The 57,671-nt window shown below is 27.1% G+C and carries 39 protein-coding genes and 2 pseudogenes (2 of these 41 cut by a window edge); 18 read left to right on the top strand and 23 right to left on the bottom strand.

Going from position 1 to position 57,671, the window contains the following annotated elements; genetic code table 11:
- Nucleotides 1–944: the 5' portion of a hypothetical protein gene (locus BINT_RS06300; RefSeq protein ID WP_014487720.1), read on the bottom strand. 55 nt of this gene lie to the left of the window's left edge; only the first 944 of its 999 coding nucleotides appear in the window; its start codon is at nucleotides 942–944; its stop codon lies off the left edge, out of view.
- Nucleotides 945–1,038: 94 nt separating this feature from the next.
- Nucleotides 1,039–2,814, bottom strand: a complete 1,776-nt coding sequence (locus BINT_RS06295; RefSeq protein ID WP_014487719.1) for a GAF domain-containing SpoIIE family protein phosphatase — start codon at nucleotides 2,812–2,814, stop codon at nucleotides 1,039–1,041.
- Between the two features lie 185 nt (nucleotides 2,815–2,999).
- Here BINT_RS06295 and BINT_RS06290 point away from each other — a divergent pair, with 185 nt between their 5' ends.
- Together BINT_RS06290 and BINT_RS15090 are read left to right on the top strand one after the other, a co-directional pair.
- The gene (locus BINT_RS06290) at nucleotides 3,000–3,488 is read left to right on the top strand and encodes a DUF4416 family protein (RefSeq protein WP_014487718.1); all 489 of its coding nucleotides are present in this window, start codon (nucleotides 3,000–3,002) and stop codon (nucleotides 3,486–3,488) included.
- Nucleotides 3,437–3,556 (top strand): hypothetical protein, encoded by a 120-nt coding sequence (locus tag BINT_RS15090; protein WP_234944367.1) that lies wholly within the window; start codon nucleotides 3,437–3,439, stop codon nucleotides 3,554–3,556. The genes BINT_RS06290 and BINT_RS15090 overlap by 52 nt, the downstream gene beginning before the upstream one ends.
- A 3-nt stretch (nucleotides 3,557–3,559) precedes the next feature.
- Here BINT_RS15090 and BINT_RS06285 read toward each other — a convergent pair whose 3' ends face one another.
- Together BINT_RS06285 and BINT_RS06280 are read right to left on the bottom strand one after the other, a co-directional pair.
- Nucleotides 3,560–5,824 carry a methyl-accepting chemotaxis protein gene (locus BINT_RS06285; protein ID WP_014487717.1) on the bottom strand — a complete coding sequence of 755 codons (2,265 nt, stop codon included), beginning with the start codon at nucleotides 5,822–5,824 and terminating at the stop codon, nucleotides 3,560–3,562.
- Between the two features lie 222 nt (nucleotides 5,825–6,046).
- Complete coding sequence (locus BINT_RS06280; protein ID WP_014487716.1) at nucleotides 6,047–8,281, bottom strand: methyl-accepting chemotaxis protein; 2,235 nt, start codon at nucleotides 8,279–8,281, stop codon at nucleotides 6,047–6,049.
- Nucleotides 8,282–8,442: 161 nt separating this feature from the next.
- Here BINT_RS06280 and BINT_RS06275 point away from each other — a divergent pair, with 161 nt between their 5' ends.
- The 5 genes from BINT_RS06275 to BINT_RS06255 all read left to right on the top strand — a co-directional run bounded on the left by BINT_RS06275 (nucleotide 8,443) and on the right by BINT_RS06255 (nucleotide 13,715).
- Nucleotides 8,443–9,567 carry a glycosyltransferase family 4 protein gene (locus BINT_RS06275; RefSeq protein ID WP_014487715.1) on the top strand — a complete coding sequence of 375 codons (1,125 nt, stop codon included), beginning with the start codon at nucleotides 8,443–8,445 and terminating at the stop codon, nucleotides 9,565–9,567.
- Nucleotides 9,568–9,647: 80 nt separating this feature from the next.
- Entirely contained in the window at nucleotides 9,648–11,525 is a 1,878-nt protein-coding gene (locus tag BINT_RS06270; protein WP_014487714.1) for an AMP-dependent synthetase/ligase, read from the top strand.
- 95 nt (nucleotides 11,526–11,620) lie between these two features.
- Nucleotides 11,621–12,331 carry a 23S rRNA (guanosine(2251)-2'-O)-methyltransferase RlmB gene (gene rlmB / locus BINT_RS06265; RefSeq protein ID WP_014487713.1) on the top strand — a complete coding sequence of 237 codons (711 nt, stop codon included), beginning with the start codon at nucleotides 11,621–11,623 and terminating at the stop codon, nucleotides 12,329–12,331.
- A gap of 146 nt (nucleotides 12,332–12,477) precedes the next feature.
- Nucleotides 12,478–12,843: a hypothetical protein gene (locus BINT_RS06260; RefSeq protein WP_014487712.1), complete on the top strand. Its 366-nt coding sequence runs from the start codon at nucleotides 12,478–12,480 to the stop codon at nucleotides 12,841–12,843.
- Nucleotides 12,844–12,863: 20 nt separating this feature from the next.
- The gene (locus BINT_RS06255) at nucleotides 12,864–13,715 is read left to right on the top strand and encodes a hypothetical protein (protein WP_014487711.1); all 852 of its coding nucleotides are present in this window, start codon (nucleotides 12,864–12,866) and stop codon (nucleotides 13,713–13,715) included.
- Between the two features lie 99 nt (nucleotides 13,716–13,814).
- Here the strand turns inward: BINT_RS06255 and BINT_RS06250 are convergent, their stop codons facing one another.
- The 3 genes and pseudogenes from BINT_RS06250 to BINT_RS06240 form a co-directional block, all read right to left on the bottom strand.
- Nucleotides 13,815–15,020 (bottom strand): dicarboxylate/amino acid:cation symporter, encoded by a 1,206-nt coding sequence (locus tag BINT_RS06250; RefSeq protein WP_041177303.1) that lies wholly within the window; start codon nucleotides 15,018–15,020, stop codon nucleotides 13,815–13,817.
- A 210-nt stretch (nucleotides 15,021–15,230) separates the two neighbouring features.
- A pseudogene (mscL, locus tag BINT_RS06245) lies at nucleotides 15,231–15,700 on the bottom strand (large conductance mechanosensitive channel protein MscL).
- A 125-nt stretch (nucleotides 15,701–15,825) separates the two neighbouring features.
- Nucleotides 15,826–16,350 (bottom strand): Spy/CpxP family protein refolding chaperone, encoded by a 525-nt coding sequence (locus BINT_RS06240; RefSeq protein WP_014487708.1) that lies wholly within the window; start codon nucleotides 16,348–16,350, stop codon nucleotides 15,826–15,828.
- Between the two features lie 173 nt (nucleotides 16,351–16,523).
- On the opposite strand from BINT_RS06240, the gene BINT_RS06235 reads away from it, so the two are divergent.
- From BINT_RS06235 to BINT_RS06225, 3 genes are all read left to right on the top strand, one after another.
- On the top strand, nucleotides 16,524–18,779 hold the full coding sequence (locus BINT_RS06235; protein ID WP_014487707.1) for an aconitate hydratase: 2,256 nt from the start codon (nucleotides 16,524–16,526) through the stop codon (nucleotides 18,777–18,779).
- A 309-nt stretch (nucleotides 18,780–19,088) separates the two neighbouring features.
- A complete protein-coding gene (icd, locus tag BINT_RS06230) occupies nucleotides 19,089–20,348 on the top strand; it encodes an NADP-dependent isocitrate dehydrogenase (RefSeq protein ID WP_014487706.1) in 1,260 nt (419 codons plus the stop codon).
- Between the two features lie 77 nt (nucleotides 20,349–20,425).
- Nucleotides 20,426–21,769: a citrate/2-methylcitrate synthase gene (locus BINT_RS06225; RefSeq protein WP_014487705.1), complete on the top strand. Its 1,344-nt coding sequence runs from the start codon at nucleotides 20,426–20,428 to the stop codon at nucleotides 21,767–21,769.
- A 169-nt stretch (nucleotides 21,770–21,938) separates the two neighbouring features.
- On the opposite strand, the gene serB is transcribed toward BINT_RS06225, so the two are convergent.
- The 3 genes from serB to BINT_RS06210 form a co-directional block, all read right to left on the bottom strand.
- The gene (serB, locus tag BINT_RS06220) at nucleotides 21,939–22,565 is read right to left on the bottom strand and encodes a phosphoserine phosphatase SerB (protein WP_014487704.1); all 627 of its coding nucleotides are present in this window, start codon (nucleotides 22,563–22,565) and stop codon (nucleotides 21,939–21,941) included.
- 18 nt (nucleotides 22,566–22,583) lie between these two features.
- Complete coding sequence (serA, locus tag BINT_RS06215) at nucleotides 22,584–24,188, bottom strand: phosphoglycerate dehydrogenase (protein ID WP_014487703.1); 1,605 nt, start codon at nucleotides 24,186–24,188, stop codon at nucleotides 22,584–22,586.
- A 338-nt stretch (nucleotides 24,189–24,526) separates the two neighbouring features.
- Nucleotides 24,527–25,672: a pyridoxal-phosphate-dependent aminotransferase family protein gene (locus BINT_RS06210; protein WP_014487701.1), complete on the bottom strand. Its 1,146-nt coding sequence runs from the start codon at nucleotides 25,670–25,672 to the stop codon at nucleotides 24,527–24,529.
- 522 nt (nucleotides 25,673–26,194) lie between these two features.
- Between BINT_RS06210 and BINT_RS06205 the strand changes: the two genes are divergently transcribed.
- On the top strand, nucleotides 26,195–28,759 hold the full coding sequence (locus tag BINT_RS06205; RefSeq protein WP_014487699.1) for a YfhO family protein: 2,565 nt from the start codon (nucleotides 26,195–26,197) through the stop codon (nucleotides 28,757–28,759).
- A 221-nt stretch (nucleotides 28,760–28,980) separates the two neighbouring features.
- A complete protein-coding gene (locus BINT_RS06200) occupies nucleotides 28,981–29,409 on the top strand; it encodes a PepSY-like domain-containing protein (RefSeq protein WP_014487698.1) in 429 nt (142 codons plus the stop codon).
- Between the two features lie 121 nt (nucleotides 29,410–29,530).
- Here BINT_RS06200 and BINT_RS06195 read toward each other — a convergent pair whose 3' ends face one another.
- Complete coding sequence (locus BINT_RS06195) at nucleotides 29,531–31,789, bottom strand: lytic transglycosylase domain-containing protein (protein WP_041177302.1); 2,259 nt, start codon at nucleotides 31,787–31,789, stop codon at nucleotides 29,531–29,533.
- Between the two features lie 440 nt (nucleotides 31,790–32,229).
- The gene (locus tag BINT_RS06190) at nucleotides 32,230–34,479 is read right to left on the bottom strand and encodes a lytic transglycosylase domain-containing protein (protein ID WP_014487696.1); all 2,250 of its coding nucleotides are present in this window, start codon (nucleotides 34,477–34,479) and stop codon (nucleotides 32,230–32,232) included.
- 160 nt (nucleotides 34,480–34,639) lie between these two features.
- Here BINT_RS06190 and BINT_RS06185 point away from each other — a divergent pair, with 160 nt between their 5' ends.
- Entirely contained in the window at nucleotides 34,640–36,010 is a 1,371-nt protein-coding gene (locus tag BINT_RS06185; protein ID WP_014487695.1) for an aldehyde dehydrogenase family protein, read from the top strand.
- A gap of 78 nt (nucleotides 36,011–36,088) precedes the next feature.
- Here BINT_RS06185 and BINT_RS06180 read toward each other — a convergent pair whose 3' ends face one another.
- Together BINT_RS06180 and BINT_RS06175 are read right to left on the bottom strand one after the other, a co-directional pair.
- Complete coding sequence (locus tag BINT_RS06180) at nucleotides 36,089–37,195, bottom strand: SpoIID/LytB domain-containing protein (RefSeq protein WP_014487694.1); 1,107 nt, start codon at nucleotides 37,193–37,195, stop codon at nucleotides 36,089–36,091.
- Nucleotides 37,196–37,310: 115 nt separating this feature from the next.
- On the bottom strand, nucleotides 37,311–40,304 hold the full coding sequence (locus tag BINT_RS06175; protein ID WP_014487693.1) for a YidC/Oxa1 family membrane protein insertase: 2,994 nt from the start codon (nucleotides 40,302–40,304) through the stop codon (nucleotides 37,311–37,313).
- Between the two features lie 385 nt (nucleotides 40,305–40,689).
- On the opposite strand from BINT_RS06175, the gene BINT_RS06170 reads away from it, so the two are divergent.
- Nucleotides 40,690–41,952 (top strand): MFS transporter, encoded by a 1,263-nt coding sequence (locus tag BINT_RS06170; RefSeq protein ID WP_014487692.1) that lies wholly within the window; start codon nucleotides 40,690–40,692, stop codon nucleotides 41,950–41,952.
- Between the two features lie 109 nt (nucleotides 41,953–42,061).
- Here the strand turns inward: BINT_RS06170 and BINT_RS06165 are convergent, their stop codons facing one another.
- The 8 genes and pseudogenes from BINT_RS06165 to deoD form a co-directional block, all read right to left on the bottom strand.
- Nucleotides 42,062–42,796, bottom strand: a complete 735-nt coding sequence (locus BINT_RS06165; RefSeq protein ID WP_014487691.1) for a sugar phosphate nucleotidyltransferase — start codon at nucleotides 42,794–42,796, stop codon at nucleotides 42,062–42,064.
- A gap of 11 nt (nucleotides 42,797–42,807) precedes the next feature.
- On the bottom strand, nucleotides 42,808–43,908 hold the full coding sequence (locus BINT_RS06160) for a 2-aminoethylphosphonate aminotransferase (protein WP_041177300.1): 1,101 nt from the start codon (nucleotides 43,906–43,908) through the stop codon (nucleotides 42,808–42,810).
- Between the two features lie 27 nt (nucleotides 43,909–43,935).
- Complete coding sequence (gene aepX, locus BINT_RS14955) at nucleotides 43,936–44,805, bottom strand: phosphoenolpyruvate mutase (RefSeq protein WP_014487689.1); 870 nt, start codon at nucleotides 44,803–44,805, stop codon at nucleotides 43,936–43,938.
- Nucleotides 44,806–44,894: 89 nt separating this feature from the next.
- The gene (locus BINT_RS14950) at nucleotides 44,895–45,791 is read right to left on the bottom strand and encodes an adenylyltransferase/cytidyltransferase family protein (RefSeq protein ID WP_014487688.1); all 897 of its coding nucleotides are present in this window, start codon (nucleotides 45,789–45,791) and stop codon (nucleotides 44,895–44,897) included.
- 29 nt (nucleotides 45,792–45,820) lie between these two features.
- Nucleotides 45,821–46,879: pseudogene (aepY, locus tag BINT_RS06150) on the bottom strand (phosphonopyruvate decarboxylase); the annotation flags it as partial.
- 73 nt (nucleotides 46,880–46,952) lie between these two features.
- Nucleotides 46,953–48,230: a CDP-glycerol--glycerophosphate glycerophosphotransferase gene (locus BINT_RS06145; RefSeq protein WP_014487686.1), complete on the bottom strand. Its 1,278-nt coding sequence runs from the start codon at nucleotides 48,228–48,230 to the stop codon at nucleotides 46,953–46,955.
- A gap of 135 nt (nucleotides 48,231–48,365) precedes the next feature.
- Nucleotides 48,366–49,409 carry a 3-deoxy-7-phosphoheptulonate synthase gene (gene aroF / locus BINT_RS06140; RefSeq protein ID WP_014487685.1) on the bottom strand — a complete coding sequence of 348 codons (1,044 nt, stop codon included), beginning with the start codon at nucleotides 49,407–49,409 and terminating at the stop codon, nucleotides 48,366–48,368.
- 338 nt (nucleotides 49,410–49,747) lie between these two features.
- Nucleotides 49,748–50,446, bottom strand: a complete 699-nt coding sequence (deoD, locus tag BINT_RS06135) for a purine-nucleoside phosphorylase (protein WP_014487684.1) — start codon at nucleotides 50,444–50,446, stop codon at nucleotides 49,748–49,750.
- A 533-nt stretch (nucleotides 50,447–50,979) separates the two neighbouring features.
- On the opposite strand from deoD, the gene BINT_RS06130 reads away from it, so the two are divergent.
- Together BINT_RS06130 and BINT_RS06125 are read left to right on the top strand one after the other, a co-directional pair.
- Nucleotides 50,980–51,552, top strand: a complete 573-nt coding sequence (locus tag BINT_RS06130) for a GNAT family N-acetyltransferase (protein WP_014487683.1) — start codon at nucleotides 50,980–50,982, stop codon at nucleotides 51,550–51,552.
- Between the two features lie 17 nt (nucleotides 51,553–51,569).
- The gene (locus tag BINT_RS06125) at nucleotides 51,570–51,932 is read left to right on the top strand and encodes a methionine-R-sulfoxide reductase (RefSeq protein ID WP_014487682.1); all 363 of its coding nucleotides are present in this window, start codon (nucleotides 51,570–51,572) and stop codon (nucleotides 51,930–51,932) included.
- A gap of 78 nt (nucleotides 51,933–52,010) precedes the next feature.
- Here the strand turns inward: BINT_RS06125 and BINT_RS06120 are convergent, their stop codons facing one another.
- Nucleotides 52,011–53,411 (bottom strand): alanine/glycine:cation symporter family protein, encoded by a 1,401-nt coding sequence (locus BINT_RS06120; RefSeq protein ID WP_014487681.1) that lies wholly within the window; start codon nucleotides 53,409–53,411, stop codon nucleotides 52,011–52,013.
- 445 nt (nucleotides 53,412–53,856) lie between these two features.
- Between BINT_RS06120 and BINT_RS06115 the strand changes: the two genes are divergently transcribed.
- Nucleotides 53,857–55,605, top strand: coding sequence for a hypothetical protein (locus BINT_RS06115; protein WP_014487680.1), 1,749 nt, complete (start codon nucleotides 53,857–53,859; stop codon nucleotides 55,603–55,605).
- A gap of 299 nt (nucleotides 55,606–55,904) precedes the next feature.
- Nucleotides 55,905–57,671: the 5' portion of an ATP-dependent chaperone ClpB gene (clpB, locus tag BINT_RS06110; protein WP_014487679.1), read on the top strand. It continues 813 nt past the right edge of the window; 1,767 of the gene's 2,580 nt are visible here — the first part of the coding sequence; it begins with the start codon at nucleotides 55,905–55,907; its stop codon lies beyond the right edge, outside the window.

The following is a 57,671-nucleotide window of genomic DNA, read 5'->3' as shown; positions in this document are numbered from 1 at the left end:
ACTAAAACTAAAGCATCAGAACTTATAGGAGTTATATCTATCATATATGTACCATCGGCACCATAAACTTCTCCATATTGCATAGAATTGTCAAATATTTCACAATAAGGCTCAACATACTGATTTTCTTCTAATACCATTTTATCTGTATCTGTACTTTGAATATTAGTTACTGTTTGTCCGTTTTCATCTGTAGTTACATTAATAGCATAGAAATAGAATGTTCCGTCATCATTTTTCTTTAACTCAATAGAAGCATTATAACCATTTGTATATACATTATCAAAATTATACATGCTAATATCCCCTACTTCTTCAAGTTTATAATCTGATTTTGATATTAATATGCCTCTTGATATTCTATTGTACTCATCGAAAGTTACATCAGCTTTATTCTCATAAGGGAAGTTATCAAAGTTAGGATTTTCTTTTACTTCTCTGTAATAGTAATTAGAATAATAATTTTCTTTTTCCCATTTAACCATTATAGTTTCAATAGGATCGCCTTCATAACCTTCATAATTATCTTCATAAAGAATTCCATTTATTACTGAAAAGCCTTCATAATTTGTAGCCATATTGCTTGGTCCTTCTTTGTATTTATCTTGTATATTATAAGTCTCATAATAATAAGCATTTGTTCCATCTTTTGAAGATTCAAATATATAATTTTTTTCTTCTCTATAATCTCCAGAATCATATACATATTCTATATCTCCATTATCTTTAAAAGTATATTGAGAATTTCTATCTATTACTATTTTATTTTTTACTTTCTCTAAAAATGCTGCATCTGTTTGTGATAATATTTTTGATGCTGGTATAGTATTATCTGAGTGTGCTGATTCATTTGTATTAGCAGCAGTAGTTTGAGTATCTGTTTTATTACCGCATTGAATTATAATTAAAGACATAATTGTGATTAATAAAAATATTTTTTTCATAAGAAAATCCTTTATAGAATATTAATCACAATATACCATAAAGCCGTATTTATTTCAAGAAAAACATATTAAAATTATTAAAACGTAATAATGATTAATTTAATAATCTTGCAACTAAAAGAGTAATATCATCAAATTGAGGAGTTTTTCCTCTGAATGAAATTGTTTCATTGACTATATCATCTAAAAGTTCTTTAGCATTATCATAATCATTTTTAAGAAGTTCTTTTAATCTTTCTTCACCATACTCTTCTTCAGATTGATTGAAAGTTTCTGTTATTCCGTCTGTGAATAATATAATAGTATCAGAAGTAGAATAAGAAATTTGCTTATTCTGATAAGTAGCATTTTCAATAAAACCTAAAGGCTTTCCATGAGTATGCAATTCATGTATAGAATCTAAAGTACTAATAGAATATTTCTTTATTAAAAATTGAGATAAATGTCCTGCATTAGAATATGTAATAGTTTTATTTTCTGTATCAATAACAAGAAGAAAACAAGTAACAAACATACCATTATTAGAATCTTTGTATATATGTTTATTAGTTGATTCTAATATTTTAGCAGGATCGTCCATTTCAGAAAAATACACTCTTAAAATAGAACGAGTCATAGTCATAAAAAATCCGGCGCCTAAACCTTTACCTGATACATCCGCAATAACAAGAGCATATTTAGTATCGCTTATCTTTATATAATCGTAAAAATCACCGCCTACATTCTTACTAGGTATACTTACAGCAGCAATATCAAATAATCCATCACTTGGGAATTCTTTAGGAAGTACGCTTTTTTGAAGCTGTTCTGTAAAGTTAATTTCCTCTGTTAAAGATTCTTTTATTTTTGACTCTTCAGATAAAAGTACATGCATATAATTTTCACCTATCTGCTGAGCAAGCATTTCTAAAAGTGATAAATTACTTAAATTAAATGCTTTGTTTATATTTCTCTCTGTAGCAGAAAGAAAACCTATAATCTCATCTTTTCCAACTATAGGAGCAACCATAAAACTATTTCTAGTATATCTAAGATTTTTATTAGGTCTGAATCTAATATCTCTATCTACATCAATAGAATAAACAGGCTTACCTGTACGAAGCACCTCAGCAAGTACATTGTCATCAACAGTTACAACACCATATTTAAGTACATTTTCATCAATACCAATACCTGCTTTGAATTTGAAAACACCATTCTCTTTTAAAATAACAGATACTCTATGTACCTCAAATGCCTCGCAAACTATACTTATATTATCATTGAGTATTTCTTCTATAGTTTCACATTTATTGATAGATATTGACATCTGATATAAAGCACCAACCTCATAAGCTCGGGATTGTGCTCTGTCATATACCATTTTATTAACTAAAGCCAAAGATACAAGATTAGCAAATAAAGACATTACAACTGTATCTTTTTCTATAAATTTACCATTCTTTTTATTTATTAAAAATAAAGAGCCTATATTTTTCTTTCTAACTTTTAAAGGCACAAATAATATATTTTTTAAATCCTCTCCTAAAATTTCTTTCATAGGTATAAATGCAGAATCTTCCTGAGGATCATTTGAATATAAAGAGCATGAAGTAGTGTATGCTCTTACAGCTAGCGGTTTTTCACAATCTATAATATTTCCAAAAAATTTACTTCCAAGAGGTCCTATGGACATTTCATAATGCAAATTATACAATTCCTGATCTACTAAATATAATAGTATAGAATCTGTATACATTATAGTTTTTATTTCAGATATAATAGTAATCAAAGTTTCATCATGATCATTACTTGCATTCATTCTTTTAATAATTCCAGAAAATACTTCCAACTGCTTTTCCGGGTCGTCAACTATATCATATATATCCACAAATTACCTCTAATATATTAGTTAGTATACACTATTTTATTATATCATAGTGTATTTTATAGTCAACTATATTTAATCTTTTTATATTTAAGAAATATAAAACTTTTAATACATAAATAAATAACAATAAAAAATTAATAGCAAAAATTATAGAAATATAAATAAAAATAATATAATATAGTACTATGAGTAAAGTATTGAAACAATCAAAAGCAGTTCTAGTTACTGCATTAATGTATAATAATATAAATATATATAATTCTGTTTTAGAAAAACTTGTTAATAATTTTGGTGAAATCGAAGTTATTAGTGATGAATATTTATTTTCACATTCTGCTTATTATAAAGAAGAGATGGGAGAATCTTTAAATAAAAGGTTTATAGTTTTTAAAAATATGATAGAAAGAGATTATATAAGCGATGTAAAAAAAATAACTGACAGTATAGAAAAAGAATATTCAGATGAAAATAATAATAGAAAAATTAATATAGACCCTGCCATACTAACATTAGAAAATTTTATTCTAGTTACAAATAAAAATTTCACACATAGAATATATTTAAAAGACGGAGTATTTGCAGATTTAACTCTTATATACAAAAAGAAAAAGGATATACTGAATTGGAATGGACTTATGCAGATTATTCAAGCGATGAAACAAAAAAGTTTTTAAATAAAATAAGAGAGCTTTTCTACAATAGACTTATAGAAAGCTCTCCATTTGGTTCTAATTGGAAATAATTTTTAAGAATCTTGTATACCAGCAATTCTTACAAACTCTTTATCCCATACACCTATATGCTCTATTAAGAGTTTAGCCAAAAGCTCTGAAAAATCAATAGCTACCTGACGCCAATCACTGCTGGATTTAAATGCTTTATATTGATCATCAATAGCTTTTTCAAATTTTCTATGTTCTTCAAAATGTTCTTTAATCTTATGATATTTATCTTTATTAGCAACCTGTATTTTCTGTTCTTCAGAGAAATGGTATTTAGTATAATTAATAGCACCTTTAAATGCTTCATCAACATCTTCTTTTACACCATTATATAAAGCTGAATGAACTTTATTAGCATATTCTATAATTTGAACATGCTGACCATCTATAGTTTTATTATGAGTATAATATTGATCAAGCCACTCTAATTTCTTAGCCCCTACTTTAAAGAAAGCCATAGCATTAGATAATTCTTCCATTTGTTCTTCAAGTTCTTTAGATGATTCATGCATAGATGAAACTAATGAACTATTGCCTTGAGTTTGAGCATCCATATTTGACATAGCATTATTTATACTATCTATACCTATTAACTGTTCTTTGGTAGTATTTGCCATATCAGCAATAACTCTTGTAGTTTCTTCAATTTTGCTTTCTATATCTTCGAATAAAGTTCTTGACATATTAGCAGAATCTGTTGCTTTTTTTACTTTCTCATTACTTTCTGTAATAAATGAAGTAATATTATTAACAGAGCTTTGAGTAGTTTGAGCCAAGTTTCTAACCTCGGAAGCAACAACCGCAAATCCTCTTCCTTGCTCTCCTGCTCTTGCTGCCTCTACAGAAGCATTTAATGCTAATATATTAGTTTGGAATGCTATATCCTCAATAAACTTTACTAATCCGCTAATCTTCTGACTGTATTCAAATGCCTGACTAGTATTTTGAGCTGTTTCAGCAATAATACTTCCAGCTTCTTCTACAGCATTTCTTGCATCTATCATCATATCATTAATGATAGCAGCATTTTCTGCAGTTTTCTTTATAGTGCTTGAAATCTCCTCTGTAGCTTCAGCTGTCTTTTCCAAATCTGATGCCTGATTCAAAGTTCTTGTAGCCAAATCTTTATTTGAATATGATAAGGAATAAGCTGTTCTTTTAGTTAAAGCAACATTTGAATTGGCTACATCTATGATATCTCTTATAGATGTTTTCATATTATCAAAACTTTTTATTAATTCTCCTGTCTCATCTCTTCTACCGAAATATTTATTATTTACTTCAAAAGTTAAATCTCCTTTAGATATTAAATTCGCTAATCTTAAAGCCTCTTTTAAAGGAGATGTTAATCTTCTTGTAAATCCTACAATAACAATTGTTACAATAATGATTATTGCTATTCCAAATAATATTGAGAATATAATAGTTCTTCCTAATGAAGAATATAGCTCTTTTTCCAACATAGTTATTATAATATACCAATCTGTATTATCTACATTATAATATGACATTAAATATTTTTGATTATCAGAACTATCCTTATAATGCATTATACCATTTTTATTTTTAAAAACTTCATCATAAGGAATATTATTTCCTGCAGTAGTTAAAATTCTAGCATTGTCATTATGAGCTAATATTTTTTTATTGCCGTCTATTATGGATATTTTTCCAGTTTCCCCTATTTTTACATTTAGAATATATCCATTAATTAAATCACTCCAATCCACGTTTCCAGATAATACTCCTATAACTCTTCCTGTATTATCCTTTATTCCAGCCCATACCCTATAGGTAGGATTTCCTGTGGCAACTGATTTACTTACACTAGCCTCTCCTCCTGAATTATACCCACTAGAAACAAACTTCTTCCAACCTTCATCATTTCTATCCATAGTTACATTATTAAGAATGCCGTTTTCAGAATCTAATATAGCATTTCCATTTAAATCTAATAATATAAAATTAATGAATGATCTCTTAGAAGTCTTAAAATATTTTAATGCCTCTTCAGCACTAACTTTTAAAGTTTCATCTTGAGTATTAAGTAAAAAATTTATTAATGACTGAGAAGTAACAAAATTAGCCATAGAAGAATGATTATCTTCAAGCCAAAGATTAATTAAATTTTTATAAGAAATTGATGTAGATTCAAATCCGCTCTCAACAGCATCATCTATAGCTTTTGTACTAAAAAACAATGCCACACCAAGACTAAGTAATATAGATAAAACTATAGCTGTTATAAACAGCACAGGTATTTTAAATCTTAAACTATATATTTTCATACTTTCTCCCGAAGTATATTATTAATTTTAATGTATAAATAAAATAATAACACTTATAAAAATAATTTCAACATAGAACATGTTTCTTACAAGTATTAATTATTAATAAGTATATAATATTCCATATCTTTTAATTAATTATATAATTAAAAGATAATAAAAGTTTTTTATATTACAAAATATTTTTATTAATAATATCGTATATAATATAAAATTTTATTACTATATTCCAACCATTTTTACAAATTCTTTATCCCAAACCCCAATATGCTGAATAAGCCACTTACTCAAGATATTCGCCATATCTAAAGCTGTATTTTTCCAGTCATTTGAAGTATTAAGTTCATCAATTTTTCTAGTAACTAAATTCTCAAAACTTCTATGCTGTTCAAAATGTTCTTTTATTTTTTTATATCTATCAGCATTTTCTTTTTGTAGTTTCTCTTCATCTGAAAAATGATATTTTGTATAATCCAATGTCATATTAAATACATTCTTTACTCTTTCAGCATCTTCTTCATATATAGCAGAATATATATCATTAATAAAATTTAATAATTTTTTATGCTGTTCATCTATATGTTCATTATTAGTATTGTAATTTTCTGACCAATCCAAATGATGAACACCTGTTTTAAAGAAACTTATAGCACTAAAAAAGTTATTAGTTTGCTTTTCCAATTCTGATGAAGAATTTTTCATAAGCTCAACTAAATCGGCATTATCTTTGGTTTTGGCATCTATACTAAGCATAGAATTATTAATTTTAGAAACATCTTCCTGTTGTTTATTAATCTTTACAACTACATCTTTCATTATATTTGTAGTATTTTCTATTTTTTTCTCTATTTCAACAAATAACTTTTGGGACATATTAGCAGAATCAGTGGCTTTTTTAATTTTATCATTACTATCTTCTATTAAAGAAGTAATATTCTTAGCTGACTCTGATGTATTCAATGCCAAATTTCTAACTTCAGAAGCAACAACAGCAAATCCTCTTCCCTGTTCTCCTGCTCTTGCCGCCTCTACCGAAGCATTCAAAGCTAATATATTAGTTTGAAATGCTATATCCTCAATAATCTTTATTATATCTCCTATCTTTTTACTGGATTCAAAAACAAGTTCTGTATTTTTAGCTGTATCAAATATTATAGAACCTGCATTATTTATTTCATTTTTGGCATCTATCATACCGTCACTCATAGATTTCATATCACTAGTCGATTCATCTATAGAGAGAGAAATATTTTTCATAAATGATGTTGTAGCATTTATATCTGAGGCTTGTGATATAGTTCTCTCTGATAAATCCTTATTAGAATAATATAAACTATAAGCTGTTCTTTTTGTTTGAGATATATTTGAATTTACAACTTTAATAATATCTTTTATAACTTTTTTCATTTTATTAAAGCTATTTAAAATATCTCCTATTTCATCTTTTCTATTCAAATGTTTTTTAGATATTATAGTAGTTAAATCACCATTTGCAATATTATCAGCCTCTTTAACAATCTCTTTAATAGGAGATGTTATATATTTTGAAAATATCCAAATCATAATAATAGATAAAAGAATCAAAATAGCCGCTATATATATAGGATGTCTAAGCATACTATTTACAGGACTATAAAGTTCGCTTTCAGCTATTGTGGCAACTATATACCAATGAGGATATATTATAGGACTGAAATACATCATATAAAGTTTATTATCATTATCTCTATAATGCTTTATAGATTTTTTTAATACAGTCATATCATCAAGAGCTTTAAAATCTTTTAAGCTGTTTAGAATTTGATTTTCATCTTTATGAGCAATGATATTCTTATCCTCATCAACTATCATTATATTTCCTGTATTTCCTATTTTAGCAAATGAAATACAATGCTTTATAAAATCTGACCAGTCGATATGAGATGATAAAACCCCTATAACATTTCCATTATTATCTTTGATATCAGCATACATTTTATAAACGACATCTCCAGTTATTGAAGATTTAACAATTCCCATTTTTGCTGTATTATTTTTATATAAAGTAAAATCTGAATCATAACCATTATTATAGTTTATCAAAGATCCATTTTCAGAATCAAGAAGAACCTTACCTTCTCTATTTAAAATTGTGAAATGCAATGATGCATTCCTATAATTTTTAAATCCTATTAAAGTATTGCTTGCAAGCTGAGTATTATACTCATCAGCAGATAATAAATAATTGACTATACTTTCATTAGTAGCAAAGCTTTCAATTATTGATTTTTGATGTTCTATCCATAGATTGGCTGTACCCTCATAGGCAGCAGCAGTAGTTTCAAATCCATTTTGAGCCGCTATATCAACAGACTTCAATGATATTAAAAACATTATAACTGTTATTACAAATATTGATAATGTAATAGAAAGTCCCATAATAAGCGGTATTTTAAATGTTAAACTATTAAGTTTCATTTTTTAACCCTTATTATAAAAATTGAACTACATTATATCATAATTGTAAAATTAAATCAAACTTCACATATAATCAAAATATTAGTATATATTTTAATAAAATGAATATTTTTATGTTTATAATATTGTAAGATTATAAAAAATAAATTATTATTGATAAAATGAATAATATAAAAAAATTGGCTATACTTCATCCTACTTTCGGATATAACGGCGGTGCTGAAAATGTAATACTTGCATTTTCAAAATACTGTCATAGTTTAAATATAGAAATAACTATTTATACTTATAGATTAAGAGATGATGTACCAAATTATATAAAACAGATAAAAACAGATATAAAATTAAATCCTTTTATATTTAATAAAACTTCTAAATTTCTAGCAAATGAATTAATAAATTATGATGCCGTTTTAATACATAATTTCCCTGCCACCATATTCTTTGGGCTTGCTTCAAAGTATGCACAAAAAAATAATATTAAACTTCCTAAAAGTTTTTGGTATTGCCATGAACCTAGTGTGAGGCTTTACGGGCATGATGATGAAAGCTATAAAAAACTTCAAAAGACTTGGGATATAATTGCAAGATATACAATGCATTTAGATAGACTAGGTGTAAGTAAAATAGATCATATAATGTCAAATAGTATAAGAACTAAAGAAGCTGTAAAAAGAGTTTATAACAGAGAAGCTGAAGTTATATACCCATGCATAACTGATACAGAAAATATTATGCCTATTAATAAAGGAAAGCATTTTGTATATGTTGGAAGAATTGAAAAGCCAAAAAATTTAGAAAATGCCATTATTGCTTTTAAATCATTCATTGAAAAGATAGAAGATAAAGAATTAAAATTTATAATAGCTGGTAAAGGCAGACATGAAAATTATTTAAAAAAACTCACAGAAAAATTAAATATGAATAATAATATTATATTCAAAGGTTTTGTAAGCGATGAAGAAAAAAAAGAATTATTAAATAAAAGTTATGCCTTAGTAATGCCTGCTATAAATGAACCATTCGGACTTACCGTAATAGAAGCATTATACTCATCTTGCATATCTATAATATCAAATAAATCCGGAGTATACGAAATAGTTAAAGATTTATCTATCAGCTGCAATATGGAAAATACAGATGAAATAATAACTTCCATGTTATTAGCATATAAAGATAAAAACATAAAAAACAATATAATACACTCTTCAAAGTCAATATTAAATATTTTTACAGTATCATCATATAGTGAAAATGTAATAAAATATATAGTAAATCACTTGTAATATTTCTAATATGTATTATAGTTATAATTGACTATGTATCATTTTATAGTTAATTAGTTAGAATTTATTATGGAGAGATTATGAAAAATTATACATCTATACCTAGTGCTTTTTTTGAAACAGTTCAGAAAATGCCTCAAAGCCCAGCCTATAGATATAGAGATAATAACGAAGAAAAAGTTACAATTACATATAAAAAACTTTATGATAAAGTAAATGCTATAGCTAAAGCATTCGATGTTAAAGGTTTATCAAAAAAGCATGTTGCAATATTCTCAGAAAACAGAATAGAATGGTTTATATCAGATATGGCTCTTTTAGCATTAGGCTCTGCTGATGTTCCAAGAGGTATAGACTCTACATCTGATGAATTAAATTACATAATAGAGCATAGCGAAGCTGAAGCTGTATTAGTAGAAAACGAATATGTATTTAAAAAGATAGAAAAACATCATAAAGATTTATCATTAATAGTTTTTCTTGACAGTTCTAAACATGATCCTGATAATAATATTTATTCTTTTGAAAAGTTTTTAGAGCTTGGAGAAGAAAGTTTAAATGGAGATGAAGAGTTTGCTATAAAAAAAGCATCAAAATTGACTAATGAAAGTACAGCAACTATAATATATACTTCAGGAACTACTGGAAAACCAAAAGGTGTTATACTTACACATGGAAACATACTTCATAATGTAAGAGTTCTTCCAGATATAATAAAATTGCAGCCGGGAGAAAAACTGCTTACTATACTTCCTATTTGGCATATATATGAAAGAACAATATCTTATGTAACAGCTATAATAGGTTGTTTTACAGCTATAACAAATAAAAGATATTTAAAAAATGACTTTACAGAAGAAAGACCTGATATATTTATTTCCGTACCTGCAATATGGGTTAATATATATAATACTGTAATGAAAAATATAGATAGAAAAAGTACATTCGCTAGAAATCTTGCAAAATTTTTAATAAAGAGATCTATAAAATATATAAGAAGTGTAAGATTTCAAAATGACTTAGTTTATTTATTAGGCGATGAACATAAAAGCGATAAAAAGTCAGAATATAGCATAGGTATATTTGACCCTATTTATCATAAAATGGCTACAAAAATGGTATACAGCAAAATAAAAGAATTAACAGGCGGTAAAATGCGTCTTACTATATCAGGAGGCGGAGCTTTACCTATGTATATAGAGGACTTTATTGAAGCTGTAGGAATAAATTTAGTTGTTGGATGGGGTATAACAGAAACTGCTCCAGTTGTAACATTAAGATCACCTTTCAAAAATTATAGAGGAACTTGCGGTGCTCCTGTGCCTGAGGTAAAAATAGAGGTAAGAGATAAAGAAGGAAATATTTGTAAAGATGGTGTTATGGGAGTATGTTATATAAAAGGTCCTAATATTTTCAAAGAATATTATAAAGATCCGGAATTAACTAAACAGGCAAAAGTTGATGGATTCTTCAATTCTGGAGATTTAGGAACGTACACTCAGCAGGGAGAAATAGTATTAACAGGAAGAGCAAAAGAAACTATAGTTCTTCTTACAGGTGAAAATGTAGAACCTCAGCCTATAGAAAATAAAGCATTAGAATCTCCTTATATTTCTCAAATTATGCTTGTAGGACAGGATAAGGCTTCTACAGGAGCAATTATAGTAATAAATAAAGAAAATATAAAAGAACATTTTGATAAGCAAAAAATTTCTTACGATGAAAAAACTCTTGCATCTTCAAAAGATGTTTATAAATTAATGAGAGAAGAATTAGATAATTTAATTAACTATAGAAATGGATTCAGACCTTATGAAGCTATAGCTAAAATGATAATCACAGATGAAGAGTTTACAATAGAAAATGGGCTTTTAACTCAATCTTTGAAAATAAAAAGAGCAAATGTTATGGAAGCATATAAAGATAAAATAGATGCTTTATATGATAAAGTAAAATAATTCCTAATATATTTATAATTTTTGTACTCTCTATACAAATATTTAAAAATTTATTTTTAATATATAATTAAAATAAAAATTTAGGAAAGTAAATAATGTTCATAACAAGCAAAAACACAATAGTTGAAGCCATTTCAAAAGATTTAGTTCAAACTTTATATATAAAATTTCCAGTTTCAAAAAGAGAAAAAGACATTATAAAATTGGCTGAAAAAAAGAAAGTGCCAATCAAAAATGTTGATAAAAATGAAATGGAAAAAATTGTAGGAAAAATTTATTCAATAGCCGCTGATATAAAAGAAAATGTTGAAATAGGAATAGAAAGTTTTATAGAAAAAGCATTTGAAAAAAGAGAAAACCCTTTAATATTTATATTGGATTCTATAACCGATGTTCATAATTTAGGAGCTATAATAAGAAATGCATACTTTTTTGATGTGGCAGGAATTATAATGCCTAAAGATAATTCAGCACCAATCAATGAAAAAGTTTATGAAATATCGGAAGGGGCTGCCTATCATTTGCCAATATCAATAGAAACAAATTTAAATAGAGTTATAGATTTGATGAAAGATAAAGGTTTTTGGATATATTATGCAAGCGAGAAAGGAGAAACTTCATTAGAAGATTTTAAATTCAATTCTCCTACTGCAATTATATTAGGTAATGAACATAGCGGGGTAAGAGATATTTTGAAAAAAAATTCAGATGGAAGCGTTATAATAAATTCTGCTACAGATTTTGACTCATTGAATGTATCTGCGGCATCTGCTATTATAGGTTATGCCTACTCTATTTACAAATAAATATTATTGATTATATTTTATGAATGTGGTTTAATATTGTTATATAATAATGTATATATTTATTTTTTTACTTGCAATAATAGTAAAAAAGTATATATTAAATATATAGGATATAAAATTTAAGGCATAATATATGGAGATTTAAAATGCCTATAGCACCTTTAGACTTGCAACAATTATATATGCAGCAATCGCATATAGGACGTATGGAGCATACTAGAATGGCTGCAAAAACTATTGCAATGCAGTCAGAAGATAGAGATATACATAGAGATTCTTATATAAAAGATTCAACAGTTGTAAAGTCTGAAAACATATCTGATGAAACTAGGGTTAAAGAAAAAAAAGATGAACAAAGACCCAAAGATCAAGGATATATGTCCTATAGAAAAAAGAATAAAAAAAGAATGACAGATGATACTGATAATAACGAAGGAAACAATACTATAGAAATAGAAGAGGTTTCAGCAACAGAGCGAACTAAAGGTTCTAAAATAGATTTTTTGGGATAATAAATAAGTAATATCTAATTATGCAAATTGTAATATCTGTAATCATTAATATAGTTATATTAGCAGTTACCCTACCGCTGTTTTATATTTATATAGTTTCAAAAGCTAGAGAAAGATTAGAAAAAGAAACCATGTCTAAAGCCAGAGAAGAAATAGAGGCATTGGTAAAAGAATTCAATAATATAGCATTATCTAGAATATCTATATTGGAAGATTCCATAGTAAGAGCTAATAGATTGGTAAAAGAATTAAATAATCTTCAAAATGGAAAAAAAGATAATAACATTAATAAGTCTCCTGCTGTAAAAGAAGAAATAAAAACAGAAGAAAATACAAACAAACAAGAAGAAAAAAAACTCGATGTTTCAGTACAAGAAGCTCAAAATATAGAATCTAATAACTCTAATAAAAATGTAGTAATGAACAATGAAAATAAAAAATTGGATATAAGAGTAGAAGATAATAATATAAAAATAAACTCTAAAGCAGAAAGAAAAGAAAATACAGAAAAAATAGAAAAAGCAGAAAAGCAAGAGAAAAAAGAAGAAACTGTTAAACCTAAACCTAAAAAAAGCAATATAGATACAGCCGCTAAAGCAATAGATGATGAAGCAAGAAGAGAAGTTATAGAAAAATTGAGAAGTAAATTAGACAGAACTATTAAAACCAATATGGCTATATATGATAAGCCTATTGAAGATAAAACTATAGCATTAGTTAATGATCCATTAGATAGTACCGCAAAAGACTATAATAAAAATGATGATATAATTAAGCTATATAAACAAGGTTTAAGCAAAGAAGAAATAGCTAAAAAATTAAATTGCTCTATAACTGAAATAGATATAGTAATAGATTTGAACTTAGATTAATTTTTATATTTTCACATTTCATACAATAAATAATTAATAATATAAAAAAACCGCTTATTAAAATTAATTAACAAGCGGCTTTTTTAATATACGGCAAACTTATGCGTCAGTTTTTACAACTTTTTTCTTATAAATTGTATCAACTATAACACCCAAAGCATTATCACCAGATACGTTACAAGCTGTACCAAATGAGTCTTGAGTGATGTATAAAGCAACCATTATAGCACTCAAAGGGCTGTCAGGACCGCCAAGACCAACCATATAAAGGAATGGTAAAGCTGTCATTATTGAACCGCCAGGAGCACCAGGAGAAGCTATCATAGCGATACCAAGCATAGCAATAAATGGAAGTATAGTACTATAAGTTATAGGTATCTGATTCATTAAACATACTGCTGTAGCACAGGCTGTAATTGTTATCATAGAACCGGCCATGTGAATATTAGCACAAAGAGGTACTACGAAATTTCTTATTTGCTCAGATATACCGTCTTTTTCAGCACATTGTAAATTAACAGGTATAGTAGCAGCTGATGACTGTGTACCTAAAGCTGTAGCATATCCTGCTATTTGGTTTTTCATAAGCATAAAAGGATTTTTCTTTCCTATTGAACCGGATACTAAGAATGCTATTAATAAATAAAGTAAATGCATTATAATTACTACTATGAATACTTTCCATAATATACCTAATATTACAAAAGTTTTTCCTGATCTAGTCATATCTACAAAAGTACCACAAATATATAAAGGTAAAAGAGGAATGATAGATACTCTTAATACTTTATCTATTATAGTTGATAACTCTTTGAAAACATTATATAAATAATCTCCTATTTCTTTACCTCTCATAGAAGATATTCCAAGTCCTATAATGAAAGCAAATAAAACTGCTGCCAATGTATCCAAAAGCGGTGTAACGGTTATTGATAAGTAAGGACTAACTGAATTTCCTGCTGCTGCTGCAATTTTTTGAATATCATCAGCACTCATAAAGCTAGGAAATAAATTGAATGCCACTAAAAATGATGCTGAACCTGCTATTAAAGTAGATCCATAAGCTAAAGCACAAGTTACAAGTAATAAGAAACCAGAGCCTTCTTTTAAGTCTGCTATACCCATAGATACATAAGAAACAATCATCAAAGGTATTACAAATTTTAGGTAGGAGCTGAATATTCCCGAAGCTGTAACGATAATTCTGGATATTACTTCTGGTATAAAATGCTGTCCGAAAAATATACCAAGTAAAATTCCAATAATCAGTCTTGGAACTAGACCGAGTTTAAACTTTTTTTCCATTAGTTTCTCCTAATTAGTAGTATATATTATATAATATAATACAAAAAAATTAATTTGTAAATAGATAGTACATTTTTTTAAATATTATCATATATAATAATATTAAAAAACATACCATATTACTATATACAATATTAAAAAAGATAAAATATCACTAAAACAAACAATATATGTAAACAAAAATATCATAAATGTAAAAAATATACTAAATTATTCCTTAGAAACTAAATCAGATGTACAATTTGGGCATTTTACAGCATTAATATTTATAGTAGAATAACAATAAGGACAAACTTTTTCTTTTAACTCTTTATCATCTTTTTCTTTTTTTGTAGATTTTTCTTGTATTTTATTGAATAGTTTGATAATTATAAATAAAGATAAAGCGGTTATTATAAAACTTATTATAGCATTAATAAATACACCTACACCTATGACAACAGCACCTGCATTTCTAGCAGCTTCTATAGAACTATAATTACCTAAAGTATCAGTACCTTTTTTATAACTATAAATATATTAGAAAAATCTATACCGCTTAATATCATACCTATTGGAGGCATTAATATATCATCTACAAAAGAATTAACAATTTTTGTAAATGCCGCTCCAATCACTAAGCCTACTGCCATATCCAATATGCTTCCTTTCATAATAAATTTTTTAAACTCTTTTATCATAATAAAATCCCAATAATATTTTTATGATATTATATATCAAAAATAAAAAAGAGGCAGTAGAAAATACTGCCTCAATTTTTCAATAAACCTCGTATATATATTTTATAAATCAGTTTTCTATTTTATTATCTGTAATAGTAGTATCTCATTCTGTAGCTATTTAATTGTGCTAATTGTTCATCTGTAAGAACATCTAAAACAGCAACATCTTTTTCAATTCTAAGATAATCTATTTCTTTTTCTAAATCTTTCTTTTGATTGATTAAGTCTTTTATTAAGTTTAAATCAATATCAATTTTTTCTCTTTCTAATTTGAATTTATAATCAATATTTCTTTTTTGATATTCTAAATCATTGATTTTTAATTCATACTCATAAAATATCTTGCTCATTTCATCAATTTGCTCATCTGTCAAATATATTCCAGCATTTCTGCACATTCTGTATATATCACCTCTTGCTCCAGGTCTATGTCTTGGAGGGACAGGTTCTCTATCTCTAGGAGCTGGAGGAACTGGCTCTCTATCTCTTGGAGTAGCTTCATATCTGTATCTAGGTTCATTAGCTGGATCTGGTGCTGGCGGCTGTGCAAAAGCAATTGATGATATTAAACTAATTATAAAAAGTGATAATAATATTTTAGTTTTCATTTTCAATCTCCTTCAATAAAAATAATAATTTCTAATTTCTATTTGCTTTATTAGACGTAGTTTTTTCATAAAAGTTCCCAATAAATATAAAAAATTATAAAAGTATTGATAAAAACATAATATTATTATATAGTAATACTCTATAGCAATATTTATTTAAGAAGGTTATAATTATGGAAGTATATGATATAGAAATGATAAGAAATTTTTATAAAGGATATTCTAATAAAATTAATAATATAAAATCTAAATTAAACAGAAGCCTAACATTATCAGAAAAAATTTTATATGCTCATTTATATAATGAAAATGATATAAAAGATTTTAAAAGAGCTGAAGATTATGCGGACTTTAGACCAGACAGAGTTGCTATGCAAGACGCCACAGCACAAATGGCACTCCTTCAATTTATGAATGCTGGAAAAACTTCTTCTGCAGTACCAGCAACAATACATTGTGATCACTTAATAGAAGCATGCAAAGGTGCTGAAGAAGATTTAAAAAACGCAATTAATACAAATAAAGAAGTTTATAATTTTTTGGAAAGCGTTGCTAAAAAATACGGACTTGGTTTTTGGGAGGCAGGTTCTGGAATAATTCACCAAATAGTATTAGAAAATTATGCTTTTCCTGCAGGTATGATGATTGGTACAGACTCTCATACACCTAATGCCGGAGGACTTGGAATGCTTGCTATAGGTGTTGGAGGAGCTGATGCAGTTGACGTTATGACTGGTATGGAATGGGAATTAAAAATACCTAATATAATAGGGGTAAAATTGACTGGTTCATTAAGCGGCTGGGCTAGTGCTAAAGATGTAATACTAAAATTAGCTGGTATTTTAACAGTTAAAGGCGGTACTAATTCTATTATAGAATATTTTGGTGAAGGTGCTTCTACCCTATCCGCCGCTGGTAAGGCTTCAATATGTAATATGGGTGCTGAAGTTGGAGCTACTACTTCAATATTCCATTATGACAATAATATAAAAGAATATTTAATTTCTACAGGACGCGAAGAAATTGCCAAACTTGCAGATGAAAATATTAATAATTTAAAAGCTGATGAAGAAGTATATAATAATCCAGAAAAATATTATGACAAAATAATAGAAATAAACTTGTCTGAATTAGAACCATACTTGAATGGACCATTTACACCAGATGCTGCATGCACTATAAGTGAGTTTGCTAAAAAAGTAGAAGAAAATAAATATCCTACAGCTATGGAAGTTGGTTTAATAGGTTCTTGTACTAATTCTTCTTATCATGATTTAAGCAAGGCTGCTTCTATTGCCCGTCAAGTTATAGAAAAGAAATTAAAAGTAAAAGCAAAAATAATAATTAATCCGGGTTCTGAAGCTTCATATAATGCCGCTTTAAGAGATGGCATAATTGATGACTTCAAAAAAATTGGTGCTGTTATAATGACTAATGCATGCGGACCTTGTATAGGACAATGGAACAGACAAGAACCTGATAATACAAGAGCAAACTCAATAGTAACATCTTTCAATAGAAACTTTGCTAAAAGAGCAGACGGCAACCCTAATACTCATGCATTCGTTGCTTCTCCTGAAACTGTAATGGCTTTGAGTATAGCAGGAGATTTAAGATTCAATCCTCTTAAAGATACTCTTATTAATGAAGAAGGAAAAGAAGTAAAACTTGATGCACCTGTTGGAATAGCTTTGCCTAAAAATGGACTTAACACAGAAAATAAAAAAAGACAGAATGCCCCTGATAGTAATATAGAAATTATAATAGATAAAGATTCTAAACGTTTACAATTATTAAAACCTTTCGATAAATTCAATATCAATGATTTTAATAATATGCCTCTATTAATAAAAGTAAAAGGTAAATGTACAACAGACCATATATCAATGGCTGGACCTTGGCTAAAATTCAGAGGACATTTAGAGAATATTTCAGATAACATGTTAATGGGTGCTGTTAATTTCTTTAATGATAAAACAAACTGTGTATTCAATCAATTAAATAACAGTTATGAGGAAGTTTCAAAAACAGCAAAAGAATATAAAAATAAAAATATATCTTCTATAGTTGTAGCAGAAGAAAATTACGGTGAAGGTTCAAGCAGAGAGCATGCTGCAATGGAGCCTAGATTTTTGAATGTAAAAGCAGTACTTGCTAAAAGTTTTGCTAGGATACATGAAACAAATCTAAAAAAACAAGGTATGCTTGCAATAACATTTAAAGATAAAGAAGATTACAATAAAATACAAGAAAAAGATAAAATAACTATATTAGGTCTTGATAATTTCAAACCTAAACAAAATCTTACTGTTAAAGTCGTTCATGAAAATGGCAATGAAGATACATTTGAAGCAGTGCATACTTATAATGAAGCACAAATTGAATGGTTTAAAAACGGAGGAGCATTGAATAGTTTAATGAAAAATTAATTTATAGCTAAACAAACTATATTTATAATTTTTTAAGTTTTTTATTTGCGGCGGCTTTGCTCAACCGATATGTATATTTTACAATTTTGTGAGCAAAAGAAATAAAAAGACTGCATTTTAACTTAAATTTAGGTTTTGTGCTATATTTAATATATATTCTAATTGTATAAAAATTAAAATATTTGCAACTTTAGCGAAGCCCACAGAGTGTGCGACGGAAAAAAGTTGAATAAAAAAATTATACGAAAAAATATAGTTGTTTTAGCATATAAAAAATAAATAAAAACTAATTAATAATAGGATTTCAATATGAGTAAAATAGAAATGAAAAATGGTAAATTAATAGTACCAGATAATGTTACAATTCCTTTTATAGAAGGAGACGGAGTTGGTGCAGAGATTACACCAGTATCTCAAATGATTGTGAATGAAGCTGTAAAAAAAGCATATAATGGCAAGAAATCTATAGAATGGCTTGAAGTGCTTGCCGGAGATAAGGCACAGCAAAAATTAGGCACTCCTTTGCCTGATGAAACTATAAATACTTTTAAAGAATATCTTATAGGTATAAAAGGGCCTTTAACTACTCCTGTAGGTGAAGGTATGCGTTCTCTTAATGTGGCACTTCGTCAAACTTTGGATCTTTATGTTTGTTTAAGACCAGTAAGATGGTTTAAAGGTACTTCTTCACCTGTAAAAGAACCTAATAAAGTTAATATGGTAGTATTCAGAGAAAATACTGAAGATATATATGCAGGTATAGAATGGAAAACTGGTACTGAAGAAGCTAAGAAATTTTACAACTTCTTAAAAAATGAAATGGGAGTAAGTAAAGTAAGATTCCCAGAAACTTCATCTTTCGGAGTTAAGCCTGTATCAGAAGAAGGTTCTAAAAGATTAATAGCATCAGCCATTGAATATGCTATTGAGAATAAGCTCCCTTCTGTTACATTAGTTCATAAAGGTAATATAATGAAGTTTACTGAAGGCGGATTCAAAAAATACGGATATGAACTTGCTAGAAAAGAATTTGCTGATAAAACTTTCACTATGGAAGAATATGCCGAAATAAAAAAAGAGTTAGGTGAAGATAAAGCAAAAGCAAAATTAAAAGAAGCTAAAGAAAGTGGAAAAATAATAATAAAAGATAATATAGCCGATGCATTCTTACAAAATACATTATTAAAACCTGAAGACTATTCTGTAATAGCTACACTAAATTTAAACGGTGATTATATATCTGACCAATTAGCAGCTATGGTTGGAGGAATAGGAATAGCACCGGGAGGAAATATTAATTATAAAACAGGACATGCTATTTTTGAGGCTACTCATGGAACAGCACCAGATATAGCCGGAAAAAATCAAGCTAATCCTTGTTCATTAATACTTTCTTCTGTTATGGCATTGGAATATTTGAATATGAATGAAGCTGCTGATATGATAATAAATGCATTAGAGAAGTCATTTGAAAGCGGTTATGCTACCGAAGATTTAGCAAACTTTATGGATAATGGAAAGCCTCTTGATACTAAAGAGTTTGGAGAAAAAATTATTTCTCTAATATAATTGATTCATAATTATTTTTTACACATAAAATATACATTATATTTTATAAACTAAAATAAATTTATAAGGAGTTTATTATGAAAAAAGAATATCTACTTTATAAACTATACGATCATTCCAGTAAACGTATAAAAATTGATAGCGAGCTTTTTCAAAAATATAATGTGAAAAAAGGGCTTAGAAATGAAGACGGAACAGGGGTACTTGTAGGACTTACTAATGTAGGTGATGTTGTAGGTTATGAAAAAGATGAAAATGGAAATGTATATCCTATAGACGGTAAATTATACTATAGAGGATACAGCATTAATGATATAGCTGAAGACATATTAAAAAATAATCGTTTCGGATATGAGGAAGTTTGTTATTTGCTTCTTTCTGGTAAACTTCCAGATGAGGAAAGACTTCAATCTTTTAGAGATCTTATAGCTGAAAATATGTACTTAGATAAAAAAACAATTATGAATATAATTGATTTGGAAGGACAAAATATTATGAATATTCTTTCAAGAAGCGTACTTGAAATGTATATTCATGATCCTAACCCTGAAGACTTATCATTGGATAATTTAATGCTTCAGTCTATACAATTAATAGCAAGATTCCCAGCAGTTATTGCCTATGCTTATAATATGTATAAATATAGCGTTAATCAAAAATATTTAAATATAACATTACCAAAACCAAAATATTCAATAGCAGAAAATTTCTTGTATATGCTTAAACAAGAATTTAGTCCTTTAGAAGCTAGAATGCTTGATTTACTTTTAATACTTCATGCTGATCATGGCGGCGGTAATAACTCTACATTTACAGTACGTGTTACAAGCTCATCAAGAACAGATACATATTCAAGCATATCAGCCGGTATTGGTTCTCTTAAAGGTGATTTGCATGGTGGTGCTAATGCAAAAGTAATGGATATGTTTATTCACTTAAAAGAAGTAATAGATAATTGGGAAGATAAAAATGAAATAGATGATTATCTTACAAAAATGCTTAATAAAGAAGCATACGATCATAGCGGTTTAATTTATGGTATGGGACATGCTGTATATACTTTATCAGACCCTAGAGCTGTTATATTAAAAGATTTAGCTAGACAATTAGCAAAAGAAAAGAAAAAAGAATGCGAACTTCAATTCTTAGAATTAATAGAAGAAAGAGCTGTAGAATGCTTTATGAAAGTAAAAGGAGAGAAAAAAAGAGTATGTGCTAATGTAGACCTTTATTCAGGATTCATATATGACATGCTTGGAATACCTAAAGAAATTTATACTCCTTTATTTGCTATGTCAAGAATTGTTGGCTGGTGTGCTCATAGAATAGAAGAGCTTAATTTTGATGACAGAAGAATAATAAGACCTGCTTATAAAAATGTTATAGAACCTCAAGAGTTTATAAGCATGGATAAAAGATAATAAAATATAATTTCTAATAAAAATTTTAAAGGAGTTTTATTTTATATAAAGCTCCTTTTTTATATAATCTAAATTTATATACATTTGAAGATTTATTTTAAAATAAAAGATAATAAAAAAAGAGACTTAAAAAGCCTCTTTTTATTTTTTAATATTTTATACTAACTCTCTACATATTCAATTTTTCTAATATAAGAGTTAAATCTTTTTTATCTATTACAATATTCGCTTCTTTTTTTAGAATCTCTTTAGCACAGAAAGCAGCTTTATTTTTAGCGTATTTAAACATACTCAAATCATTAGCACCATCTCCAACAACTAAAGTATCATCATAAGAAATATTCAAAAGCCTCTGCAATGTTAAAAGCATATTTCCCTTGCTGTCAGAAAACATCATCTCGCCGCCTACTTTTCCAGTAAGTACATCATCTTTAACATGAAATATATTTGAAAACTCGGCATCTAAATTTAATTTCTTAGCAAATGGAACAGTAGCATTTTTAAATCCACCAGAGAAACATACGCATTTATAATCTCTTTTATGAAGCTCTTCGATAATTTCTTTTGCTCCGTTCATTACAGGAAGCGAATTACAAATTTCATTAACAGTTTCTAATTTGATACCTTTTAGTAAAGCTACCCTACTTTGCAAACTCTCAAAGAAATCTAATTCTCCTCTCATTCCTCTTGCTGTAATTTCAGCAATCTCTTTTGCAAAATTAGTTTCCTTGGCTATGATATCCAAAGTCTCACCGTCCATTAAAGTAGAATCAAAATCAAAAACTGCTAATTTCATTTTTATTTATCCTATTAATTATAAACTATATTCTGCTGTAAGTCTTACATATTTAGGATCTTGAACACCTTCTATATTAGAAATTTTTGTTATAACATCATTTCCAATAACTCTATCAACGTTTATTGCCATTATAGATGTACTGCTTCCCTTAATGTTTTCAGATACGCTCATTGAACCAATATTGATTCCATCGCCTGAAAGAACTGTTGCAACTTTTGCTACCATAGCAGGCTGGTTTATATGAGGTACTATCAATATATGAGGCTGAGGTTTGATTATAACATCATAATCATTAAACTTAACTATTCTAGCAATATTTTTAGCTATCAATGATACTGATACGCTTGTTGTTTCTTTATCTGTTGTTAATTTTACTTTAAGTATGCTTGTGAAAGTTGAAGGAGCTTCAGACTTAATAGTTTTTACTTCAATACCTCTTTGTTTAGCAAGATAAGGAGCATTAACATAGTTAACATCTTGGAACATATAAGATAATGCACCTTTTAATATAGCAACCTCAAGAGGCTGAATATCTAAATTAATCAAATCGCCCTGAGCTGTTATTTCAAGAGATTTTATTTTTCCATTAGCTGTCTGCATTATCATTTCGCCTGCATTCTCTGAAATTTTCATGTAATCTTTAACAGGCTCTAATTTTTCAGGATTAAGAGAAGGTATATTCACTGCTGATTCAGTATATCCTCCAGATAGTACCTGTTTTATTTGCTTAGCAACATCCAAAGCAACATTTATCTGTGCTTCTTTTGTACTAGCTCCAAGGTGAGGAGTAAGTATCAAATTATCTTTTTTATATTCAACTAAAGGACAAGTTTCTATTTTAGGTTCATTTACAAATACATCCACTGCAGCTGCTGCTATAGTACCATTTTCTAAAGCATTTTTTAAATCTTCTTCATTAACAAGTCCGCCTCTTGAACAGTTAATAATTATTGCAGTATTTTTCATCTTGCATAAATTATCTTTATTTATAATATTATTTGTTTCAGGAGTTTTTGGTATATGAAGTGATAAATAATCAAGTTTAGGTAAAAACTCATCTAAAGAAGTTTCATAAACAGCACCAGCTTTCTGAACTATTTCTTCTGTAGCAAAAGGATCATATACAATAACTTTCATTCCAATAGCCAAAGCAATATGAACAACCTTTCTTCCTATTCTTCCAAATCCCATAACACCCAAAGTTTTTCCTAAAAGCTCATTACCAGTGAATTTATCTCTGTTCCATTTAGCTTCTTTAGTGGATACTGCAGCAGGTACTATATTTCTTGATACTGCAAGCATTAAAGCTATAGTATGTTCTGATGCTGCAATAGTATTTCCATCAGGAGAGTTTACTACTATTACACCTTTTTCTGTAGCAGCTTCAACATCTATATTGTCCACTCCTACTCCTGCACGTCCTATGATTTTTAAATTCTTTCCAGCTTCTATGATTCTTTTTGTTACTTTAGTTTGGCTTCTAACCATCAAAGCATCGTATTCACCGATAACTTTTACTAATTCATCTTCACTCATAGTAGGAAGAAATACAGCTTCAGAAACATCAGATATTATATCCTTAACGCATTCATTTACCTTATCAGTTATTAAAACCTTCATTATAATTTTCTCCTTATTGTTACTATGCTCGAAAAATCCTATAAGCCCCTCGATAATGAATTATCGAGGCGGATTTTTCTCGCTTCTTTTATTGCTATGTTCGCCCACCTTTAAGGTGCCTAATTGGTTCGCCTATAATAAGCAAATAAATAAATTTATTTGTACGAATGTAGCTTCGGCTCACTTTATTATTACTATGCTCAAAAAAGTATACAAACTCATCAATAATAAATTATTGAATAAACTTTTCTCGCTTTCTAACTATTACTAATAAAAAATTCTAATATAATGAAAAAACATTATATTAGAATATATAAAATAATCAAAACTATTTACTATTATTTATTTAATTCTTCAATTAACTTTTTAACTCCGCTGCCTAATTCAAATTTGTATCCTAATTTTAAAAGGCTAGCCTCTAATGCTCCCATAGCCATTATTAAATCTCTTTCGCATACAAATCCAAGGCTTCCGATTCTAAAGATTTTATTTTCTAAATTACCCTGACCATTAGCAACTATTATATCATAATCTTCTTTCAAAGTTTTCCTTATATCAGGTACGCTTATTCCTTCAGGAGGAAGTATTGAAGTGATAGCATGGCTTGCATTATTATCATCTTCTACAAGCAATTTTAATCCTATAGTTCTTACAGCAGCCCTTAAAGCAAGAGAAAGTTTTTTATGTCTTTTATTAACATTTTCAATACCCTCTTCTTTTATCATTTTTAAAGCAGTATGTAAAGAAGTTATAAGGCTTACTGCTGGAGTAAAAGGAGTTGTATCTTTAGCTAAAGACTTTTTATGTTCAGTCCAGTTAAAATAAAAACTAGGATATTTACATTTTTCATGCATTTTAAAAGCATCTTCGCTTGCAGTTAAAAATGAAAGTCCAGGAGCAATCATAAATCCTTTTTGAGAACCAGATATAGCAACATCAATATTCCATTCATCAGTTTTAAACTCCATAGCACATAAACTTGTTATACCGTCTACAACTGATACAGCACCATGTTTTTTTATAATAGAACATAATGTCTTTACATCATTAGCAGCACCTGTTGAAGTTTCACTATGAGTAAGAGTTACGATCTTTATGTCTTTATCCTTATTCAAAGCTTCTTCAAGCATTTCAGGAGTTATAACTTTTCCAGCTTCAACTTCTACTTTTGTAACTACAGCTCCTCTGCTTGCAGCAATTTTAGCCCATCTTGCCCCAAAATTACCAATAGATAAGCATAATACTTTATCACCCTCATTAATAAGGTTTTCTAAAGCAGCACACATAGCACCTGTTCCGCTTGCTGTGAATAAATATACATCATTCTTAGTTTGGAACACATATTTTAAATCTTCATATACTTCTTTTAATATATTTGAAAATTCTTTGCTTCTATGTGCCATAGGGTGTTTTGCCATTTCTATTAATGCTGATTCAGGTACTGGTGTGGGACCTGGTATCATCAAAAATGTTTTATCTCTCATAATAAAAGTCTCCTTAAAAATCATCAATAAAATAAAAAAATATTTCATATATTATAGTACATATATTTTTTTTACAATACTGTATCTAGTAATATTTATATAAAAATTAGATTATTTATATATAAAATAGTTATTTTATATATAAAAATGATTATTTTTTATAATTTATCTAATATATAAAATATTATACATCATAAAAAATATTCTTTTCATAGTTATATTAATTATATTTAATAATAGTCATACATTTATAATAAAAAACAGTTACAAACTTATAATTAAAAATAATATAAATATTGTATATATTTCATACTAAATATTATATGACGATCATTAATAAAATATATTTAAATGTATCAGTTTTAAATTAATACTTTTTTTATTTATCATAAATAATACATAAAATATTTTAATACAAAACTCCTTGACAATACAGTATCTTTTATATATTATTTAATATCTAATTTTTTATTTATCATAAAAACATACATATAACTTACTTTAATTTAAGGAAAACAAATAATGAAATCATTAAAAAAAGAAATTATATATCCTATTATATTTGCAATTCTTTCTATACTATTTTTCTACAGCAACTTAACATTTTCCTATCTTCAAATGGGCGATGTTATATTATGGGATATTAAAAATATTAAAGATGCAATATTCAGCGGAAATTTATATTTCTGGAATAATGCTTATTTCACAATAGCCACTTCTTCAACAGTGCCTATTCACCCAAAGTCATTATTAATAGCATTATTACCCAATAATATATACCCTCAAGTAAGTATAATGTTTCATATAACTATTATGGGATATGGTTTATTCTTATTCTTGAGAGAAAAGAAATTATCAATAAAAGCATCTATGTTTGGTGCAGTTGCTTTGATGTTTTCAAATGCTATGATAACATTAATACTTCCTGGACACTTAGGTAAATTTGAAACTTACTGTTATTTTCCATTTGTATTATATTTCCTTTCAAAAGCTATGAATAGTGAAAAATGGATTCATTTCCTTTTTACAGGTGCTTTTTTGGGAATAGCATTTTTAGGCGGAGCTTTGGACGTTGCAATGTACTTCGCTTTATTTTTATCATGTTATTTTTTATACTTACTTTACAATAAAAAAAATGATAAGAAAATAATTGAATTTATAAAAACAGATATTAAAAAAATAATTCTTTTATGTGTAAAATTTGCATTAGTAGCAGTATTTTCTTTTTTAATGTCTATACAAATTATAATGGTAACAAAAAATACTCAAGATATGGGAGCAGCTGGAGTTACAGATAAGAATCAATTATGGGAATGGGCTACAAGATGGTCATACCCACCTGAAGAGGTATTGGGATTCTTTATGCCTGGATTCTTTGGATATTATTCAGGAAGTCAGACTCACCCTTATTGGGGAAGAATAGCTAATATGCCCGGAGAACCTAAAACTTCTAACTTCTCTTTAACTTCTGCTAATATTGGTTATATAACTTTTATTTTTATAATATTTGCAATATTTATAAGCAGAAAAAAATACAGTGAAAAATATTTCTGGATTGGTACTGCTTTATTTTTCTTGATAGCAAGTTTCGGAAGATATTTTCCTGTTATATACGGAGCTTTATTTCAAATACCTATATTCCAAGATGCAAGAAATCCTAATAAATTTATAGAAATTATACCTATTCCATTTGCAATTCTTTCATCATTTGCATGCGACTATATATTTAAAGCATTAGAAGCAAAAAAAGAGGATAAGCTATTAAAATATTTAGAAGATGATTATAAATATATAAATATAGCCCAAAAAATTATGTATGCAATAACAATAGTTTCTGCTGTACTTGCATTAATAACAATATTAACAAATGGAATGATATACAATAGTTTTGTAAATGATTGGAAAGAAGCTAATGCTGCATTAATATCAAAAAATATATTCATGTCATTTATAAGATTAACTTTAATATCTTCTTCTGTACTTCTTTTAATCAATAATGCTATTTCATTAAAAGAAGTAACTATAAAAGATAAATTCCTTGTAATAGTGCCATTAATAGGATTTATATTATTCTCTGTGTATGATTTAGGACATATAGGTTTCCTTATAATAGGAAGTATAATAGTATTTTTATATGTTGTAATAGCTAATAAAGATAAATTATTCTATAAATATTTGCCTTATATGTTTATAGCTGTATTATTCTTGGATTTGGCTCAAAGCGGAAACATGTTTGTAGTAAAATCTAATTATGATCAAATGTATAAATCCACTCCTATAGTTGATCATATATTGAATGAAAAAGGAAATGAAACAACAATGCCTATATTGATTCCTTATCTATATAGATACACTACTCATACAATGCCTTATTACAAAATACCTTTAACTGAACCGCCTGCTGCAAGCCGATTATCAAAAGATATTACAGATGTATTTTCAGCATTCAGAATAAATGATTATGTAGGTTATCAGCCTAGACTTATGGATTTGCTTGGAGTAAGATATATTTTAAGTCCTACATATTTGGATCAGTCAGTACTTTCTAATGATTTGACAAAGATAACTGAATATCAGGATCAATTCTCTGCTGCTGTATTATATGAACTTAAAGGCTATAGAAATAAATATGAATTTGTTAATAATGCTTATAATGCAGTAGATTTCAATGACGGACTTGGAAGAATTACTATGCCTAATTTCAATTTAGCTAATGAGGTTGTTTTACTTAATAATTCAAATAATAATATCACTTTGAATAATGGAAATGCAATATATACTGCTGAATTACTTGAAGAAAGCGATAATAAAATAGTAATTAATGTAAAAACTCCTGAAGCTGGTGTTCTTGTATCTAAAGAACGTTATAATACAGATTGGTCTGTAACTGTAAATGGAGAAAAGAAAGAGTTATTAAATGCTAATTTATTATTCAGGGGGGTTTATGTTGATGCTGGGGATAACAATATCGTATTTGAGTTCACACCTACAATGAAATATTTATACAGTACAATAATTTGCTGGATAATATTTATAGTGATTTCTATCCTCAATATAGTTTTATATTTCAAAAAACAAGATAATTAACAATAATTTTTATAAAAATATATATTTTATGTAAAAACAGTCTTAATATTTTCATATTAGAACTGTTTTTTTAAATTTACAGCAAACATATACGATAATATGTAAGCAATAATTATAAAAACAAATACCTTGTAAACAAGAAGTAAAATATTTGTAAAAAATATTGACACATAATAATAAATATGATATACTAATAATATAAAAGTAGGAGGAGGTTATTTATGAAAATACTTAAAGTAATATTAACAATTATCATAATCTCTTCCAGCAGTCTATTCGCCGATGATTGGATAGTCTCTCCAGACAATTTACCTGAAAGAGCTAAACAATTTATAGCGCAAATATTTCCTGATGCACAAATATGGTATGTTGAAATGGATGATGGTAAATATGAGGTAGAACTTTCCAACGGCATAAAAATAGACTTCTTAGGAAATGGCGATTGGAAGGAAATAGATGCAGAGTATATTGGAATACCATATAACGCCTTTCCTGCCAATGTTGCAAACACTATAAGAAACACATATCCGCAAACCGTTATAATAAGTGCTGAAAAGAAATGGGGTACTTATGAAATAAAGCTTAATAATATGATGGAGCTTTATATATCTTCTGACGGTCAGCTGATAGGACAAAAATTTGACGATTGATTTACTTTCCATCCCATATACAATGCAGGGTATTAGATTTCTAATGCCCTGTAATTTTTTAACAATCAAAATTCAAAATAAATTAAAATGAATATCTATAAAGTTATAAGGTATTATATCATCAATCCTTATAATACTTACTGTAATATTCATAGCTTTTTATAACTCTCTCTACATAATATTCGGTTTCTTCAATATCAATGAATCTTCCTGTACGATACATATTATTAGTGCCATACTCTTTTTTCCATCTTCTTCCGCGACCTGAACCTGCATTATAACTTGCCGCTACTAATATATAATTACTTGCCTTTTGACTGCTGAATAACCAACCTAAATGAGAAACTCCTAAATTAATATTCTGCTTGGGATCTGTTAAATCTAAAGGATTGTATCTATATCTAGCCTTTTTATTTTCAGCTGCTGCTGTTGTAGGCATTAACTGCATAAGCCCCATAGCCCCAACCCAAGACTGAGCTTTAGGATCAAATAGGCTTTCTTCACGCATTATAGCATATACAAAGGCAGGTTCTATCTTATAATATTTAGCTTCAGGTACAACATACTCATCAAAATATCTAGGATACACTCTCTTTCTAAACTCATCGGGAAGCAAATCAACATTATCATTATAAGGATATCCGAAATATTTACCTATATTTGCTGATACTTGTATAAGTCTTTTTGTATTTCCTGAATCTTTAAATATTTTTTCAGCAAAATAAAATAAAGGATATGTTACCTGTGTTTTTTTAAATATTTTATCAAACTCTGTATATGCATTATCATAATCGCCGTAATAGTATAATATTATTGCTTTATTAACTTCCCTTCTAGTCTGAAGTGATAATTCATTAAATAAATCATTCTCGCTTCTATTGGCATATGAATCTTTTACAAATTTATTTCTCATAAGAATATTTTTAGCTAATGCCCTAGCCTCTCTTGTGATATTATCTTCTTTTCCTGTAGCAATATAATTTAAAAATTGTATTTTATTAAGCATTTGCATAGATTTAGTAAAATTAGAATCTGCATAATATCTTTTAGCTTCATTCAAATAATAAGTATTACTAAGCTGAACATTAGCTATCATTTCATTATTGGCAAGACTCAAAGCACCTTTTACAAAATAATGGCTTTTACTTGTAAGAAGTGTTTTCATTAAATATTCATCTCTTTTTTCAATATCTCCAAACTCTTCAGCAGTCCACATATTCCAAGATAATGCAAAATCATGTCTGAAACTAGGATATCTTGCCTCTAAAGCCTTAGTAGCAAAATAAGTTTCTGTTTTATTATTTAATTTAAATGCCTTTCTTAAATATGATTTTAAAGCAAGTTCTGTCTGCCAGCTTTTAGGAAATCTTTTCATTACATTTGTAAGATAAGTCTTTGCCTGAACTAAATTATTTCTATTCAAACTCAAAGTAACAAAACTATTATATATTCTAGGAACATAATCATCTCTAGGATATTCTTTCAAAAAAGTATTATAAAGCTCTGCTGCCTTATTATAATTTTTTAATTTAGTATAATTATCTGCTGAATAGTAAAGCCCTAATCTTCTATGTGATTTATTATTGGCATTTGATAAATATTCATCGAATAAAGCTGCAGCATCTTTTCTATCCCCAGACTTCTGCTTAATTCTAGCCATATAATATGTAGAACTTGCCTTATGTGAATTATTATCATATAAATCCTCAAAATGCTTCAAAGATGCCTTTCTATATCCTGCTTCATAAAGTATAGCTGCTGTTTTAAATTTTAAATTATTTGGAAAAGATGAAATATCTTCAGAAAAATTATTATTATAATATATAGCAGCTTCACTTAATCCGAATCTATTTAGAAGTTCATAAGCTATCATTTTAGCTTTATTAGTATCATCAGTATTTCTTAAGGCTCTTATTCCTACGAACTCTTTGATCCATTTTTGAGTCTTTCCATTAAAAAAATTGCTTATAGGATAATCATCTCTGTAAAACTCTGCTAATGCTTTATACTGCTCTGCATAAGGGTACAATGATGAACGAGGATATTCTTTCATTAGTAAAGCATATAAATCTATTGCCTCATTGTACATATTTGTAAGCAAAGCACTTTTAGCACCATAATATATAATATAATCTCTTATAATCATATCATCTTTTGTATTCATGATATTTGTAAATTGATTATAAGCCTCTAAATATTTTTCTCTATTATGAAGTTCTAATGCTGTACCATAATTGATTTTATTCTTTGATATAATATTCTTTTGTAATGATATATCTTGAGCACCTAATATAGATGTCATTACAATAACAATGATTTCAAAACAAAATGTAAAAAGTAAAACTCTTTTATTAAAAATTTTTAAGATAGTATTTTTCATTTAATATAAGCCTGAAATAGTTTTTATATAGCAACTATTATTGTATTACTTTTTTGATTTTTTGCAAATAAATTTTACATTTCGATTATATACTGAAAATTTTTAAGTTTGTCAAACGATTAACTTTATATATAATTATCAACTTTTTTGCCGCACACGCTCTGCGGGCTTCGCCAAAGTTGCTGCCACAGGCACGCTTCGCAAAACGCAATTGATATAACTTTATATAAAAAAATACTTATTAAATATAGGATATAACCTAAATTTAAAGTAAAAATGCAGTCTTTCGCGAAGCGTATCCGAGCCTGTCGAGGATATAGGTTCTTTTGGCCATAAAAAGAACTGGGGTGCTGCGTAAGCACGCAGAGCGGTGGGCAAAGCCCTGAAAATATTTTAAATTAAAAAAAATTATTTTACAAAATATAATTGTTTAGTATATACTAATCTTGATAATATTTACTGTAATGTTCATAACTATTAATAACTTTCTCTACATAATATTCAGTTTCTTCAATATCTATGAATCTTCCTGTACGATACATATTATTAGTACCATACTCTTTTTTCCATCTTGCTCCGCGTCCTGAACCTGCATTATAACTTGCAGCCACTATTATATAGTTACTTGCATTTTCATTTTTAAATAACCAGCTTAAATGTCCGATACCTATATTAATGTTTTGTTTAGGATCGGTTAAATCTAAAGGATCGTATCTGTATCTAGGATTTCTATTTTGCTCTGCTGCTGTTGCAGGCATTAACTGCATAAGTCCCATAGCTCCAACCCAAGATTTAGCCTTCGGATCAAATGTACTTTCCTCACGCATTATAGCATATACAAATAATGGATCTATTTTATAATGTTTAGCCTCTGGAAGAACATACTCATCAAAATATCTAGGATAAACCATTTTTCTAAACTCATCCGGAAGCAAATCTGTATTATAAGTATAAGGATAATCAAAGTACTTTCCTATATTCACAGATATCTGCATAAGCCTTTTAGTATTTCCTGAATCTTTAAAAATCTTTTCAGCAAAATAAAATAATGGATAATTTACTTTTTCAGCTTTCTTAAATATTTTATCATATTCTGTGTATGCATTATCATAATCACCATAACAATATAACAATATTGATCTATCAACTTCATTAGTAGTTTGTAATGATAATTCATTAAATAAAGTATAATCAGTTTTATTTGAATATAGTTCTTTTACAAAATCATTTTGCATAAGAATATTTTTAGCCATATCTCTGGCTGATTTCATCAAATCATCTTCTTTTCCGGTAGCAATATAATTTAAGAACTGAATCTTATCAAGCATTTCCATAGATTTAGTATAGTTTGAATCAGTGTAATATTTTTTAGCTTCATCAAAATAATAAGTATTGCTGATTTCAACGTTTTTAATCATATCATCATTAGCTAAAGTCAAAGCACCTTTTACAAAATAATGATTTTTACTTGTAAGAAGCGTTTTCATTAAATATTCATCTCTTTTTTCAGTATCTCCAAATTCTTCTGCACTCCACATGCTCCAAGACAATGGAAAATCATGTCTGAATTTAGTATATCTTTTCTCTAATGCGGAAGTTGCAAAATAAGTTTCAGTTTTATTTTTTAATTTAAACGCCTTTCTTAAATATGATTTTAATGCCAATTCAGTTTGCCAGCTATTTGGAAATTTATTCATAACATTAGTTAAATAAACTTTCGCCTGAACTAAATTATTTTTATTCAAACTAGTATTAACAAAATTATTATATATTCTAGGAACATAATCATCTCTTGGGTACTCTCTCAAAAATGTATTATATAATTCCATTGATTTAGCATTATTTGTCAATTTAGAATAATTACCTGCAGAATAGTAAAGACCCATTTTTCTATATGTTTTATTATTGGCATTAGATAAATATTCATCATACAATTTAGCTGCTTCTGTCCTATTTCCTTCTGCTTCATTTATTCTAGCCATATAATAAGTTGAATTTCCCTTATTATAATTATTAGAGTATAAATATTCAAAATGTTTTAATGCAGATTTCCTAAATCCGGCATCATAAAGTACAGAAGCTGCTTTATATTTTAATTCATTATCAAATAAAGATATTTCATCTTCATAATTATCATTATAATAAATAATAGCTTCACTATTTGATAATTTAGTTATAAGTTCATAAGCTATCATCTTAGCTTTATTAGTATCATCAGTATTTCTTAAAGCTCTTATACCTACAAATTCTTTAATCCATTTTTGTTTCCTGCTATTAAAAAAGTTGCTTACAGGATAATCATCTTTATAGAACTCTGCTAATGCTTTATACTGTTCAGCATAAGGATATAATGGAGAGTTTGTATATTCTTTCATTAATAATGAATATAAATCTATAGCTTCATCATACATATTAGTACTTAAAGCACTTTTAGCTCCATAATATATAATATAATCTTTTATAATTGCATCTTCATCTCTATTCATTATATTAGTAAATTGATTATATGCTTCTAAATATTTTTCTCTATTATATAATTCTAATGCAGTACCATAATTGATTTTATTCTTTGAAGTGATTTTTTTCTTTAGAGAAATATCCTGTGCAGTAAGCATAGATGCAATTACAGCAATAATAATAGCAAAACAAATAATAAATAATATGAATCTTTTAAAAGCTTTATTTTTCATTTACACAAAACCCAAATATAATTTTTTATATATAAATTTTTATTTTATTATTTTTACAATTTTTTGCAAATCAATTTAATATTTTAATCATAAAAAATAATAGGAATTTATCAATATTTTTGTATATTAACTATAAACAAATTATGGAGAAATATATAAAATGGATTTAATAGAATTAAGAGATAAGCAGAAAAAATTCTTTCAAACATCAAAAACTTTATCATATAATTTCAGAATAGAGCAATTAAAAAAATTAAAATCAATGTTAATAAAATATGAAAAAGATTTTATAGATGCTTTATACAAAGATATGCAGAAATGTGAGTTTGAGTCTATAGCTTCAGAATTTTATATGGTTATAGAAGAAATTAATCTATTCATAAAAAATTTAAAGAGATGGATGCATCATAAAAAAGTTAAAAAGAACATGATAACAATGGATGCTAAGACAATGGTTATAAATAAGCCATTTGGGGTATCATTGATAATATCGCCTTGGAATTATCCTGTTCAATTAACTTTTCTTCCGCTTGTAGGAGCAATAGGTGCAGGAAATACCGCTATAATAGCACCTTCTCAATTAACTCCTTGCGTTTATGATGTAATTTACGATTCAATAAAAAATACATTTGATGAAGAGTATATTGCAGTTATAGATAAAACTGTGCCTCCAGAAAGTACAACAAAAATAGAATATGATAAAATTTTCTTCACAGGTTCTCCAAGAGTTGGCAAAATCATTATGTCAAATGCCTCAGACTTTCTTACTTCTGTAACTTTAGAGCTTGGAGGAAAATCACCTGTAATAATAGATGATATAAAAGGAAATAATTTTAATAAAGCTGTAAAAAGAATAATATGGGGTAAATTTTTAAACTCCGGTCAAACTTGTATATCTCCGGATTATATATTATTAAGAGAAGATTTAAAAGAAAAATTTCTAGCTGCATTCAGTAAAGAAATAGAATTATTCAATAAAGAAAGAAAACTGCATAGAATAATAAATGAAAATCATTATAAAAGAATAAAATCATATTTAAATGACGGAAAAATAATTTACGGCGGTGAATATGATGATAATAATTTATCCATTTCCATTACAATAGTAGAACCTAAAGATTTAGAAACTAATATAATTAAAGATGAAATATTCGGAAGCATATTCCCAATACTCTATTACAAAACAAAAGAAGAAGCAAGAGAAATAATAAATAAAGTTTGTTCAAGGCCTTTAGCTATGTATGTATTTTCAGAGGATATTGCTTTTAATTATTATTTTATAGAAAAAATGAGTTACGGATGCTGTGCGGTGAATGATACTATAAGTCAAATACTTAATCCTCATGCACCTTTCGGAGGAATTGGAAACAGCGGTATAGGACAGTATCATGGTTACGATAGCTTTAAATGCTTTTCAAAAGAAACAACTATTTTAAATAAAGGTTATGGTTTTGAAATTGATACCAGATATCCTCCTTATGAAAAAAATATAAAATCATTAAAATTTTTATACAATCTTACAAAGAAATAAATATTATTCTAATAATAAAAAAAGGCCTATATTGAATATCAATATAAGCCTTTTATTTTTAACTTAATTATTTATTAATCAGTTTCCCCAAACATCAGGTTCAAACTCTTTATTAACTCTATTATAATCTACAATATCAACTCCGTTATAATAGAATTTTAATATCTCTTTATAATCTTTTCTAACTTGTGCCATACCATAAGCACCCCACTGACACATACCTACACCATGTCCGCTTCCTTTTCCAGTAATTATGATACCATTATCAACTTTTTTAATAGTAAAATTAAGAGATGGAACTACTTTAGGAGAAAGTGTTGTTCTGAAATCTCTAGAACTAATATCACTTTCATCTATTTTTATATTTGTAGCTTTACCTGATTTAGGGTCAGTACTTATACCTATAGATGATTTTTCACTAGCATGTACAGAATAATTAGCTAAATCATTATTTAATTCATTATAAGTTAAAGTATTTGTCCAAGGCTTAATCTGAGCATTGCAATAAGGGCAAGAAACGCCTTCCAAATAAGGAACAGCAACACCGAATACATTTTCTGCACTGTCAGTATGTCCGCCGCATAAAGCACTGAAATATGTAGCTATAACTTTTCCTTTATAAACAGCAATTTCATATCTAGTTCTGTCAACTGCCTGCTCAACAGACCAATTCATTTTTTCTTTGCCGTTATAAACTTGATATTTTGTAGTATTATCAACATCAAAAGGAAGTTTATTAGCATTTTTTAGTATATGATACATAGCATAAGTTCTAGCTGCTACAGCCTGAGCTTTTAAAGCTTCCATGGGCCAATCAGGAGACATTTCATGAGGAAGTACTCCTTTAACATAATCTTCAATATTAAGTTCATTAACTACTATCATTGTGTTATTGTATGGAATGAACATTAAAGAACCATAATATTCAACACCATTTAAAGTAAATCCGTCCTGAGTTTCAAATACTATACCTTCTTTATAAACTCCAACATCATTAACTTTTAATCCCAATCTGTTTTCAACTACCATTACAGTTTCATTAGTAAGAGCAGATATAATTTCACTTTCATATTTATAATTGTATGCCTTATAAGGACCTTTAATATTAATAGTATATGGTGCTTTTACATCTGTTAATTGTACTCTTATGATATTTTGATTTGCAAATGCATATATACTATTCATAGCTAATAAAACTAGCAATAAAAAGAAATACTTTTTGACTCCCATAATTTTACGCCTCCTTGCGATATATAAATTTGTTCGTCAAAATTATCGGTTATTTCAGAACTTACTTTATTTATTTTAATTCTACTTCCTTTGATTCTTTAGTTTTCCAATCAATTTTAAATTTTTTCCAATTATTTATATCAAATATATTATTTTTGACATTATAATAATAATTAAAATGATATGAATTAGTTAATTGTCTATCAACCTGCCAAGAATCAAGACTTATTATATTAACTCCATTATTTTTATAATCATTTGTTATTATTTTATTATTAAATGGATTTATAGGATTATCAATATGTTTGGTTACTAAATAAGGCATGTCAGCTATAGTCATAAAATTAGTGTCAATTTTTATATTTCCTTTACTATTAAAATCTTTACACATAAGTAAAGCATTAAACAATGGCATAAATTCACAATTATCATTTGTGAATACTGTTGTATTAACTCCTCGTCCATGATCTGAAATAACTACTATTTTAGTATTATCATAAACATCATTATCTTTTAAATATTTTATAATTTTTATTAAAGAATTAATGGCAGCTACATTAACATAATAATGCCTTACACTAGATTCATCTTTATATATATCTAAATCTTTAACATCAATATCTTTTAGAGTAGTATGAGGTAAAAAATCTGAAGAAAAAGAATATGATTCATGTGTGACTAAATTATATATCATATTATAATAATTACCATTTTCATTAATATTCATAAAGTTAGTTGTAGAATCTAAAATAGAATAATACCTTACACTAGAATTAAATCTTAAAAAAGAAGAACTTGCTAAAAACCAACCAGAATTATTATAAAAATTATATCTTAAATTAATAGGCATCATTCTAAATAATGAGAACCTTAAAGATTTATTTTTTTGATCCATTTCTAAAGTCTTTTCAAAATTAAAGTTTGTACCACCCATATAAATATTCAAACTATAATTTAAAATAGAATCTGATGGATAAGCTGAAATATTAGTATAATCATCAAATATACTCAAATCTGAAGTATCTGAAAAATTAGCATAAGGGGGATCTAATAAAATAGAATTATAACCATAATTTCCTAACAATAACGGTATAGTTAATAGTGCTTCATTATGTTTATCTTTTAATACATAACTGCCATTTGTACTCAATTCAAAAGGTAAGTAATCATAACCTCCATATAAAGAAGCTGTTGTTACAGTTAAACCACTAAAAGAAACAGTATTTGGATATATTGTAAATCCATCTAATTTTTCCTTATATTCTGGAAATTCTTCAAAAGCATCAAGCCAATAAGAATTGATAGCTCTATCCAAGAATAAAACTATAACATTTTCACCTGTTTTAGATAAATTAAATATTTTAAAACCTGATAATTCATTTGATTGCTGTTTAATATCATTAAGTTTTACATGTGAGTTATATATCTTAGACATATCTAACAATGAAATAATTAATAAAACAGCTAATATAATACAATTTATATTAATAAAAAATATACTTTTATTAATCCTTAAAATAAAAATTAATATTAAACCAAATATAAAAGTCAATGATAAATTCAACAATAATTCTTTAAAAGAGAATTTTAATAAATCAGCATTATCAAATAAAAATTCATTATTTATATTAATATAATTACCTGTCATGACGAATGTATTTATTAATACAAATATAACAGAAAATAAAAAGAGTAAAGTTAAATAATTTTTAATTCTTTCTGAAAATAATGAATATATAAACATTGGATAGAATAAAAATAACCCTATACTCATAGATAAATCATTTATAATCAAATAAAAAGGAGATGAAAATTCTTGAGGAGAATTTGATATAAGAGAGGACAATATGAAAAGTCCAGATAATATACTAATTGTTAAACAAGAAGTGAGCATCAATTTGTATCTATTTTTTTCAAAAGATTCTATTAAAGAAGTTTTATTAAATATAAATTTATATATATTTGACATATTTAAAATAGCTGTTATAAACAACAAAAACAAATATATATTAATTGAATAACTTCTAGGGGAAAGTCTATAATATATAACAATATCATCTTTTATATTTTCAATTTTATCTTTTAGAGTCAAAGTAGATGTTATTGTGCTATCACCGACAAACTCTATACTAATTACATTATCATCTAATTTATCATTATTACCAACAAAAGAAAATATATCGCTAGTAATAAAAATCTTACTATAATATCTTACTCTAGCACTATAAAAATATCCGTCTCTATTATTTATAAATTCAAAATCAGACAAATATCCTTTTCTCTCTATATTAGCTAAAGAAATTAATAATATAAATACTGCAGTAATGATAATAAAAAATATGTTATATACTTTTAATAACTTATATTTATTTTTCAGAAATATTTCATATAATTTAAACTCTATTACAATATTCTTTATTAAAGAAAATAAACAATTAATAGTCCAATAAAATAAAAGTCCTGATGGTGAAGTATATAATAATACTAAAAAGATTAATGATACTATATATAATGGCAAACTCTCTTTGAACTTCAATTTCTTAGCATAAACAAATCCAGCAAATAAGCTAAATAAAGTCATTACAAATGGAAGTAAATTAATACTAATACTGCCAATATGTATTAAAGCATCTGGCTTAGATAAATCTTTTATAAATAAAAAACTCTGGCCATTTAATCCAGATATACTATGTACAAAATTATATGCCGCCATAAAAAATGGTATTTGTATTAAAAGTCCTAGAGTACCTCTAAAAGCATATATAGTTTTATATCCATTAATTCTTTGACAAGCTCTTATTAATAAATATCTTTGATCTCCTTTATATACAGCTTTAATATTATCGATCATTGGCTTCATCTTATCTTGAATTGCTCTTTCTTTAGCCTGCCAAGATTCCGCTATATTATATAAAGGAAGTGATAAAAAATTTATACATAAACTTAAAAAAAATAAACTTACTCCATATCCTGACTGAAATACTGTATTAAATAAGTAAAATAATATTTCTATAATAAATTCTATTGGATAAATAAAGATATTATAAAGTATATCAAAAAACATTATAATACTCCTTAGAAAGAAATTTCTTTGAGTTTATGATGTATTGACCATTAATCATATATTTTCCTCTTCTTATAAAATTGGATTAATTATATTATATTATATATAAAAATCAAATAAACTAATTAATATTTGAAAAGTATTGGAATACAGAAATAATACAACATTATAATATTTACATAATAAAGTAGTTTAAATATTACTAAAAAATTGAAAATTAATTAATAACATCTACTTTAATAAAAGTTTATTTCATATTTTTTATAATTGACAAAAATAAAATTAAATATATACTTTTCAAATTATCATTGTGTTAATTAATAAATAAAACATTATCTTTACATTTATAAAATATTTAATATAGAATTTTAATGGGTAGTTTAAATTGAATAAAATAAATACAAAAAAATGGATAACATTTTCTATATTGATATTAGGAGCAGGCACTTTTACTAAAGCTGCTTATTTAAAAGATGCTTTTTATATTCCAATGCAAGAATATATGAATGTTACTCATACACAGATTGGTTTAGCTATGTCTGTATATGGTTTAGTACAAGCATTTGGAGGCTCATTATCAATTTATATAGCAGATAGATTTTCAAAAAAAATTCTAATTCCATTTGGGCTTATAGGTGTTTCTATTACAGGATTATATTTAGCAACTTTCCCAAGTTATATTGGTATTTTAATATGCTGGGGACTATTTTCTTTATTTGCAGAAATTATATCATGGCCTGTAATATTAAAAGCCATTCGACTATTAGGAAGAGATAATGAACAAGGAAGATTATTTAGCTTTTTAGAACTTGGAAGAGGTATTGTAGATGTTTCTATTGCTTTTATTGGTCTTAGAATATTTATATTGCTAGGTTCAAATGCATTGGCACTAAGAAGTACTATAATATTCTTTTCAATAACTGTTATGATAGCTGGAATTTTATCATATTTCTTGCTTGAAAATGATACAATAAAATTAGAAGATAAAGATGGTAATAAGATATCTAAAAATAGAGCTGTATTAAATGGAATTATTACTGTACTCAAAAATAAAGAAATATGGCTTGTTTCTTTAACTATATTTTCTGTATATTCTGTGTACTGCGGCATAACATATTTCATACCATTTTTAAAAGATATTTATGGAGTACCATTAGAATTTTTAGGAACTTATGGAATTATAAATCAATACGGATTAAAAATAATAGGAAGCCCAACAGGAGGTATATGTTCCGACAAAATATTTAAATCCCCTACTAAATATCTTAGACTGGCATTTATATTGTCTGCAATAACAATTATAGCATTTATACTATTACCTCATGAACATATGAATAAATATTTTTATGTTGGAATGATATTAACATTAAGCTATGGAGTCATTGTATTTTCAATGAGAGCCATATATTTTGCTCCTATAAACGAAATAAAAGTTCCTAAAGAAATAACGGGTACTGCTATGTCAGTTGCTTGTATGATAGGATATTTTCCTAGAAGTTTTATATATACTTTATACGGATATATATTAGATCATAATAATGGTATAAAAGGATATAATATCATATTTTTTATAATGGCAGGATTTTCTATATTAGGAATACTAATATCAAGCATTTTATTAAAAAATATAAAAAATAAGATAAATTAATCATATCAATTATACATAATTATTTTATAAAATGAAAACTATAATAAAAAACAAAGTTTTATAATCATTACAAACTATAACATAGCATATTTTTTATTATACAAAAATACTAATAATTTAATACTTCATCTAATTTCTTTAATAAATCATCATCGTTATTACAGGCATTAATTACATCTTCCTTAGTCATTAATCCTTCCAATATAGCATCTCTTGCTGAATCTATTTCAACTATTAAATTTGGTATTTTTGTTAAATATAAAGGATAATCATCTATTAAATTATAAACTATATCCTCCCAAAATTCTTCATCTTTAGCAAAAGGAAGTTTCTCCGACACAGCTTTAGCCATATCTCCTACTAAATACATCATTCCTGTATCACCATATCCAGATGTTGATTTTTTAACTATCTTTATAACTCTATCATCTGAATCTCTTGATATATAGCCATCTTCCTCACCTTTTACTATCTTTTTAGAAATTATTTGAGATACATTAGGTTTAATATATGGAAATACATTTTCCTTAATATAAATATCTCCATTAATAATTAATGAATCATCAAGAATATCTCTTACCAAATTAAGAGAACTGCTACTATTTTTTTTATCATATACATCAGATACTATCTTTTTCAAATTATATTTTTCTACATATCTATCAAATGCTTCATTCATATAACCTGTAACTATGGTAATATCATTTATATTATTAGAACGTAAAAAATCGATATTTCTTTCCAAAAGAGTTTTACCATTAACTTTAAATAAAGGCTTAGGTTCTTTTAAAGTGAATGGATATAATCTAGTTCCCTTTCCTGCTGCCAGTATTATTCCTCTCATAAAAATCCTTATTATATATATTTAATACTTTTTAAATATTCTTCTAAAATATTTAGAAAATTAGCTATATCATTTTTATCTATAGCACCAATATTTGCTATTCTAAAAGTGTTGAAATTAGAAACTTTACCAGGATAAATAGTAAATCCTCTTTCATATAAATAGTCATGCATATTATTAAAATTATATCCATCGCATTCAGGCTCAAATATTGCTGTTATAATTTTTGACTGACATTCATAATCTAATAAAAGCTTTAAATTTAATTTTTTTAATCCAGCTATTAAAGTTTCAAAAGATTCTGTATATCTTTTATTTCTTTTTTCTATAGTTTCTTCTTTTGTTTCTATTATAGCTTGTTTTAAAGCATATAATGTCTGAACCGGTGGTGTAAATCTAGTTTGTTTAGTTTTAGTAAAATTAGCATATTGTGCATATAAATCTAAATAATAAGATTTGGACTTTATATTTTTTAATTTTTCTAATGAAACTCTATTACATATAGCAAAAACAACTCCAGCCATACCCTGAATATTTTTATTTGAGCTAGCAATCAAAAAATGTATATTCATTTTTTCCATATCTATTGGTATTCCAGCATAAGAACTCATAGCATCAACAACAAATTCAATATTATATTTTCTTGCTAATGAACCTATATGCTCAATATCATTTAAAAGACCTGTACCAGTTTCATTATGCACAGCACATACATAATCAAATTTATTATTTTTTAAAACTTCTTCTAATTTTTGATAATCTATAGGCTTTATTAAATCGCTTTTATAATTATAAAAATCAGCATCATAAGTAGAAAGTATCTCTGTCATTCTTTGACTATATGAACCATTATTTATAACTAAAATCTTTTTTCCATTACAAATAGAAGAAAGAACAGCCTCAACTCCAGCAGTTCCAGCTCCTCCAAATAAAACTGTAGTATAATCTTTATTATTAGCTACAAAGTTAGTAAGTTCTTCTATTATAAACTCCATAACTTCACCGAACTCTTTTTCTCTTGGACAAATATCACTTACAACTTGTGCCATCTTAACAGTATCGGTGGTAGTTGCAGGACCAGGATTTAATAATATATTTCTTTTTATATTCATAATTTTCATCTCCAAAAATAGTATAATTTATTCTTCTGGAATTAAAGTGAGTATATCTTTTATAGACATACACATATCATCAGCTTCTTTTGCCCTCCTATTATAAAGGATAGTTTCAGCAGTTTTTTTCATAGCAGGAAAAGCACTTCTTGTAAGTTGATTAGCATATATAACTATATTAACACCTATATCGGCAAATTCATCTTCTGTAACAGTATTGAATGTAGTAGGAACTACAACCAAATAAGTTTTATTATCTTTTTCTCTAAACTTATGACAAAATTCGAATATTTCATCAGGCTCTTTTCTTCTAGAATGTATCATAATACCATCAGCTCCCGCTTCAACATAAGCAAAGGCTCTTTTTAAAGCATCTTCCATTCCTTGCTCTAAAATAAGGCTTTCTATCCTCGCTATTATCATAAAGTCTTTTGTCTTTAATACTTTTTTACCAGAACTTATTTTATTACAAAAATTTTCTATAGTATCCTGCTGCTGTTCTACCTCTGTACCAAAAAGAGAATTTTTCTTAAGTCCTATTTTATCTTCTATGATAACAGCAGAAACTCCTATACGTTCCAAAGTTTTTACATTATAAACAAAATGTTCTATAAGTCCTCCTGTATCAGCATCCAATATTATAGGTTTAGTTGTAACTTCCATTATTTCATCAATAGTTTGAAGTCTTGACGATAAATCAACTAATTCTATATCTGGTTTTCCTCTAGAAGTAGAATCGCATAAACTAGATACCCACATTCCATCAAATTGATAATATCTTCCATCTTTTATAACAGTAGTTTTTTCAGCTATTAATCCAGTAAGTCCATTATGTGCCTCTATAATAGAAACTGTTGGTTTATAAGATAGTATCTTTTTTAATCTTCCTCTTCTCATTTCTGGTATAGATAAATATTCTGCTGATTTGTATTCAAATACATTAAATTCCTTATCTTTAGCAGAAGGATACTCTATTAATACTCCGCCTATTTTTTCAAAGTATTTATAGTTTCATCTCTAATATATCTTAAATTATCATCTCTCCAATCATCACCATGTACAACATAATTAGGTTTGATACTCATAAGATTATCTGTATAACTTAATGTTTTCTGCTCAACAACTTCATCAACATATTTAATATTCTTTATAATCTCATATCTATGTTCATAATCAAGTACAGGATATCTTTTAAAACTAGCAACAGCCTGATCACTCATAACTCCAACTATAACCTTGCCCAATTCTTTAGCTTTTTTTAATATTCTTATATGAGCACCATGTATTATATCTGTGCTGAATGCCAAATAAACAACTCTTTCTTTATTAAAATAGTCATTAATATATTCTTTCTTCCTTGTACAATTATCTAAAACAAAACAAATCTCATTGCTATTGTTTTCTATTAATGAAATATCTTCAAAGTCAAATATCTTGCTATAATCATTTATATTTGATAATTTATTAATTTTTATAATTGGAAAATAATAAAATAAATTATCTCTTGTATTAATATCTATACTTTTTACTATATTATTTTGATCAATAGTAACACCAGAAAGATTAACATAACTATTTACTGCAGCTGCTTTAGTATTAAAAGCAAGTACATCACTTAAAACATATTCTGAAAATATAGAATCCCCATTTAATATTAATATATCATCTTCTAAACTTCCATCAAATACATTAGAAATATTATCTATAATAGTATAATTAAGATTATATTCTCTACAATACTTATCTATATTATTGTTTTTATATAAGAAATATATATCTGTTATTTCAAATTTACTTAATAATCTTAATTGCCTTTTTAATAAATCTTCATTATTATAAACAATATATGAAGAAAAATCAGATTTTAAAATAAAAGCTTTCATAAAAAATCCTATTATTTAATTATAATTTTTTATTGTCTTAAAAATTTAATGAAATTATTTTTATTATCTAATGGGGTTATATTAGGTCTTATTAAGTCTTTTCTAGAGAATATAGACACTTTTATTTCAATAAACGATAAAACATTTTTTAAATTTGAAAGAACATCATTTAATTCATCTAAACTATTCACTGTTTCAGCATATTCATAGCCAGATTTTTTAGCTATTTCCGGCAAATTAATTTTATCAGCAACGGTAGGCATTCCCCCAACAGATTCATGGGCAAAATTATTTAAAACTACATGAACAAAATTATTAGGTTTTCTATTTCCAATAATAGCTAAAGCTCCCATATGCATAAGTACAGCACCATCTCCATCTAAACACCAAATTCTTTTATCTTTCTTTTGTAATGCTATAGACAATGCTATCATTGAACTATGTCCCATAGAACCAACTGTTAAAAAGTCTCTATTATGACCTAGTTTTTTATTTTCTCTTATTTCAAATAATTCACGTGAAATTTTTCCTGTAGTTGATACAATAATATCATTTTCTGAATATTTAAGTATTGTTTCTATTGCTTTTTCTCTTATTAAACTATTATTATTTTTATAATCAAATAATTTTTCTTTTTCAAATACATCATTTCTTATTACAAATGCTGCCTGTTTACCTTTATCTAATATTGATTTAAACTTATTTAAAGAATCTTCTACAATATCAAATGTAACATTTTTATCCAAAACCACATATTCAATATCTAAATCATCAAGAAGTTTTAATGTTATTTCGCCTTGAAATAAATGCTGAGGTTCATCTTTAACACCCGGCTCGCCTCTCCATCCAATAATAAATAAAGTAGGAATGGCATATATTTTTTCATTTAAAAGAGAAGCAACAGGATTTATTATATTACCAATTCCGCTATTTTGTAAATAAACGCAAGGGTAATATCCAGTAGCTAAATTATATCCGCATGCAAGAGCGACTGCATTTCCCTCATTGGCAGCTATAATATGATTATCTGAAATTCCGTATTTTTCCATAAGCTTATCACAAAAACTCTGAAGTTTGGAATCAGGAACACCAGTAAAAAATTAATATTATTTTTATTTAAAATCTCAATAAACTCTTCTGCTTTTATCATAATTACAATCCTTAAATAGTTTCCAAATATGATTTCAAAATATTAGCACCTCTTACACCTGCTTGACCTCTATACATATAAGCCTCATCTTTAGCCTTTAAAATATTATCTTTTAATGAATTATTATTAATAGTGTCTTCAACAATAGATGAGATATTAGCAAAGTTATTCTCATCTATTGAAACAGAAATATTTGGTAAAGTTTTGAAAGTCCAAGTTTCGCCTTTTAATTCTATTGCATCATAGCCTCTTTTATCAAAAGTAAAACTAGGTATTATAGTTGGTTTATCAAAAAGAAAAGCATAATCAAATATAACACCTGAAAAATCAGATAACATAACATCAGCTTTTGATAAAGAATAAATATTATCTCTATTAAAATCCCATTCTAAATTAGAATTATCTTTATATTTATTCTTTAATTTTTCTATCATATCTTTTTCTACTATTAAAGACTGAGGATGCGGACGTACAATAACATGATAACCGCTATCAAGTATAGGATCAATTAATTTTTCGCCAAATCTAGTAAGAAGTCCATTCATACCCCAAGAAGGTGCTATTAAAACTGTTCTCTTATCAGTACTTTTAGTAATAGATTTTAAAGCTTCTTCTTTCTTTTTATTAAGTTCATCTAAATATGTACTTCCTATAATTTCTAAATCTTTAACTTTAGTATTTCTTGTACCTTCCAATTCTCTAATATCAGCTACTTGATTTTCACCATTAAGCAATACAGCATCAAAAAAATCTAATGAATACAAACAATATAATGCTGCTTCACTAGGAGCATGGAATATATGTACATACTTCTTTACACCTTTAGAGCGTTTTAACTGAAATACATCTAAATTTGGAGTTGTCATTAAACAAATATCTGCTTCTATAAAATTTAATTTAGCATAAGCCTTATTACCTACTCCTATAAACTCTGTATGTAGCAAATCATTTTTTATTTCAAATATTTGATCATCTTCACTAGAACTATAATATATAACTGGTATTTCTAATTTTATTAATTCTTCTATAATTGGTTTGAATACATTATAATATCTTTTATCTTCACCATAAATTATTATTCTAGCTTTTTTTGAAGCTTCTGTTTCTATATTTTTGCTTTTAGAAAAAGAAATAGTTTTTAATTTTATTAACAATGCTTTTGACAAAAAGAAAAGTGTACCTATTATACCAAATAATGCAGAGAAAAGCAAACTTCCTGTTCCAGGATCTATATATCCAAATACACTACTTTGAAATAATATAAATAATGCAAATATTGTAATTAACATGTTTATTCCTAAAAAATTTAATATAAAATATATCATAAATTATATAATATATAAATGTAAAAATCAAATTAGTTTATTTTAAAAAAATAGTCTATTCATAATTTATATGAATAGACTATAAAAAATTATTTTTTATTATTTTGTATAAATTTTACCGCCATGTTTTTCTTTTATCTTAGCAACTGTATCGGATATCATATTAACAGATTCCATAATATCAGAAAAGACATCAGGCTTTATAGACTGTGCCCCATCACATAAAGCATGTTCAGGATCATTATGTACTTCTATAATCATACCATCAGCACCTGCAGAAATAGCCGCCAAAGTAAGAGGAAGTGCCATCCAAGCCTTACCGCTAGCATGAGACGGATCTCCAATAACAGGTAAATGGCTTAAACGCTTTATTGCAGGAATAGCTGAAACATCGAAAGTATTTCTAGTATAAGTTTCAAAAGTTCTTACACCTCTTTCACATAATACAACATTCTCATTACCTTGATTAAGTATATATTCCGCACTCATAAGCCATTCTTCTATGGTGCTTGATAAACCTCTTTTTAAAAGTATAGGCTTTTTTAATTTTCCTACTTCTTTTAAAAGCTCGAAGTTCTGCATGTTTCTTGCCCCTATTTGAATCATATCAACTGTATTATCAAAATCTTCTAAATGTCTTATAGAAACAATCTCACTTACTATAGGTATTCCAACTTCTTCTTTTGCAAGTTTTAATATTTTAAGTCCGTCAAGTGCTAAACCTTGAAAAGCATAAGGTGAAGTTCTAGGCTTGAAAGCTCCTCCTCTAAGTATTGAAGCTCCTGCAGCTTTTACGCTTTTAGCAATGTTTATAACCTGATCCTCACTTTCTACGGAACAAGGACCAGCTATTATAACAGGCTTACCTTCGCCTATTTTAACACCGCTTACATCTACTACGGTATCTTCTTTTTTAAATGCTCTATTTGCTCTTTTAAATGGCTCCTGAACTTTCAATACTTTAGATACACCCGGTAAAGAAGCTATTAACTCTCTGTCTATCTTTGAAGTATCTCCTACCATTCCTATTACAGTATAATCTACCCCAACACTTTTATTTATACCAAGACCTGCATTTTTAAGTCTTTCTATAATACTGTTTACATGCTCTTCTTTTGCATTTGGTTTCATTACTACTATCATAATATAATTCTCCTTAAAAATAATTTAATTTTAAAATTTATGCATAAAATAGATAATAATTTTTGTTTTGAACCTATAAATGATAATATGTCAAATTATCTTATAGTTATAAAAATTAATAATATATGTGTGTGTTTAAATTAGAAAAATAGATATACTGGCGTCTTAAACGCCATAATAGAAAAAGTAATAAGCGTAGATGCTTTTGAAATTATTTGAAATAATAATACCTTTCATAGTAATTAATTATATACAAATTATAAAAAAAGTCAATAATTTATAAAAAAATAATAAGCATTCATAAAAATAAATTTATAAATGCTTATTATTATATATTTTTAAGCTAAAGACAAAGCAACTTCCATCATATTAGTAAAAGTTTTTTCTCTTTGCTCTGCAGTTGTAGCCTCTCCTGTAACTAAAGAATCAGAAATAGTTACCATACAAAGAGCATTAACACCAGCATAAGCAGCATTCATATATAAGGCAGCAGCCTCCATTTCAACAGCCAATACTCCCATTTTAGCCCATTTAGGAGTAGCATTATTAGCACCATAAAATACATCAGATGAAACTATATTACCTACATGATAATTTATCTTCATTTCATCAGCTTTATTAACAGCTTTTCTTAATAATTCATAACTAGCTATAGGTGCATAAGTACCCGGAAGTTCATACTGTGCCGCATAATTAGAATCTGTACAAGCTCCCATTCCTATAACCAAATCACCAATATGAAGTTTATCTACCAAAGCACCAGCAGTACCTATACGAATTAAATTCTTACAGCCATAGAAATGTATAAGCTCATAAGAATAAATACTACAAGAAGGCATTCCCATACCAGTACCTTGAACGGAAACTTTCTTTCCTTTATATGTACCTGTGAATCCAAACATATTTCTAATGGAATTATATTGAGTAACATTTTCTAAAAAATTCTCAGCTATAAATTTAGCTCTTAAAGGATCTCCCGGTAAAAGTATAGTTTCAGCAATATCGCCTTTATTGGCAGCTATATGAGGTGTAGCCATATATATTCTCCTTTAATTAATTTTTTTCAATTATAAATATTAATCTTCTTTATATCAAGTAAAATAAATTTAATAATAGACTTGTTTCAAAACTAATTTAATAAATATTTACACTGTTTAATTTTTAGTATTTTTAAATTTATAATTGGGGCTTTGCCCCAAACCCCAGTTCTTTTGTTGGCACAAAGAACCAAAAAGACTGCAATTTTACACATTAAAATTAATTATTACACAACATATAAAACATATTTTGTAGCTAAAATTATTTTGAAAATTACATAACTAATTTTGTTAAGTACTTTTGAAACAAGTCTAATATTTTTTATATAAACAATTAATAAAAATGATACTAATTTATTTTATTAATTCCAAAATTGACTTATAATTTGTTTTATAATATTATTTTTATATTAAATTAATATGGTAAAATCCAAAAAGAGATATATTCATCTATATCAAAATATTGCTAATAATTAATAAAATCTAATTTATGAATACATAAATAGATACTAAAGGAGCTATTCAATTAATATATGAAAATAAGATTAGCAAATACTGAAGATACTTCTCAAATTCTTTCTATATATTCTCAGTATATTGATACAAGCATAACATTTGAATATAAGCTTCCAACTTTAGAAACATTCAAAAATCGTATAGAAAATATTATAGAAAAATATCCATATTTAGTATGCGAAGATGAAAATAATAAAATCATAGGATATTGTTATGCTAATAAATTTCTTGAAAGAGAAGCATATAATTGGAGCTGCGAACTATCTATATATTTAGATAATAAGAATATCAATATGGGAATCGGTAAAAAATTATGTTCTATTATTATTGATATTCTAAAATATCAGGGAATAAAAAATATTTATTCAAAGATTACAGTACCTAATACAAAAAGTGAAAAACTTCATTATTCATTAGGTTTTAATCTAATAGGAACTTACAACAATATAGGATATAAAAATGGTAAATGGCATAGTGTTAGATTATTTGAAAAAGAACTTATTTTTGATTATAATAATCCCAAAGATATAATACCAATAAAAGAAATAGATAAAGAAAAAATAATATTTTTTATAGAAAATTATAAATAAAATGGAGGCAACATATTATGGAAAAAAGAGAATTAACTGAAGAAGAAAGAAATGTAATAATTTTTAAAGGCACAGAATACCCTTTCACAGGAGAGTACAATGATTTTTTTGAAGATGGTATTTATTGCTGCAAACAATGCGGTGCTGAATTATACCGCTCTGAAGATAAATTCAAATCACATTGCGGCTGGCCTAGTTTCGATGATGAGATAGCAGGTGCAGTAAAAAGGTCATTAGATGAAGATGGCTACAGAATAGAAATAACATGCAATAATTGCGGAGGACATTTAGGACATGTATTTATAGGAGAACATCTCACAGCTAAAAATACAAGACATTGCGTCAATTCTATTTCTTTAATATTCAAGCCTAAAAAATAATTATCAACTTAAAAATAAAAAAGGACTTATATATTTTTTATATAAGCCCTTTTATTTTTATATTTTATTAATTTAATATTATTTTTTATTTAATTCATTGTATTCTTTAAATAATACAGAAACAACGCCGCCCAATGCTAAAAGTCCTAAAAGGTTTGGTATAACCATAAGTCCATTAAAAGTATCTGCTAATGACCATACTAAATCAACTTTTAATGCTGAACCTAATAACACGAAACCTACAACTAATACAGCATAAACCTTTTTAGCTTTAACTCCAAATAAATATTTTATATTCTGTTCACCAAAGAAATACCAACCTATTATTGTAGTGAAAGCAAAAAAGAATAAACATATAGCAACGAATATAACGCCGAAATAGCCGAATCCTAATCTGAATGCTTCCTGAGGTAAACCAACACCTTTTAAAATTTCTGGTATATCAGCAGCAGATGTTAAAGGATATATTTGTGTCTGCAATATATTTGAAGTCAATATAACTAAAGCAGTTAAAGTTACAACGATGAAAGTATCGAAAAATACACCTATCATAGCAACCACACCCTGTTCGCATGGATGTTTTACTTTAGCCAAAGCATGAGCATGAGGAGTAGAACCCATACCAGCTTCATTAGAGAATAAACCTCTTGCCACACCAAAACGCATAGCCTGCTGAACACCTATTCCCAAACCGCCACCTATAACAGCTTGAGGATTAAATGCAGATGTAAATATCAAAACTATAGAAGAGCCTAAATTTTCAATATTCATTAAAATAATTATTAAAGAACCTATTATATAGAACAAAGCCATTATAGGAACTATCTTTTCAGCAAATGAAGCTATTCTTTTAAGTCCGCCTATAAATATAAAAGCAGCTATTAAAGCACATACTACACCAACATATATAGGCTTGATTTGAGGAAATGCATTAACAAAAGCACCGCTTATAGAGTTTGACTGTACCATATTTCCCATAAAACCTAAAGCTAATATAATAAATATCGCAAATAAAACAGATAATACTTTACCAAACCAGCCTTTATAAGCAGCCTGAATATAATAAGCAGGACCTCCTATAATATGGCCGTCCTCTGTTGTAGTTTTATATTTTTGTCCCAAAGATGCCTCCACAAATATAGTAGCCATTCCTAAAAAGGCAGATACCCACATCCAAAATATAGCTCCGGGACCTCCTGATATTAAAGCTGTAGCAGCACCTGCTAAATTACCTGTACCAACCTGTGCTGCAATTGCTGTTGCCAAAGACTGAAAAGAACTCATACCTTCTTTACCTGCGGATTTACCCATTAATGAGATACTTCCGAATGTTCTATCCCAGCCGTCTTTAAACTTAAAAATTTGCACGAATTTAAATCTTATAGTGAAATAAATCCCGCTTCCGCATAGTAAAATTATTAATAAATAATCCCATAAAAAACTGTTAACTTTTGCTACTATAGATGATACAGTATCCATAATAAACTCCTATGATTTTTAATTTTATATTACAAAAAAAATATTTCTGTCATTATAAAAATTAGTAAAAAAGTTACTAAAATATATTGCATCATTATTAAAATACTATATTGATACAAAAATTCTTAATAAACAGTTCGCAATTATTGCGAATATTACTTTCCATATAATTGAAATATAATTGAAATAATTTTCTAAATTATTCGCGTAATATTATATCATAAATAGTATTTTTTTGATATAGCATAATACATATTAATATAACAAAATATGAATAATAATAATTTTTATAATAATAATAATTAATTGAGTTAATTTAAAAATTATAATTGTACAAAAATTGACAAACTATATTTATTTGATATATTATAATATAAAATAATTAAAAATATATTTTGATACAAATTCAAATGGCATTTTAATATCAAAATATTTTAAACTTTTTATGAGAAACAAATTTTATATAATTATATTTTTATTAGCATCTCTTTTTATTCTAATTATTTCATGCAAAAAAATAAATTTATTAAGTCCTTCAATTATACCTCCGCCAACAGAATTTCCAAATGACGGACAAATACCAGAATATCCTATACCAAGTCCAACACTGCCTATACCTCCTAAAAAAACAGAAGAAAAGAATATCGTTGTTACTCCAGAAATTGTAAAAGATGGAACTGTATTCGGTGGATATGGAAGAAGATTTAAATTTAAAAATGAATGGCATGTACTTGCAACTAATGAATATGAATATGACCCTAATACTAAAAGATTAACTCCAACAGGTAAAGGAGCTATATTAAAAATAGATAATAATGGAAAAACTATAACTAAAATACATAGCCTTTCATTAGGTGATGATTTAGAAAAAAGAGAATATTGGACTAACCTTAATTCAAGAAAAGTTTTAATAGAAGAAAGCAAAGTAAGAATTCCTACATCTGGTGATTATGGATCAATATATACAAAGACAGAGAAAAAATATGAATATAAAAACATAAAATATTATAATACTAATTTTAAATATATATCATCTGTTTTCCTTAATTTGAGAGGCAAGGATACTTCAGACTTGATCAATTGGATTGACTCTCCTGATGTTTATAAAAGGGAATATATTTTACCTAAATTAGATTTTGATAATCCAAATTTCCAAGGAAGAATTGGCTCAGGACATGCTGATACTACATTGATGTATTTTAAAGGTAAATTTTTATTATTTACTCACCCTACAGTATATGATTATTATACAGATGGATTTATTCCTCCTTCAAGTGAATATTTTTATTTGGATTCAAAATATTATTATAGTATAGATGTTGATAAAGATACATCTGACCCCAAAAATTGGCAAACCAATGAAACACCTTGGGGAAGAAGAACTAGGATTGATAATTATCGTTATGACGGTAAAAAAATGTATATGGCAGGAGGAAATTCATACGCATATAAATATAATACTTCTGACGGATATTGGTATCTTGATATATTAAAAGCCTATCTACCTACTATGGAAGATGGAATATGGTCTACTGAAGATGGTATTAATTGGGAGCTAGAAAAAACACCATATCCTTTTAGATATGCTGGAGAGATTGTAAACTATCTTAAAATAAATCCTTTAATTACATATAGAGCATCTGATGATGGTACTCCTTTTGAACCTAAATATACAGAACTTAGCGGCAAATATTATAGGACTTTCAATACAACATATCCAATACCTCCTGTAAAAGAAATTATGCAAGCAGTTGAAAGATTTGAAACTAATTTCACAATTACAGAAGAACATATAAAAAATTCAGGTATTTATCAAATTCAAATGTCATCTGTTCACCCTGATAATGCTAAAGAAACAGATTGGGTTACAATAGTTCCTAAAAATCAAATAACTTCATCTACAGCTTGGGAAAGCGGCGGAGCAGATTTATTTAATTTTAATGGAAAATTAGTTCGTTTGGTGGATTATGACAGAGAGTTCAAATTAAATAATCAATATCAGGAAGCATTAAATCTATCTGAACAATATTATAATTTACTTATAAACTCTCCTATATCAGAATATAAAAAGAATTGTTATTACTTTTTATACTATAAAGCTATGGCAGATATGATTAAAATAATTAAAGATAGAAGCAATGAATATTTCAAACCTGATAAGGCTTTCACTCATTACACTTTTGAAATAAACTAAAATAATAAATTTTAATGCTATATTAATACACAATATATATTTATAGTATTATTTTTATACATAATATAGTTTTTCATATATAAAATTTATACATTAATTATATTCACAATATTCTAAAAAACAATTATGCATATTATAAATGTATAAAAACAAAACATTTCATACCTATTAATTGGCATATTTTTTGCATATATGGTAGTGTACAGCAATTAAATGCTGAAAACAAATTATTTAATTAAAACTTAAATAATTAATTTATAAAGGAGTTAGGCGGTTTTAAACCGTCAATTAATTAGAATATGGATTATAACAAATATACAATAAAAGCCCAAGAGGCAGTAAATGAAGCTGCTAATATAGCCAATGGTGAAGACCATAACGAAATAAAAAGCGAACATTTACTTTTAGCATTATTGAAACAAGAGGACGGACTTATTCAGCCTTTAGTAGAAAGAATAGGCGTACCTATAAATACATTGATAGATAAAACTCAAAGATTAGTTGATGAAAACGTAAAGGTTACAGGTGAAAATGTACAGTTACATCTATCTACTAATGCTGGTAAAGTTTTAGCAAAAGCAGAAAAAGAAGCTAATGCTTTGAAAGATCAATATGTATCTACAGAGCATATATTTTTAGCACTTGTTGAAGCTGATAACAAAGCAGGAGACATGCTTAGAAAAAGCGGAATAAGTAAAAAAGAAGTTTTAAGTGCATTAAAAGATTTAAGAAAAGGACAAAGTGTTAATAGCCAAGACCCAGAAGCAAAAATGCAGGCACTTGATAAATATTGCCGTGATTTGACTTCATTAGCAGAGGCTGAAAAAATTGACCCTGTTATAGGACGTGATGAAGAAATAAGACGTGTTATGCAGGTATTATCAAGAAGAACAAAAAATAACCCTGTACTCATAGGTGAGCCTGGTGTTGGTAAAACTGCTATTGTTGAAGGACTTGCTAGAAGAATAGTTTCTCAAGATGTACCGGACGGACTTAAAAACAAAAGATTATTAGCTTTGGATTTAGGTGCTTTGGTTGCTGGTGCTAAATTTAGAGGAGAGTTTGAAGAAAGATTAAAAGCTGTTATTACAGAGATAGAAAAATCTGAAGGTAACATAATATTATTTATAGATGAGCTTCATACTCTTGTAGGAGCCGGTGCTACTGAAGGTGCAATGGATGCTTCTAACCTATTAAAACCTGCATTAGCTAGAGGTGAATTAAGAGCAATAGGTGCAACTACTTTAGATGAATATAGAAAATATATTGAAAAAGATAAAGCACTTGAAAGAAGATTCCAACAGGTTTATTGTAAAGAACCTAGTGTTGAAGATACTATTTCAATATTAAGAGGTTTGAAAGATAAATACGAAGTTCATCATGGTGTTAGAATAAAAGATGATGCATTAGTTGCTGCTGCTGTTTTATCTAACAGATACATAACTAATAGATTCTTACCTGATAAAGCTATCGACTTGGTAGATGAAGCTGCAAGCCAATTGAAAATAGAGATAGATAGTCAGCCTACTGAACTTGATAAAATTGAAAGAAAAATTTTACAGCTTAATATAGAAAAACAAGCTCTTTCAAAAGAAAATGATGCTGCTTCTAAAGAAAGATTAGAAAAACTTGAAAAAGAATTATCTGAACTTTCTGAAGAACGTAATGCTATGAAACTTCAATGGGATAATGAAAAAGGAAGAATTGAAGAAACAAGAAAATTAAAAGAAGAACTTGAGGCTTTAAATATAAAAGAAACTCAGTATACAAGAGAAGGAAATTTAGCAAAAGCTGCTGAAATAAAATATGGTAAAATACCAGAACTTCAGAAAAAATTAGAAGAAGCTACTAAGGCTATGGAAGAGGCTAAAAACTCTGATAAGAAAAGGCTTTTAAGAGAAGAAATTTCTGAAGATGATATAGCTAGAGTAATATCTGTATGGACTGGAATACCTGTGAGCAAAATGCTTGCAAGTGAAAAACAAAAATACTTACAGCTTGAAGAAGTATTACATAAGAGAGTTGTAGGACAAGATGAGGCTATAACTTCAGTTGCTGATGCTATT

Origin of the sequence: Brachyspira intermedia PWS/A (genome assembly GCF_000223215.1) — a bacterium.
Classification (GTDB): Bacteria; Spirochaetota; Brachyspiria; order Brachyspirales; family Brachyspiraceae; genus Brachyspira; species Brachyspira intermedia.
Note: the sequence above shows the minus strand (reverse complement) of the source record. Positions and strands in the feature narration are given on the sequence as shown.

Excerpts from the sequence above, each read along its gene's own strand:
- BINT_RS06185 (WP_014487695.1), top strand. The coding sequence starts at position 34,640 with ATGGATTTAATAGAATTAAGAGATAAGCAGAAAAAATTCTTTCAAACA.
- BINT_RS06205 (WP_014487699.1), top strand. The coding sequence starts at position 26,195 with ATGAAATCATTAAAAAAAGAAATTATATATCCTATTATATTTGCAATT.
- BINT_RS06290 (WP_014487718.1), top strand. The coding sequence starts at position 3,000 with ATGAGTAAAGTATTGAAACAATCAAAAGCAGTTCTAGTTACTGCATTA.
- BINT_RS06160 (WP_041177300.1), bottom strand. The coding sequence starts at position 43,908 with ATGAATATAAAAAGAAATATATTATTAAATCCTGGTCCTGCAACTACC.
- BINT_RS06285 (WP_014487717.1), bottom strand. The coding sequence starts at position 5,824 with ATGAAAATATATAGTTTAAGATTTAAAATACCTGTGCTGTTTATAACA.
- BINT_RS06180 (WP_014487694.1), bottom strand. The coding sequence starts at position 37,195 with ATGAATAGTATATATGCATTTGCAAATCAAAATATCATAAGAGTACAA.
- BINT_RS06115 (WP_014487680.1), top strand. The coding sequence starts at position 53,857 with ATGAGAAACAAATTTTATATAATTATATTTTTATTAGCATCTCTTTTT.
- BINT_RS06225 (WP_014487705.1), top strand. The coding sequence starts at position 20,426 with ATGAAAAAAGAATATCTACTTTATAAACTATACGATCATTCCAGTAAA.
- BINT_RS06190 (WP_014487696.1), bottom strand. The coding sequence starts at position 34,479 with ATGAAAAATAAAGCTTTTAAAAGATTCATATTATTTATTATTTGTTTT.
- serA (WP_014487703.1), bottom strand. The coding sequence starts at position 24,188 with ATGAAGGTTTTAATAACTGATAAGGTAAATGAATGCGTTAAGGATATA.
- aepX (WP_014487689.1), bottom strand. The coding sequence starts at position 44,805 with ATGAGAAGAGGAAGATTAAAAAAGATACTATCTTATAAACCAACAGTT.
- BINT_RS06195 (WP_041177302.1), bottom strand. The coding sequence starts at position 31,789 with ATGAAAAATACTATCTTAAAAATTTTTAATAAAAGAGTTTTACTTTTT.
- icd (WP_014487706.1), top strand. The coding sequence starts at position 19,089 with ATGAGTAAAATAGAAATGAAAAATGGTAAATTAATAGTACCAGATAAT.
- BINT_RS06210 (WP_014487701.1), bottom strand. The coding sequence starts at position 25,672 with ATGAGAGATAAAACATTTTTGATGATACCAGGTCCCACACCAGTACCT.
- BINT_RS06250 (WP_041177303.1), bottom strand. The coding sequence starts at position 15,020 with ATGGAAAAAAAGTTTAAACTCGGTCTAGTTCCAAGACTGATTATTGGA.
- BINT_RS14950 (WP_014487688.1), bottom strand. The coding sequence starts at position 45,791 with ATGAAAGCTTTTATTTTAAAATCTGATTTTTCTTCATATATTGTTTAT.
- BINT_RS06130 (WP_014487683.1), top strand. The coding sequence starts at position 50,980 with ATGAAAATAAGATTAGCAAATACTGAAGATACTTCTCAAATTCTTTCT.
- BINT_RS06255 (WP_014487711.1), top strand. The coding sequence starts at position 12,864 with ATGCAAATTGTAATATCTGTAATCATTAATATAGTTATATTAGCAGTT.
- BINT_RS06175 (WP_014487693.1), bottom strand. The coding sequence starts at position 40,304 with ATGTTTTTTGATATACTTTATAATATCTTTATTTATCCAATAGAATTT.
- BINT_RS06145 (WP_014487686.1), bottom strand. The coding sequence starts at position 48,230 with ATGTTAATTACAATATTTGCATTATTTATATTATTTCAAAGTAGTGTA.
- BINT_RS06240 (WP_014487708.1), bottom strand. The coding sequence starts at position 16,350 with ATGAAAACTAAAATATTATTATCACTTTTTATAATTAGTTTAATATCA.
- BINT_RS06125 (WP_014487682.1), top strand. The coding sequence starts at position 51,570 with ATGGAAAAAAGAGAATTAACTGAAGAAGAAAGAAATGTAATAATTTTT.
- BINT_RS06200 (WP_014487698.1), top strand. The coding sequence starts at position 28,981 with ATGAAAATACTTAAAGTAATATTAACAATTATCATAATCTCTTCCAGC.
- BINT_RS06120 (WP_014487681.1), bottom strand. The coding sequence starts at position 53,411 with ATGGATACTGTATCATCTATAGTAGCAAAAGTTAACAGTTTTTTATGG.
- serB (WP_014487704.1), bottom strand. The coding sequence starts at position 22,565 with ATGAAATTAGCAGTTTTTGATTTTGATTCTACTTTAATGGACGGTGAG.
- BINT_RS06165 (WP_014487691.1), bottom strand. The coding sequence starts at position 42,796 with ATGAGAGGAATAATACTGGCAGCAGGAAAGGGAACTAGATTATATCCA.
- BINT_RS06280 (WP_014487716.1), bottom strand. The coding sequence starts at position 8,281 with ATGAAACTTAATAGTTTAACATTTAAAATACCGCTTATTATGGGACTT.
- BINT_RS06235 (WP_014487707.1), top strand. The coding sequence starts at position 16,524 with ATGGAAGTATATGATATAGAAATGATAAGAAATTTTTATAAAGGATAT.
- deoD (WP_014487684.1), bottom strand. The coding sequence starts at position 50,446 with ATGGCTACACCTCATATAGCTGCCAATAAAGGCGATATTGCTGAAACT.
- rlmB (WP_014487713.1), top strand. The coding sequence starts at position 11,621 with ATGTTCATAACAAGCAAAAACACAATAGTTGAAGCCATTTCAAAAGAT.
- BINT_RS06270 (WP_014487714.1), top strand. The coding sequence starts at position 9,648 with ATGAAAAATTATACATCTATACCTAGTGCTTTTTTTGAAACAGTTCAG.
- aroF (WP_014487685.1), bottom strand. The coding sequence starts at position 49,409 with ATGATAGTAGTAATGAAACCAAATGCAAAAGAAGAGCATGTAAACAGT.
- BINT_RS06275 (WP_014487715.1), top strand. The coding sequence starts at position 8,443 with ATGAATAATATAAAAAAATTGGCTATACTTCATCCTACTTTCGGATAT.
- BINT_RS06260 (WP_014487712.1), top strand. The coding sequence starts at position 12,478 with ATGCCTATAGCACCTTTAGACTTGCAACAATTATATATGCAGCAATCG.